At 58.5% G+C, this 57,671-nt stretch carries 51 protein-coding genes, 1 other RNA gene and 1 CRISPR repeat array (1 of these 53 running past the window's edge); of the genes, 40 read left to right on the top strand and 12 right to left on the bottom strand.

Going from position 1 to position 57,671, the window contains the following annotated elements:
- From AC1EJZ_RS09490 to deoC, 10 genes are all read left to right on the top strand, one after another.
- Window positions 1–131: the end of a 50S ribosomal protein L25/general stress protein Ctc gene (locus AC1EJZ_RS09490; RefSeq protein WP_092648260.1), read on the top strand. 502 nt of this gene lie to the left of the window's left edge; 131 of the gene's 633 nt are visible here — the last part of the coding sequence; its start codon lies off the left edge, out of view; its stop codon occupies window positions 129–131.
- Window positions 132–201: 70 nt separating this feature from the next.
- The gene (locus AC1EJZ_RS09485; protein ID WP_480294714.1) at window positions 202–1,263 is read left to right on the top strand and encodes a mannose-1-phosphate guanylyltransferase; all 1,062 of its coding nucleotides are present in this window, start codon (window positions 202–204) and stop codon (window positions 1,261–1,263) included.
- A gap of 113 nt (window positions 1,264–1,376) precedes the next feature.
- On the top strand, window positions 1,377–2,507 hold the full coding sequence (locus tag AC1EJZ_RS09480; RefSeq protein ID WP_058236173.1) for a BMP family lipoprotein: 1,131 nt from the start codon (window positions 1,377–1,379) through the stop codon (window positions 2,505–2,507).
- 105 nt (window positions 2,508–2,612) lie between these two features.
- Window positions 2,613–4,190 (top strand): ABC transporter ATP-binding protein, encoded by a 1,578-nt coding sequence (locus tag AC1EJZ_RS09475; protein WP_070725575.1) that lies wholly within the window; start codon window positions 2,613–2,615, stop codon window positions 4,188–4,190.
- Window positions 4,187–5,413 carry an ABC transporter permease gene (locus AC1EJZ_RS09470; protein ID WP_257590373.1) on the top strand — a complete coding sequence of 409 codons (1,227 nt, stop codon included), beginning with the start codon at window positions 4,187–4,189 and terminating at the stop codon, window positions 5,411–5,413. Before AC1EJZ_RS09475 ends, AC1EJZ_RS09470 begins: the two co-directional genes overlap by 4 nt.
- Window positions 5,410–6,675 carry an ABC transporter permease gene (locus AC1EJZ_RS09465; protein ID WP_480294713.1) on the top strand — a complete coding sequence of 422 codons (1,266 nt, stop codon included), beginning with the start codon at window positions 5,410–5,412 and terminating at the stop codon, window positions 6,673–6,675. Before AC1EJZ_RS09470 ends, AC1EJZ_RS09465 begins: the two co-directional genes overlap by 4 nt.
- Before the next feature lie 7 nt (window positions 6,676–6,682).
- Window positions 6,683–7,144 (top strand): cytidine deaminase, encoded by a 462-nt coding sequence (locus AC1EJZ_RS09460; protein ID WP_480294712.1) that lies wholly within the window; start codon window positions 6,683–6,685, stop codon window positions 7,142–7,144.
- Entirely contained in the window at window positions 7,134–8,429 is a 1,296-nt protein-coding gene (locus AC1EJZ_RS09455; protein WP_480294711.1) for a thymidine phosphorylase, read from the top strand. Before AC1EJZ_RS09460 ends, AC1EJZ_RS09455 begins: the two co-directional genes overlap by 11 nt.
- Entirely contained in the window at window positions 8,426–8,974 is a 549-nt protein-coding gene (locus AC1EJZ_RS09450; protein WP_480294710.1) for a hypothetical protein, read from the top strand. Before AC1EJZ_RS09455 ends, AC1EJZ_RS09450 begins: the two co-directional genes overlap by 4 nt.
- Before the next feature lie 22 nt (window positions 8,975–8,996).
- Window positions 8,997–9,650: a deoxyribose-phosphate aldolase gene (deoC, locus tag AC1EJZ_RS09445; protein WP_058236166.1), complete on the top strand. Its 654-nt coding sequence runs from the start codon at window positions 8,997–8,999 to the stop codon at window positions 9,648–9,650.
- Between the two features lie 6 nt (window positions 9,651–9,656).
- Here the strand turns inward: deoC and AC1EJZ_RS09440 are convergent, their stop codons facing one another.
- Both AC1EJZ_RS09440 and AC1EJZ_RS09435 read right to left on the bottom strand, forming a co-directional pair.
- The gene (locus tag AC1EJZ_RS09440; RefSeq protein ID WP_480294738.1) at window positions 9,657–11,354 is read right to left on the bottom strand and encodes a phospho-sugar mutase; all 1,698 of its coding nucleotides are present in this window, start codon (window positions 11,352–11,354) and stop codon (window positions 9,657–9,659) included.
- Between the two features lie 26 nt (window positions 11,355–11,380).
- Entirely contained in the window at window positions 11,381–12,244 is an 864-nt protein-coding gene (locus tag AC1EJZ_RS09435; protein WP_285016076.1) for a purine-nucleoside phosphorylase, read from the bottom strand.
- Window positions 12,245–12,332: 88 nt separating this feature from the next.
- Between AC1EJZ_RS09435 and AC1EJZ_RS09430 the strand changes: the two genes are divergently transcribed.
- Window positions 12,333–13,082: an LOG family protein gene (locus tag AC1EJZ_RS09430; RefSeq protein ID WP_058236163.1), complete on the top strand. Its 750-nt coding sequence runs from the start codon at window positions 12,333–12,335 to the stop codon at window positions 13,080–13,082.
- Between the two features lie 125 nt (window positions 13,083–13,207).
- Window positions 13,208–13,372: a DUF3117 domain-containing protein gene (locus tag AC1EJZ_RS09425; RefSeq protein WP_070725565.1), complete on the top strand. Its 165-nt coding sequence runs from the start codon at window positions 13,208–13,210 to the stop codon at window positions 13,370–13,372.
- 67 nt (window positions 13,373–13,439) lie between these two features.
- Here AC1EJZ_RS09425 and AC1EJZ_RS09420 read toward each other — a convergent pair whose 3' ends face one another.
- The 4 genes from AC1EJZ_RS09420 to AC1EJZ_RS09405 all read right to left on the bottom strand — a co-directional run bounded on the left by AC1EJZ_RS09420 (window position 13,440) and on the right by AC1EJZ_RS09405 (window position 17,255).
- Entirely contained in the window at window positions 13,440–14,093 is a 654-nt protein-coding gene (locus AC1EJZ_RS09420; RefSeq protein ID WP_070725563.1) for an O-methyltransferase, read from the bottom strand.
- A 65-nt stretch (window positions 14,094–14,158) separates the two neighbouring features.
- Window positions 14,159–15,304 carry an Mrp/NBP35 family ATP-binding protein gene (locus AC1EJZ_RS09415; protein ID WP_480294708.1) on the bottom strand — a complete coding sequence of 382 codons (1,146 nt, stop codon included), beginning with the start codon at window positions 15,302–15,304 and terminating at the stop codon, window positions 14,159–14,161.
- A gap of 66 nt (window positions 15,305–15,370) precedes the next feature.
- Window positions 15,371–15,955: a DUF1003 domain-containing protein gene (locus AC1EJZ_RS09410; protein WP_058236161.1), complete on the bottom strand. Its 585-nt coding sequence runs from the start codon at window positions 15,953–15,955 to the stop codon at window positions 15,371–15,373.
- Window positions 15,948–17,255, bottom strand: coding sequence for a magnesium transporter MgtE N-terminal domain-containing protein (locus AC1EJZ_RS09405; protein WP_257590375.1), 1,308 nt, complete (start codon window positions 17,253–17,255; stop codon window positions 15,948–15,950). Before AC1EJZ_RS09405 ends, AC1EJZ_RS09410 begins: the two co-directional genes overlap by 8 nt.
- Before the next feature lie 95 nt (window positions 17,256–17,350).
- Here AC1EJZ_RS09405 and AC1EJZ_RS09400 point away from each other — a divergent pair, with 95 nt between their 5' ends.
- On the top strand, window positions 17,351–18,043 hold the full coding sequence (locus AC1EJZ_RS09400; protein ID WP_480294707.1) for a YflT domain-containing protein: 693 nt from the start codon (window positions 17,351–17,353) through the stop codon (window positions 18,041–18,043).
- Between the two features lie 28 nt (window positions 18,044–18,071).
- Here the strand turns inward: AC1EJZ_RS09400 and AC1EJZ_RS09395 are convergent, their stop codons facing one another.
- On the bottom strand, window positions 18,072–19,622 hold the full coding sequence (locus tag AC1EJZ_RS09395) for an aminopeptidase P family protein (RefSeq protein WP_480294705.1): 1,551 nt from the start codon (window positions 19,620–19,622) through the stop codon (window positions 18,072–18,074).
- An 85-nt stretch (window positions 19,623–19,707) separates the two neighbouring features.
- Between AC1EJZ_RS09395 and AC1EJZ_RS09390 the strand changes: the two genes are divergently transcribed.
- From AC1EJZ_RS09390 to cas2, 6 genes are all read left to right on the top strand, one after another.
- A complete protein-coding gene (locus tag AC1EJZ_RS09390) occupies window positions 19,708–20,556 on the top strand; it encodes a PHP domain-containing protein (RefSeq protein ID WP_480294704.1) in 849 nt (282 codons plus the stop codon).
- A complete protein-coding gene (locus AC1EJZ_RS09385; RefSeq protein WP_480294703.1) occupies window positions 20,553–21,188 on the top strand; it encodes a MarC family protein in 636 nt (211 codons plus the stop codon). The genes AC1EJZ_RS09390 and AC1EJZ_RS09385 overlap by 4 nt, the downstream gene beginning before the upstream one ends.
- Window positions 21,189–21,360: 172 nt before the next feature.
- Complete coding sequence (gene cas9, locus AC1EJZ_RS09380) at window positions 21,361–23,364, top strand: type II CRISPR RNA-guided endonuclease Cas9 (RefSeq protein ID WP_480294701.1); 2,004 nt, start codon at window positions 21,361–21,363, stop codon at window positions 23,362–23,364.
- A 41-nt stretch (window positions 23,365–23,405) separates the two neighbouring features.
- Window positions 23,406–24,647, top strand: a complete 1,242-nt coding sequence (locus AC1EJZ_RS09375) for a hypothetical protein (protein ID WP_480294700.1) — start codon at window positions 23,406–23,408, stop codon at window positions 24,645–24,647.
- 8 nt (window positions 24,648–24,655) lie between these two features.
- Entirely contained in the window at window positions 24,656–25,552 is an 897-nt protein-coding gene (gene cas1 / locus AC1EJZ_RS09370; RefSeq protein ID WP_480294699.1) for a type II CRISPR-associated endonuclease Cas1, read from the top strand.
- A 12-nt stretch (window positions 25,553–25,564) separates the two neighbouring features.
- On the top strand, window positions 25,565–25,885 hold the full coding sequence (gene cas2 / locus AC1EJZ_RS09365; protein WP_092648271.1) for a CRISPR-associated endonuclease Cas2: 321 nt from the start codon (window positions 25,565–25,567) through the stop codon (window positions 25,883–25,885).
- 49 nt (window positions 25,886–25,934) lie between these two features.
- Window positions 25,935–27,893: direct repeats of the CRISPR family, unit length 36 nt; unit sequence GAAGTCTATCAAAGGGAAAGGTGACTGATTCCCAAC.
- Window positions 27,894–27,986: 93 nt separating this feature from the next.
- Here cas2 and AC1EJZ_RS09360 read toward each other — a convergent pair.
- Entirely contained in the window at window positions 27,987–29,306 is a 1,320-nt protein-coding gene (locus tag AC1EJZ_RS09360) for a hypothetical protein (RefSeq protein WP_480294698.1), read from the bottom strand.
- Between the two features lie 517 nt (window positions 29,307–29,823).
- Between AC1EJZ_RS09360 and AC1EJZ_RS09355 the strand changes: the two genes are divergently transcribed.
- The 4 genes from AC1EJZ_RS09355 to AC1EJZ_RS09340 all read left to right on the top strand — a co-directional run bounded on the left by AC1EJZ_RS09355 (window position 29,824) and on the right by AC1EJZ_RS09340 (window position 32,309).
- Window positions 29,824–30,249, top strand: coding sequence for a GntR family transcriptional regulator (locus tag AC1EJZ_RS09355; protein ID WP_480294697.1), 426 nt, complete (start codon window positions 29,824–29,826; stop codon window positions 30,247–30,249).
- Window positions 30,230–30,931 (top strand): ABC transporter ATP-binding protein, encoded by a 702-nt coding sequence (locus AC1EJZ_RS09350; protein ID WP_480294696.1) that lies wholly within the window; start codon window positions 30,230–30,232, stop codon window positions 30,929–30,931. Before AC1EJZ_RS09355 ends, AC1EJZ_RS09350 begins: the two co-directional genes overlap by 20 nt.
- Complete coding sequence (locus AC1EJZ_RS09345) at window positions 30,928–31,740, top strand: hypothetical protein (protein WP_480294695.1); 813 nt, start codon at window positions 30,928–30,930, stop codon at window positions 31,738–31,740. The genes AC1EJZ_RS09350 and AC1EJZ_RS09345 overlap by 4 nt, the downstream gene beginning before the upstream one ends.
- Before the next feature lie 98 nt (window positions 31,741–31,838).
- A complete protein-coding gene (locus AC1EJZ_RS09340; RefSeq protein ID WP_480294694.1) occupies window positions 31,839–32,309 on the top strand; it encodes a hypothetical protein in 471 nt (156 codons plus the stop codon).
- Window positions 32,310–32,454: 145 nt separating this feature from the next.
- Here AC1EJZ_RS09340 and AC1EJZ_RS09335 read toward each other — a convergent pair whose 3' ends face one another.
- Window positions 32,455–34,251 carry a DEAD/DEAH box helicase gene (locus AC1EJZ_RS09335; RefSeq protein ID WP_480294693.1) on the bottom strand — a complete coding sequence of 599 codons (1,797 nt, stop codon included), beginning with the start codon at window positions 34,249–34,251 and terminating at the stop codon, window positions 32,455–32,457.
- Between the two features lie 234 nt (window positions 34,252–34,485).
- Between AC1EJZ_RS09335 and AC1EJZ_RS09330 the strand changes: the two genes are divergently transcribed.
- The gene (locus tag AC1EJZ_RS09330) at window positions 34,486–35,115 is read left to right on the top strand and encodes a ferritin-like fold-containing protein (RefSeq protein WP_058236150.1); all 630 of its coding nucleotides are present in this window, start codon (window positions 34,486–34,488) and stop codon (window positions 35,113–35,115) included.
- A gap of 12 nt (window positions 35,116–35,127) precedes the next feature.
- On the opposite strand, the gene AC1EJZ_RS09325 is transcribed toward AC1EJZ_RS09330, so the two are convergent.
- Complete coding sequence (locus tag AC1EJZ_RS09325; protein WP_058236149.1) at window positions 35,128–35,352, bottom strand: DUF3107 domain-containing protein; 225 nt, start codon at window positions 35,350–35,352, stop codon at window positions 35,128–35,130.
- Between the two features lie 108 nt (window positions 35,353–35,460).
- Between AC1EJZ_RS09325 and AC1EJZ_RS09320 the strand changes: the two genes are divergently transcribed.
- Both AC1EJZ_RS09320 and AC1EJZ_RS09315 read left to right on the top strand, forming a co-directional pair.
- A complete protein-coding gene (locus AC1EJZ_RS09320) occupies window positions 35,461–38,646 on the top strand; it encodes a PD-(D/E)XK nuclease family protein (RefSeq protein WP_058236148.1) in 3,186 nt (1,061 codons plus the stop codon).
- A complete protein-coding gene (locus AC1EJZ_RS09315; RefSeq protein ID WP_058236147.1) occupies window positions 38,643–42,011 on the top strand; it encodes an ATP-dependent helicase in 3,369 nt (1,122 codons plus the stop codon). Before AC1EJZ_RS09320 ends, AC1EJZ_RS09315 begins: the two co-directional genes overlap by 4 nt.
- A 19-nt stretch (window positions 42,012–42,030) precedes the next feature.
- Here AC1EJZ_RS09315 and AC1EJZ_RS09310 read toward each other — a convergent pair whose 3' ends face one another.
- Window positions 42,031–43,155: a phosphotransferase gene (locus AC1EJZ_RS09310; RefSeq protein WP_480294691.1), complete on the bottom strand. Its 1,125-nt coding sequence runs from the start codon at window positions 43,153–43,155 to the stop codon at window positions 42,031–42,033.
- 233 nt (window positions 43,156–43,388) lie between these two features.
- On the opposite strand from AC1EJZ_RS09310, the gene AC1EJZ_RS09305 reads away from it, so the two are divergent.
- From AC1EJZ_RS09305 to AC1EJZ_RS09275, 7 genes are read left to right on the top strand one after another with little or no spacing between them, the layout of a single operon-like run.
- A complete protein-coding gene (locus AC1EJZ_RS09305) occupies window positions 43,389–44,600 on the top strand; it encodes a TadA family conjugal transfer-associated ATPase (protein WP_058236146.1) in 1,212 nt (403 codons plus the stop codon).
- Window positions 44,597–45,457, top strand: a complete 861-nt coding sequence (locus AC1EJZ_RS09300) for a type II secretion system F family protein (protein ID WP_480294689.1) — start codon at window positions 44,597–44,599, stop codon at window positions 45,455–45,457. Before AC1EJZ_RS09305 ends, AC1EJZ_RS09300 begins: the two co-directional genes overlap by 4 nt.
- The gene (locus AC1EJZ_RS09295; RefSeq protein WP_070725559.1) at window positions 45,454–46,356 is read left to right on the top strand and encodes a type II secretion system F family protein; all 903 of its coding nucleotides are present in this window, start codon (window positions 45,454–45,456) and stop codon (window positions 46,354–46,356) included. Before AC1EJZ_RS09300 ends, AC1EJZ_RS09295 begins: the two co-directional genes overlap by 4 nt.
- 55 nt (window positions 46,357–46,411) lie before the next feature.
- Window positions 46,412–46,621: a hypothetical protein gene (locus tag AC1EJZ_RS09290; protein ID WP_480294687.1), complete on the top strand. Its 210-nt coding sequence runs from the start codon at window positions 46,412–46,414 to the stop codon at window positions 46,619–46,621.
- A 7-nt stretch (window positions 46,622–46,628) separates the two neighbouring features.
- The gene (locus AC1EJZ_RS09285) at window positions 46,629–47,057 is read left to right on the top strand and encodes a TadE family protein (protein WP_058236143.1); all 429 of its coding nucleotides are present in this window, start codon (window positions 46,629–46,631) and stop codon (window positions 47,055–47,057) included.
- Entirely contained in the window at window positions 47,054–47,482 is a 429-nt protein-coding gene (locus tag AC1EJZ_RS09280) for a hypothetical protein (RefSeq protein ID WP_058236142.1), read from the top strand. The genes AC1EJZ_RS09285 and AC1EJZ_RS09280 overlap by 4 nt, the downstream gene beginning before the upstream one ends.
- Entirely contained in the window at window positions 47,475–47,942 is a 468-nt protein-coding gene (locus AC1EJZ_RS09275; protein ID WP_141757258.1) for a hypothetical protein, read from the top strand. The genes AC1EJZ_RS09280 and AC1EJZ_RS09275 overlap by 8 nt, the downstream gene beginning before the upstream one ends.
- 64 nt (window positions 47,943–48,006) lie before the next feature.
- Here the strand turns inward: AC1EJZ_RS09275 and gdhA are convergent, their stop codons facing one another.
- Entirely contained in the window at window positions 48,007–49,368 is a 1,362-nt protein-coding gene (gene gdhA / locus AC1EJZ_RS09270) for an NADP-specific glutamate dehydrogenase (protein WP_058236140.1), read from the bottom strand.
- Window positions 49,369–49,746: 378 nt separating this feature from the next.
- Between gdhA and prfB the strand changes: the two genes are divergently transcribed.
- The 7 genes from prfB to AC1EJZ_RS09235 form a co-directional block, all read left to right on the top strand.
- Entirely contained in the window at window positions 49,747–50,871 is a 1,125-nt protein-coding gene (gene prfB / locus AC1EJZ_RS09265; RefSeq protein ID WP_070725556.1) for a peptide chain release factor 2, read from the top strand.
- A 115-nt stretch (window positions 50,872–50,986) separates the two neighbouring features.
- A complete protein-coding gene (ftsE, locus tag AC1EJZ_RS09260) occupies window positions 50,987–51,676 on the top strand; it encodes a cell division ATP-binding protein FtsE (protein ID WP_058236236.1) in 690 nt (229 codons plus the stop codon).
- A gap of 7 nt (window positions 51,677–51,683) precedes the next feature.
- Complete coding sequence (gene ftsX / locus AC1EJZ_RS09255; RefSeq protein ID WP_058236138.1) at window positions 51,684–52,598, top strand: permease-like cell division protein FtsX; 915 nt, start codon at window positions 51,684–51,686, stop codon at window positions 52,596–52,598.
- Between the two features lie 12 nt (window positions 52,599–52,610).
- On the top strand, window positions 52,611–53,975 hold the full coding sequence (locus AC1EJZ_RS09250) for a M23 family metallopeptidase (RefSeq protein WP_070725551.1): 1,365 nt from the start codon (window positions 52,611–52,613) through the stop codon (window positions 53,973–53,975).
- A 63-nt stretch (window positions 53,976–54,038) separates the two neighbouring features.
- Window positions 54,039–54,566, top strand: coding sequence for an SsrA-binding protein SmpB (gene smpB / locus AC1EJZ_RS09245; protein ID WP_058236136.1), 528 nt, complete (start codon window positions 54,039–54,041; stop codon window positions 54,564–54,566).
- Window positions 54,567–54,691: 125 nt separating this feature from the next.
- Window positions 54,692–55,068, top strand: a transfer-messenger RNA (tmRNA) gene (gene ssrA / locus AC1EJZ_RS09240).
- A 567-nt stretch (window positions 55,069–55,635) separates the two neighbouring features.
- Window positions 55,636–57,671: hypothetical protein (locus AC1EJZ_RS09235; protein ID WP_480294686.1), on the top strand; the 2,036-nt coding region annotated here is incomplete at its 3' end.

Below are 57,671 nucleotides of genomic sequence, written 5' to 3'. Positions count from 1 at the left end.
AAGAGGTTGACATTCTGTCGGTCGCCGAGATTCAGGAAAACGAAATTCCTGAACCTGAAGCAGCTGCAGAAGGCGAATCTGAAGGCGCAGAAGCCGCTGAAGCCGCTGAGGAAGCATCTGAAGAAGAGTAAGACCCGACTCTCTGGTCATAAGCCTCCGGTCGCCGTGGAGCGGCCGGAGGTTTATGCATATTCTGGAGCCATGACGACCCATATCGCCCCGACCATTCACGCGATTATTCCGGCTGGAGGCTCAGGTACACGCCTGTGGCCACTGTCGCGCCGAAACCGCCCGAAATTCCTGCTCGACCTGACGGGCAGCGGCTGCTCCATGCTGCAGGAGACAGTGACGAGGCTGACGCCTGTCTCCCGGTCCATCACGGTCGTCACCGGCGCCAGGCATCGTGACGCTGTCGCCGCCCAGCTGCACGACGAGTGCACAATCCTTGCGGAACCGGCTCCACGCAATTCGATGGCAGCGATCGGGTGGGCAACCTACTCCATTCTCAGGCGTTTTGGGCAGGACGCGATTGTCGGCTCATTTGCAGCTGACCATGCCATCGCGCACCCCGATCAGCTGCACCAGGCGATCGGGCGGGCAGTTCAGGCAGCCCGCAGCGGCTACCTGACAACGATTGGCATTGCGCCCACCTCGCCATCGACCGCGTACGGATATATCCATCCCGGGCCTGCACTTGGGGGAGCCAGCGGCGCCTATACAGTCAGCGAATTCGTGGAAAAGCCCAACGAGTCAACCGCCCGGCGATACGTGACGGACGGCTACCTGTGGAACGCTGGAATATTCATCGTGCGGGCGGGCACACTCAGGGACGCCCTCGCCCATGAGAATCCACAGATGGACCGCGCCTTGAACGCGATCGTGGACCCTGACACCGACCCGAACGAGCGCGAAGAACTATGGGAGTCCATTGAATCGATCGCCATTGACTACGCCCTGGCCGAGCCGCTCGCCGCGCGCGGACGCGTCGCGGTGGTGCCTTCGCAGGATCTGGGGTGGACTGACGTGGGGGACTATCCCTCGCTCAACACGTTCGGTCAGTCGGAGCGATCGGTCGTACGCGTTGATGCGCCGGGCACCAGCGTGCACTCGTCGACCGATCAGATGATTGCGCTGGTCGGGGTGGACAACATTACCGTCGTCGTTCAGGACGATGCGATTCTGGTGGTCAGCAATGACCGCGCTCAGGACGTATCTCATGTTGTGGAGCTGGCGCGTGAAAACGGACGTCTGGACATGATCTAGATCAAGAATCCGTAATTTTGCCCAAACGCCCTTATGATTTGCGCTATCGTTATGAGGATTCTGCAGCGACGACATGTCCACCGAGGGCATGCCATATTCGTGAGAGGAAGACTATGACGAAGAGCTTCAAACTTGGCGCTGTTGCAGCGATCGCAGCGCTCGCGCTCGCAGGATGCGGCGCAGCACCCGAAGCATCAAGCGGATCAACCGAACCGGCATCAGGAGCCGGCGGCCAGTCCGGTCAGGCAGCGGGTTCCAGTGAAGTCAAGGCCTGTATGGTCTCTGACGAGGGCGGCTTCGACGACCGCTCCTTCAACGAATCCGGTAAGGAAGGCATGGATCGCGCTGGCCAGGAACTGGGCGTGGAAGTCAAGTTCGCGGAATCAACGTCAGACGGTGACTACCAGACCAACGTTGACGCCATGATCCAGGACGGATGCACGCTGATCGTCGGCGTTGGATACAAGCTGGCTATCACCATGGCTGAGGCAGCACAGGCCAACCCGGATATCCAGTTCGCACTCGTTGACTCGCAGTTCCAGGACGCACAGCAGAACCCGATCGAACTGGAAAACGGCCGCCCGCTCATCTTCAACACGGCTGAGGCAGCGTTCCTCGCCGGATATGTTGCAGCCGGCACCACCACGAGCGGCACAGTCGCAACCTACGGCGGCATGGAAATTCCGACCGTCCAGATCTTCATGGAAGGCTTCGCCAAGGGCGTTGAGAAGTACAACGAAGACAACGGCAGCGCCATTCAGGTTCTGGGGTGGGACACCGAGAAGAAGACCGGTTCATTCGTGGGCGACTTCTCCTCAATCGATAAGGGACAGACTCTGACTGAAGGATTCATCTCTCAGGGCGCCGACATCATCATGCCGGTTGCCGGCCCAATCGGCTCAGGCACCCTGTCAGCCATCAACGCAGCACCGAACAAGAGCGAACTGAAGGCAGTGTGGGTTGACGCTGACGGTCACGAATCAGTGGGCGATCCAGCCATCTTCACATCCGTCGTCAAGGAAATCGGAAATGCCGTGTTCGACACTGTCAAGGACGCGAAGGACGGCAACTTCTCCTCCACGCCATACATCGGCAACCTGAAGAACAAGGGCGTGGCGATGGCTCCGTTCTACGACATGGACTCCCAGGTTTCTCAGGAGCTCAAGGACAAGGTCGAAGAGCTGAAGCAGCAGATTGTGGACGGATCACTGGATGTGTCCACGCAGTACGACCCGGCAAAGTGATGCGCTCTCTGTGAGCGTGTAACACCGACCGAATGATGAAGATGCCGTCGCAACCGAATATGAGGTGGCGACGGCATCTTCGTTCTTTCAGAAAAGAGTCAGCGAGTGAAACTCGAACTACGAGGCATCACTAAGGTTTTCGGGCCCCTCGTCGCCAATGACCATATTGATCTGACCGTTGAACCTGGTCAGATTCACGCCCTGCTGGGTGAAAACGGCGCAGGTAAATCAACGTTGATGAATGTGCTGTACGGCCTGTACCAACCAGATGCCGGTGAAATCCTCATCGACGGGGAACCCGTCCACTTTAAAGGCCCCGGCGACGCTGTGGCAGCCGGAATCGGCATGGTGCACCAGCACTTTATGCTCGTCCCCGTATTCACCGTTGCCGAATCCGTGGCCCTGGGTTACGAACCCACCGGCACGTTTGGAGTGATCGACGAGGTCGCCGCCGCCCGTAAGGTGACTGAAATCTCAGCCCGATTCGGATTCGACGTGAATCCGAAAGCACGAATCGAAGACCTGCCTGTGGGAGCTCAGCAGCGCGTGGAGATCATCAAGGCACTCTCGCGTGAAGCTAAAGTGCTGATCCTCGATGAGCCGACTGCCGTGCTCACCCCGCAGGAAACCGATGAACTTATTGAGATTATGCGCGGACTGAAAGAGGACGGCACATCCATCGTTTTCATCACGCATAAGCTGCGCGAAGTGCGCGCAATCGCGGACCGCATCACGGTGATCCGGCGCGGAAAAGTGGTTGGTGAAGCTGCTCCGGATTCAAGCGAGAACGAGCTGGCCTCGATGATGGTGGGCCGCGACGTGAATCTGACGGTGGAAAAAGGCCCGGCCTCACCTGGCGAGGTTGTGCTGGATGTGGACGGACTGTCGCTGGTCGATGCGGCGGGCGCAGTTGCACTCGATGATGTGACGTTGAGTATTCGCAGCGGAGAGATTCTGGCGGTGGCCGGCGTGCAGGGCAATGGTCAGACCGAACTGGCTGAATGTCTGCTCGGACTGGAAACACCGACGTCCGGGACGATGACAATGTCAGGAGCGCAGCTCTCCCCGATGAGTGTGCGCCAGCGCATCCATCACGGCATGGGGTTCGTGCCCGAGGATCGCTCGACCGACGGCATGATCGCAGGCTTCTCGATTGCCGAAAATCTCATCCTGGATATTTCGAACAGTGCGCAGTTTGGCGCAGGTCCGTCGTTAAATCCGAAGAAAGTGCGCGCCAACGCGCTCGAAAAAGTTGACGAGTACGACATTCGTGTCACCGACGTTTCTGACCCGATCTCCACTCTGTCGGGCGGCAATCAGCAAAAAGTCGTGCTGGCACGTGAAATTTCGCGCGACCTGGACCTTCTGGTGGCCTCGCAGCCGACCCGCGGCCTGGACGTCGGATCGATCGAATTCGTCCACCGCCGCATTGTTGCTGAGCGTGACGAAGGAACCGCGGTGCTGATCATCTCCAGTGAACTGGACGAGGTTGTCGCGCTGGCTGACCGGATCGCCGTGATGTATCGCGGACGAATCGTCGGCATCGTCCCCGCCGATACACCGCGCGACGTGCTGGGACTGATGATGGCGGGTGTGCCCGCCGACGAAGCTCGCAGCCAGGCCGCTCACCATGAAACAATTCTGGGCGCTGCCGACGAGCAGGCTGAAAAGGAGGAGCAGTGAAAGAGGCACAGGAAACACCAGACGTGTCCGACCGCTCCGGTGCGCAGGCTTCCCTCATCCGACGCGTCATGTCGGGCTCCTGGCTCGTATCGGTTCTGGCCGTTGTCGTGGCACTCGTCGTCGGATCAGTGCTGATCGCCATTTCAAACCCAAACGTTCAGACAGCGGCCGGGTATTTCTTCGCACGCCCCGTCGACACGTTCGCCGCATTGTGGTCCGCAGTGGGCGACGCCTACGAGGCGATGCTGCGCGGCGCAGTCTTTGACTGGAAAGCGTCCAGCACAGCACGCATGTGGCGGCCGATCACCGAAACCCTCACCAACTCGGTTCCCCTGATCTTTGCGGGCCTGGGTGTGGCAGTGGGATTCCGGGCAGGCCTGTTCAACATCGGTGCGCAGGGGCAGGTCGTGCTCGGTGCAATCTTCGGCAGCTACGTGGGATTCGCCTGGCACCTGCCACCCGTGATTCACTTGCTGGCAGCCATGTGCGGAGCCGCCCTCGGCGGTGCACTGTGGTCCGGAATTGCCGGCATCCTGAAAGCGAAGACCGGCGCGAACGAAGTCATCACGACGATCATGCTCAACTCGATCGCCGGTTTGCTGATCGGGTACGTCCTGACCCGGCCCTCGTTCATTGGCGAGGGGAACACGAACCCGAAATCCATGCCGGTCCTCGAAACAGCGATGTACCCCAGGCTGCTGGGAGATTCCTTCCGTGTGCACTTCGGATTCATTGCCGCTCTGGCGGCTGCACTGTTCGTGTGGTGGCTGCTGGAGCGTTCAACGATCGGGTTCGAATTCCGCGCGACGGGCCTGAATCCTGCGGCGGCACGCACAGCGGGTATCTCCGTTGAAAAAGTGACGACGCTGGTCATGATTGTTTCTGGTGCGCTGTGCGGTCTGGCTGGTTCGGCCCCGGCTCTGGGCACTGAACGCTATCTGACTACCGGCATTGCCGCATCAATCGGTTTTGATGCGATCACCGTGGCGCTGCTGGGCAAGTCACGCCCACTGGGTACGGTGCTGGCCGGATTGCTGTTCGGCGCGCTGAAAGCGGGCGGTGCGATTATGCAGACTGCGACGCAGACTCCGATCGACATTGTCCTGGTCATCCAGTCCACGATCGTGTTGTTCATTGCCGCGCCGCCACTGGTTCGCGCGATTTTCCGTTTGCCTGAACCGCTGCCGCATTCCCGTATCGCGAAGAAAGAGGTGGCAGCATGAGTACCACAGCGACTACACAGTCTGTGCAGCCCGCACTGCCGGTGAAAGTTGTTGTCTCCTACGCGCTGGCGACGGTACTGAGCGCACTGTTGGCGTTCTATTGCCACAGTTCCACGCGCTTTGCGCTGGGACGGTCCTCGGACTTCGTGGCGATCCCGGACTTCTCTGTTCCTGCACGGCCTTTCGCCATCGTGGCCACGCTGATTCTGGCAGCCCTGACAGCCGTCGCATTCATGCAGCGGCAGCGCCGCGTGAGCACTCCGCTGTGGATGCATGCAATCGTCGGCGTGCTGTTCATTCTCGTGTTCCTGACCTGGGCTGGAGCGGGGCGCGACACCGTCATCCCGATCGTCACATTGCTGGCGGGCGCACTGACCCTGTCAGTCCCATTGATTTTCGGCGCAATGGCCGGAACGGTGGGGGAGCGCTCCGGAACCATCAACATCGCCATTGAAGGTCAGCTGCTTTTCGGAGCGTTCCTCGGAGCGGTCGTCGCTTCGCTTGCCAGGAGCGCATGGGTGGGCCTGATTGCCGCGCCGATCGCCGGCATGCTGGTGTCACTGCTCCTGGTGCTGTTCGGACTGAAATACCGCGTCGACCAGATCATTGTCGGTGTTGTGCTGAACGTGCTGGTATTGGGATTGACCAGCTTCTTCTACTCCACGGTGCTGAATGTGTCAGCGGAGTCGCGCGAAGCCTTTAACTCCGGTGTATCACTGCCTGTCATTTCGATTCCGATCCTGTCCAGGATCCCCCTGATCGGCCCGGTGCTGTTCCAGCAGACCATCTTGGTGTACACGATGTACGTTGTGGTTGGAGTGCTGCAGTTCATGCTGTTCCACTCACGATGGGGCCTGCGTATGCGGGCGTGCGGCGAGCACCCGCAGGCAGCCGACACAGTGGGCATCAACGTGATGAGGACACGCATCAACAATGCGATCCTGGGTGGCGCTCTGGCCGGCCTGGGCGGTGCGTTCTTCACCATCGGGCACGGCCTGGCATTCGCCAAGGACATGGCATCGGGCAACGGCTACATCGCCCTGGCCGCCATGATTCTGGGCGGCTGGACCCCGATCGGCGGAGTGGCCGCAGCGCTGCTGTTCGGTTTCGCCATGAACCTGGGCTACACGCTGTCCATTATCGGATCACCCATGCCGTCACAGATCATGCTGATGATCCCCTATGTGGTGACGATTCTGGCGATTGCAGGCTTCGTGGGTCGTGTGCGCGCGCCAGCCGCAGAAGGCGTTCCCTACCCGTAAAGTAGAAATGGAACTGCAAGGGAGAACTATGGAGATCACAGACCAGACGTGGGCTGACCTTCACCAGGCAGCCGTCAGTGCCATGCAGCGAGCCTATTGCCCGTATTCGCACTATCCGGTGGGCGCGGCCGCCCTCGTCGACGATGGTCGAATCGTGTCGGGATGCAACGTTGAGAACGCCGGGTACGGTGTGACACTGTGCGCTGAATGTGGCGTGATATCTGAACTGATCAACACAGGTGGAGGGCACCTGGTCGCGTTCGCGTGCGTCAATGCCCACCAGGAGGCGACCGCTCCGTGCGGACGGTGCCGACAGATCCTGTTCGAACATGGCGGCCCTGACCTGATGCTCGCCATGCCTGGCGGCCTGATGCGGATGGACGAGGTGCTGCCGCGCGGCTTTGGCCCGTGGAATGTGCGTGAAGTGACAGGGGAAGGCCCTGAGAACGGAGGAAGCAATGAGCGTTGAACAGTTTGACGTTGTCGACATCATCTCAGCCAAGCGTGACGGAGGTGAGCTGGACAACCAGCAGATCGACTGGGTGATCGATGCCTACACGCGAGGCGTCGTTGCCGATGAGCAAATGTCGGCACTGGCGATGGCGATTTTCATCAACGGGATGCAGCGCCGTGAAATTGAGCGCTGGATGCAGGCCATGATGAGCTCCGGGGAACGGATGGACTTTTCCAGCCTGACGCGCCCCACCAGTGACAAGCACTCCACCGGCGGTGTCGGTGACAAGATCACGCTGCCGCTGGCACCTCTCGTCGCGGTGTATGACGTGGCCGTGCCGCAGCTGTCCGGGCGCGGCCTGGGGCACACCGGCGGAACCCTGGACAAGATGGAATCGATCCCCGGGTGGCGCGCGAACCTGAGCAATGACGAAATCATGCACATGCTGGATACGGTTGGGGCAGTGATCTGCGCGGCAGGGTCTGGGTTGGCTCCCGCTGACCGCAAGCTGTACGCGCTGCGTGACACGACCGGAACCGTTGACTGTATTCCGCTGATCGCATCGTCGATTATGTCGAAGAAGATTGCTGAAGGCACCAGCTCACTGGTGCTGGACGTGAAGGTCGGCTCCGGTGCCTTCATGAAAGACATTGACCATGCGCGCGAACTGGCACGCACGATGGTGGACCTTGGTTCAGATGCAGGTCTGTCGATCTGTGCGCTGCTCACCGACATGTCCACGCCGCTGGGACGTACTGTCGGCAACGCGCTGGAAGTGCGTGAAGCTGTGGAGGTCCTGGCCGGTGGCGGACCCTCTGACGTGGTGGAACTGACCGTTGCTCTGGCACGCGAAATGCTGCGTCAGGCTGGACGAGGAGACGTTGACCCGGCTGAAGCGCTCGCTGATGGCCGCGCGATGGACAAGTGGCGTGAAATGGTCGCAGGCCAGGGCGGGGATCCTGACGCTGCGCTGCCGGCTGCCCAGCACACGGAAGTCATTGCTGCCGAAGCTTCCGGATATGTCACCGCGATGGATGCACTCTCGATCGGTGTGGCCTCGTGGCGCCTGGGGGCTGGCCGCGCACGCAAGGAAGATGCCGTGCAGGCGGAAGCAGGCATCGAAATCCACGCCAAACCGGGTGAGGCCGTCACGAAGGGGCAGCCTCTGTTGACGCTGCACACGCAGACACCTGAGCGAATCGAGCGGGCGCGTGAAGCCCTGTCGGGAGCCATCGCGATTGGCCCTGAGCGCCGCGGCGGTGCTGACTCCGTCGTGCTGGGTCGAGTGGATCCTCAGTGAACACCGCGCGCCCTCGGCCACTTCCCGCAGTCATGCCGCATCAGGTTGACGGCACAACGTGCGGGATCGCTGCGCTTGCAGCGGTTGCCGCGCGGGCGGGCGGACCGCAGCACGCCTATCTGAATGCTCGGCGCGATGCTGTTGACCGGATCCAGGTTGCGCTGCACGCTCAGGCCGCGCGGGTGGGGATCCCGTGGCCGCAGGCCTTAGGCACCTCGCCGTGGGCACTGGCTTCACTGGCATCAAGCGCGGTGGGAGTGCGCTACGGTTGGACGCCATGGGAATGCGGGGGTGTTGACCGGGTTCAACGGGCAGTCAACAGCGGAATCGATGCTTTCGTCTACGTGGGGGCGCACCGCCTCATCCCTCGGCACGTCATCGCCGTGCTCGCAGCGGAATCCACTGACTCGCAGTGGGTGGTTTTCGAGCCATCCAGCGGGAAAGTCATCACTACTTCTCCCAGCGTGTTCACACAGGCTCGCGCTGGGCACCCTCGGCAAGAATTTGGAAACTGGACGCTGCCCAGCCTTGTGGTAGCGCCCTGACCTACTGAAAAGGAGACACCCCATGACCACTCGATCCGACGTCGCACAGATGATCGACCACACATTGCTCAAACCGGAATCAACCGACCAGGACGTGCGCGCGCTGATTGCACAGGCTCAGGAACTGGGCACCTACTCCGTGTGCGTGTCACCGTCGATGCTGCCCATCGACGCCCCTGAAGGACTCCACGTGGCGTGCGTGTGCGGATTCCCTTCCGGCGCGCACAAGGCCGAGGTGAAAGCCGCTGAAGCTGCTCAAGCCGTTCGTGACGGTGCTGACGAGATTGACATGGTCGTGAACCTTGCGCTGGTCAAGCAGGCAGACTGGGATGGTGTGCGCGCCGACATTGCGGCCGTGCGTGCAGCATGCCCCGACTCGGTTTTGAAAGTCATCATCGAATCAGCCGTCCTGACCGATGAGGAAATCGTGGAGACCTGCAAGCAGGCAGAAGCTGCCGGAGCGGACTTCGTCAAGACGTCCACCGGTTTCCACCCCTCAGGTGGTGCCTCCGTCCACGCCGTTGAACTCATGCGTCAGACCGTGGGGGACCGCCTGGGAGTCAAGGCATCGGGCGGAATTCGCGACGCTCAGAGCGCGCTTGCCATGATCGAAGCAGGCGCATCCCGGCTTGGCCTGTCCTCCTCGGCGGCCGTGCTGGACGGCCTGGACGACTAGGTTGCGCTACACGCCGAGCGCTGCGCGCAGGTCAGTTTTGACCCGCTCGAGGCGCTCGGCGGCTTGTGTTCGGGCCGCGTCCACATTCCCATCCGAAACAGGGATCACAACCTCGCAGTAGCACTTCAACTTCGGCTCAGTGCCCGAGGGGCGAGCCACCACGCGGTCATCGGATTCGGTGCGGAAAATAAGCGCATCCGTACCGGGCAGATCGAGCTGCTCAGAGCCGTTCGTCAGGTCTGTTGTCTCGATGACGGGGGAGCCGGCCAGCGAGTCCACACCGCGCTCGCGCAGATTCGCCATACCGGTCGTAATTGTGGCCAGGTCATCGACACGGATAGTCAGGGGAGAGGTCGCATACAGGCCGAACTCACAGGCCAGCTCATCGAGAACTGCCCGAAGAGAAGAACCGTCAGCCTTGCGTTCTGCTGCAAAGCGCGCCAACTTCAGGCACGCTGAAATGCCGTCCTTGTCGCGCACATACCCCGGATCGACGCAGTATCCCAAAGCTTCTTCATAGCCGAAGACCAGGTTCGGTACGCGGGAAATCCACTTGAAACCGGTCAGTGTGACACGGTGTGTCACGCCGTGCGTCTGCGCGATGCGCGACAGCAGACGTGAGGACACAATCGAGTTGGCAACGGTCGGGTTGCCCTCGCCGCCACGTGCCTGCGTGACTGCCCGCAGTCCCAGCAGTGCGCCTACCTGATCTCCGGTCAACTGCCTCCAGCCACCCTCGATGGAGGGATCGGGAAGCGCGGCGCTGCAGCGGTCAGCATCTGGATCGTTCGCCAGGATGATGTCGGCATTAACGTCGCGCGCCAGCTGCATCGCCAGGTCCAGTGCCCCCGGCTCTTCAGGATTGGGGAAACGCACGGTCGGGAAATCCGGATCAGGATCCTGCTGCTGGGCAACGACGTGAACATCGGAAAAGCCGCGCCGGCGCAGTGCTTCACTCATCGTTGCTCCGCCCACACCGTGCATGGAGGTCAAAACGATGCGTAGCTGCGCATTTTCTGGCCCGCCCGTCACCAGTGAGGTGACTCGATCCAGATAGGCTTCCACGATTGAGTCGTCGAGTTCATGCCAGCCTGACTGGGCGCGCGGAACGTCACGAACAGAGGTGACGGCCTGGATCGCCTCGAAAATTTCCGCATCGAAAGGTGGGACGATCTGAGAGCCCTGACCAGAATCTGTGACCACGCGCCCACCCAGGTAGACCTTGTAACCGTTATCTTCAGCCGGGTTGTGCGAGGCCGTCACCATCACTGCCGCATCGGCTTCCAGGTGGCGCAATGCGAACGCTGTGAGGGGCGTGGGCATGGCGAGCGGCAGGACGTAGGCAGTGCCGCCGGCTGCGGTCGCAACCCCCGCCGTATCGAGGGCGAACTGGCGCGACCCATATCGGGCATCGCAGCCGATCACGATCGAAAAGTCCGGGCCCGCATGGCGCTTGAGAACCTCCATGAGGCCGGCTGCAGCGCGAATGACGACAGCGCGGTTCATTCTGTTCGGCCCGCCTCCGAGATGGCCGCGCAGCCCGGCTGTTCCGAATTCGAGGAGGCCCTTGAAACGGTCGGCCAGTTCAATGCGCGCATCCTCGCTAGTGGCGGACTGCTCAAGCAGATCCGTCAGCTCGCGTGCGGTCGCCTCGTCAGGATCGTCGTCAATCCACCGGCGAACAGCTTCAACGTCGATATCCATGTGTGTCACTGTCAGTCCTTCCGCTATCACTCAGCATCAGTTGCGATTGCCTGAACGATATCAGCCAAGAGGCGCGCAATTCTGGGAGCGGCCTCCTGACCGGCTGCGATCACCTCGGCATGCGAGAGGGGTTCAGGTGAGATTCCTGCTGCCAGATTCGTCATGAGTGAGATGCCGAGGATCTCCATGCCGGCTTCGCGCGCCGCTATCGCCTCGAGCGTGGTGGACATGCCCACCAGGTCGCCGCCCAGGATCCCTGCCATCTTCACTTCGGCGGGGGTTTCATAGTGTGGGCCGGGGAACTGGACATACACGCCTTCAGGCAAGGTCGGGTCAATCGTGTGAGCGACAGTGCGCAGACGCTGCGAATACAGGTCGGTCAGGTCGACAAATGTAGCGCCCTCCAGCGGGGAAGCGCCGGTGAGATTGATATGGTCGCGGATCAGAACCGCCTGGCCGGGGCTCCACTGTGGGTTCAGCCCTCCACACCCGTTGGTCAGGACGACGGTGCGAGCTCCTGCGGCCGCTGCCGTCCTCATCCCGTGGGCAACCGCTCGCACTCCTTTGCCTTCGTAGTAGTGCGTTCGTGAACCCAGGACGAGGGCGACTGTGTCAGATCCGTGCACCCGAATTGAGCGCATGACGGGAACGTGGCCAGCCACTGCGGGAGCAAAGAAGCCCGGCACTTCTGCTGCAGGGATTTCGCTGATTGTTTCACCGATCAGGTCGGCTGCTCCGCCCCATCCTGATCCCAGCACGAGCGCAATGTCGTGGTGGTCGATGCCGGAGCGGCGCGCAATGGTGTCCGCTGCGTGCCGCGCAAGTTCACCAGGTGTGGGGTCGGTAGAGTCGTCGCAGGTGCCGTGAGTGTGAACGTCAGATCGGGTCATGAGGATAACGCTACAACGAGGACCTATTATTTTTCTGTAAACAATCGGGCAACGTCGCTGACATGCCGATCACACCAAGGAGAGGTTGATGGAAAGTCAGGAAAACCATCCCCACAAACGCACCTATATGCGCGGCCCCGTTATGCTGCGAGGAAACCAGATACCGAAGGAGACCTCGGAAACGCGCTTGCTGCGGCCACAGAAAGACACTGACTGGGTGCATGAAGACCCGTGGCGCGTGCTGAGGATCCAGGCGGAGTTCGTTGAAGGGTTCGGAGCGCTGAGCGAGCTGGGGCCGGCTGTGTCGGTCTTCGGTTCGGCACGCACGCAGGAAGACGATCCGTATTGGGAATACGCGCAGATGATTGGCCGACTGCTGGTCGAATCGGGATATGCCGTCATCACCGGCGGTGGTCCGGGGGCGATGGCGGCGGCGAACAAAGGTGCTTTTGAAGCGGGCGGGGCTTCCGTCGGCCTGGGCATTGAGCTGCCGATGGAGCAGGCAATGAACCAGTGGGTGAACATGGGGATCAACTTCCGCTACTTCTTCGCCCGTAAGACCATGTTCGTGAAGTATTCGTGTGGATTCATCGTCATGCCCGGTGGTTTTGGCACGATGGATGAACTGTTCGAAGCGGTCACGCTGGTGCAGACCGGCAAGGTCCAGGCATTTCCGTTGGTCTTGATCGGGTCAGACTACTGGGGTGGGCTGGTCGAGTGGGTACGTTCCACAATGGTGACTCACGGTGCGATTTCGCCCGGTGACCCGGACCTGTTCACGCTCGTTGACGATCCGCGTGAAGCTGTCGCCATCATTCGTGAACGCACGAAAGAGTGATTTTTCAGCGTAATTTCGCCTGTGCGCATCCCATTTTGCGGCAGTCACGGTAGAATGGATGTGTCCACTGCCAAGCGCAGATTGCGTGTCGGCAGCAGTGAAAACCATACCAAGGAGCGTGAGACATGGCAGCCATGAAACCTCGGACTGGTGACGGTCCCCTCGAGGCCACCAAAGAAGGGCGCGGCATTGTGATGCGTATTCCCAGTGAAGGTGGCGGGCGGCTGGTCATCGAGCTCACGCCTGAGGAGGCGAAAGACCTCTCCGAGGCACTGTCACAGGCTGTGTGACGTGTAGCTGGACCAAGGGGTCTCATCGTGCGGCAGACGCATGGTGAGCCCCTTCGTTTATGTCCGGTCAGGCTTTGACAGCAACCAGGACGCCGTCACCGACCGGAAGCAGCGAGGTGACGAAATCCTCCGTTTCACCCATCACGCGAATCACTTCACGCATGACAACGGTTTCCTCGTCACGGCGGGCCGGATCTGCGACTCGGTCATGCCACAATGCGTGTACCACCACCGCTGTGCCGCCTGGGCGGAGGATGCGCAGCGCATGGTCGAGGTATTCGGGCGTTTCCTTCACGTCAGCGTCAATGACGATCATGTCGTAGGCACCGGCTGCCATGCGGGGCAGTACATCAAGCGCCCTGCCAGAGATCAGGCGTGTGTGGCCGGAACCCCGGCCGGCCGATTCAAATGCGCGGCGGGCATGACGATGGAATTCAGGTTCCACGTCAATTGTGGTGAGCACACCGTTGGTCGGAATCCCCTCAAGCATCCACAGGCCTGACACACCTGCACCCGTGCCGATTTCCAGGACAGCTTTCGCTCCGGTGCACGAGGCAAGCATCCGCAGCGTTGCGCCGACACCTGTTGAAATAGGCTCAGCTCCCAGCTCGATGGCTACGTCGCGCGCGCGCCGAATGGTCTCAGATTCGCTGACGTATTCTTCTGAAAAAACCCAGGTTTGCGCTTTATCTGATGTCACGACGTCCTCCCACACCCACATGAATCATTCACGTTGTCCTCAAGCCTACCTTGATTGAACGGCGGCTGGTGATTTCACGTGCCGCGCTATCCGAGGCGCCCTCCCTGTGCAGGTGTCACGTTCAGGTGCATTCCGGCCAGTCCGCGCTTGCGCTGTCCCAGCAGCGCGCCCACCGTTTTCAAGACGGTTGCTGCGTCACCTTCGCCACTCAGGACGATGGGGGAGCCGGAGTCGCCGCCCTCGCGCAAGTGAACGTCGAGCGGAATCTGGGCCAGGAGCGGCACGTCGTATCCGAGTTGTGCACTCAGGCGTGCCGATACGGATTCACCGCCGCCGGTGCCGAACACTTCGAGGTGCGACCCGTCCGGCTGGACCAGGTAGGACATGTTCTCGATGACGCCGAGGACGTGCTGCTGGGTCTGCGCTGCGATGGAGCCGGCACGTTCCGCAACCTCTGCCGCCGCAACCTGCGGAGTGGTGACGACCAGGATTTCAGAGGTTGGCAGCAGTTGTGCGATGGAGATTGCCACATCACCGGTGCCGGGAGGCATATCGATGAGCAGAACGTCCAGGTCACCCCAGAATACGTCCGCGAGGAACTGCTGGAGTGCGCGGTGCAGCATCGGACCGCGCCACACGACGGCCTGGCCGTCCGGAACAAACATGCCGATTGAGACGACCTTGACGCCGCCGGCACCGATCGGCGGAATGATCATGCCGTCCAGAACCTGCGGCTCATGAACCACGCCCATCATGCGCGGAATGGAGAAGCCATAAATGTCAGCGTCGAGGACGCCAACTTTCAGGCCGGCGGACGCCATTGCTCCGGCCAGGTTCGCCGTCATGGACGACTTGCCAACCCCGCCCTTGCCGGATGTGACCGCAATGATGCGGGTGAGTGAATCGGGCTTGTTGAAGAGGATCTCGCGTTCGGCCTTCCCGCCGTTGAGCTTTTCACGTAAAGCTTTCTTTTGCTCGTCATTCATGACGCCCATCGTGACCTCGACGGTTTCGATACCGTCAACGGCACCCACCGCAGCCTTGATGTCGCGCGTGATCGTCTCGTGGAGGGGACAGCCCGCAGTGGTCAGCAGGACACCGATATGAGCGGTGGTCCCGTCGATACGGACCTCGTCAATCATGTTGAGGTCGGTGACCGGGCGGTGCAGTTCCGGATCCATCACCGTTTCAAGAGCGGAGTGGACAGCGTGTTCAATGGACGTTTCAGACATGTAATCCATCGTACTTGGCCGACACAAACTCGCCAGGTGGGTCACGCCACACGGGGACGGATAATGCTAGGCGTCCTTCTGCCCAGCCAGTTCGGCGCGGACCTGTTGGGTCACTTCCTGGCGGACTTCGTCCTCCAGTTCGGCGCGGATCCGGGCGCGTAGGGACGCCTCGTCGGTTCCGTTGCCTTCCTGGAGTTCGTCGAGCATGTCACGAAGTTCGGAGCGTACGAAGTCGCGGGTGGCCATATCCTGCAGGCTCAAACGCAAACCGGCGATCTCGCGCGTGAGGTATTCCGTGTCCGTCAGGTTGCGTTCGGCGCGCTGCCGGTCCTGCTCGGCCTGTACGCGGTCACGATCGTCCTGACGGTTCTGCGCCAGCAGGATCAGAGGTGCCGAGTACGATGCCTGCAGTGACAGCATCAGCGTCAGTGCGGTGAAACCAAGTTCTGCCTTGTCGAATTGGAGCCTGTCGGGCGCCAGAGTGTTCCAGCCGATCCACAGGGCGACGAACACCGTCAGATAGACGATGAACTGCGGGGTGCCGGAAAAACGCGCGAGGCGTTCGGCTGCGCGCCCCATTCCTTCCGATTCGAGGTTGATGCGCGGGAGCCTGCGGCGGCGGTCAGCGGGTGTGTCCAAACGGTCAGCCATCGATGCTCCTTGCCATCAACTTGTCGGTCACGTCATCATCAAAGTCACGCCAGTCGGTCGGCAGCAACGCGTCCAGGACGTCGTCAACGGAGACAGCGCCCAGAAGAACGTCGTCCTCGTCGGTGACGGGCACCAGAGACAGGTTGTACGTTGCCATCAGACGAGTGACTGTCGCGATGTGAACGGTGGGGGAGACGGCCTCAATGTCATCATCGAGGATCGTTCCCAGCAGTGTTTGGGGTGGTTCACGCAGCGCGCGCTGGATGTGCACAACCCCCAGGAACGGGCCGGTCGGTGTTTCCTGGGGTGGGCGCGTGACACACACGATGGATGCCAGCGATGCGGGCAGGTCAGTGCGCCGCACAGCGGCCAGCATCTGCGCCACGGTTGCGTCAGGGCCGAGGATGACGGGCTCGGTGGTCATCAGCGAGCCGGCCGTTGATTCGGCATAGGTCAGCAGCCTTCGCACGTCCTGTGCTTCTTCGGGACCCATCCGAGCCAGCAGGGATTGCGCAATCGGATCAGGCAGCTCAGAGATCAGGTCGGCCGCGTCGTCAGGCTGCATTTCGTCGAGGATGTCGGCGGCGCGTCCAGTCTCCAATGCGGACACGATTTGCACGCGGTCATCATCACCGAGTTCTTCGAGCACGTCGGCCAGTCGGTGTTCAGGCAGTTCCTGAGCGACCGCGAGCTGGCGGTCAGCGGGCAGGTCATGCAGGAAGTCCGCCAGGTCAGCTGCCTTCATGTCCTCGGTGTATTGGATGAGTGCGGTGGCGGTCTGGTCGGAGTCGGCAATGAAGAGTCCGGTGGTTTGTGGAATATCGACGGTCAGGGTTTCGCCTCCGCGGCGGAATCCCAACGTGTTGAGGCGCTGACGCTGGACGTGCAGTTTGGTGAGCACCCAGTCACGAGGGCGACGCTGCTCCATCGCCACGTCGAGGATTTTTGCTTCGCCGCTGCCATCGTTCATTGTGATGATGCGGTCGAAGAGCTGGGAAATGACGAGTGCTTCAGCTGGCCGCTGATTGAAGCGGCGCAGATTCAGCAGGCCCGTGATGATAACAGCTCCGGATTCGATGGAGGTGACGCGAGTGAAAGGCAGGAAGATCCTGCGACGCGGTCCGACCTCGATGACGAAGCCGATGACGTTCGCCGGGGTCTTGAGTCGCATGGCCACGACGACGTCATGGATGGTGCCAACTTTTTCACCCAACGGGTCAAAAACGCCTGTGCCGGCAAGCTTGGCGACGAAGATGCGGCGACGTCCGGGCGTCACGGTGGTTGGAGCAGCAGTATTCACACAATCAGTCTAGGCTGAATTCATACGCGTCAGGTGATGTGAGGTTTCACGAGGCGTAGGAAAACTTTATGGTGTGATGTGAAAGAGGATTAAAAATGGCACGCCGCCACGGTTCGGCGCTCCTTGCGCCAACAATGCCATCCGGTACAGAGGTTGGCTCATACAAGACCTATATGGAAGCGTCAGATGCGGTTGACTATCTGAGTGATCAGGGATTCGATGTTCAGTTCATCACGATTGTCGGCACGGACCTGCACATGGTGGAGCGTGTGACCGGCAAGCTGACGACCGGGAAGGTCGCCGCGTCGGGCGCTGCGTCGGGCGCATTGTGGGGCGCGTTCATCGGGCTGCTGATGTCCTTTTCACTCCAAAGCAACATGTTGCCGTTCATGCTGCTGTCGCTGGGTGGTGGCGCACTGATCGGTGTCATCATGTCGGTGCTGTTCTACGCGCTGACAGGGTCGCGTCGAGATTTCACGTCGCATTCACAGACCGTAGCCTCACGCTACGCGGTGCTGGCAGCGGCGCAGATCGAAGAGGCCTACAAGTTGCTGCAAAATACGCGTGGCAACCTGATCCAGCCGATCCGTCAGCGCAGGCAGCGCCCGGAACCGACTGGTCCGACTGAGTACGGCTCACGTGCTGATGAACAGCCACGTTTCGGTGTGCGCCTGGAAGAAGGACAGCGCGAGCAAGACCAGGAACAGGCGGAAGAGGCTCCACGGAATGAATCGGTCGACCCGTGGGCGGCGCCCAGCAAAGAAGGTGGGGACACCGCTCAGCAGTAGCCCCCGCCTTCGTGCGAACGGTCAGCGGTTACTTGCCGCTGGCCTGCACCTCGGCAATCCATGCTTCGACATCGTCGATGGTGCGGGGAATGTCCTCGGAAATGCGGGTCACTGAACCATCAGCGTTGACCTGCACGTCATCTTCAATACGCACGCCGATTCCGCGCAGCTCCTCGGGAACAGCGAGGTCGTCGGCACGGAAGTACAGTCCCGGCTCAATGGTGAAGGTCATACCTGGCTCCAGCAGCGCATCCTGATACAGCTCGCGACGAGCCTGCGCGCAGTCATGCACGTCGAGACCCAGGTGGTGAGACGTGCCGTGCGGCATCCACCGGCGGTGCTGCTGGCCTTCACTGGACAGTGATTCCTTCGCGCTGACCGGCAGAATGCCCCACTGCTCGAGGCGATCCGCCAGTACCTCCATCGCCGCGTCATGAATATCGCGGAAACGGGTGTTCGGTTGCCCTGCACGCTTCAAGGCTGCTTCACACGCATCGAGCACAGCCTGGTAGACCTTCTTCTGCGGTTCGGTGAAGGTGCCGTTGACAGGCAGTGTTCGGGTGATGTCGGCGGTGTAGAGGGAGTCGACTTCGATGCCGGCGTCGACCAGGACCAGGTCGCCCTCGCGAACGGGACCGTCATTGTCAATCCAGTGCAGAGTGTTTGCGTGATTACCGGAAGCGGCGATTGTTTCATAGCCCAGGCCGTTGCCCTCCTCGCGGGCGACAGCACCGAATGCACCTTCAATGACGCGCTCCCCACGGCGGTGTCCGACTGCGCGAGGCAGGCTGCGGATAATGTCATCAAAACCCTGTTTGGTGACCTCAACCGCGTGGCGCAGTTCCGACAGCTCGTATTCATCCTTCTTGAGGCGGATCTCAGACAGATGCTCCTGGAGCTTCTCATCATCGGGCAGTGCATCCCCGCCGACGGGTAGCCCCGCCTGCTGGCGCACTTCGTTAACCATTGCTTCCACGTTCCCATCAACACCGGGCACGATGCGCAGCTGAACCTGGCCGGCATCTTTAGCCAGCGCGTCGCGCAGCGTGTCGATATGTGCGCACTTGAGGCCGGTCATTGCTTCCATCTCAGCGATCGACGGGCGCGCTCCCACCCAGAATTCGCCGTAGCGTGAATCAGCGTAGAACTCCTCTGAGGATCGTGAGGCGCGCGGCTTGAAGTACAGGACAGCTTCATGGGTAGCGCCCGACGCGTCACCCTCGTCAATGGGGTCGAGGACGAGGACGGTGTCAGGCTCTTTTTCCCCACCCAGGCCGGACAGGTGCGCGAACGCTGAATGCGGGCGGAAACGGTAGTCGCAGTCATTGGAACGTACCTTGTAGGTGCCGGCTGGAATAACCAGGCGCTGTCCGGCAAAGGGTGCTCCGGCAAGTTGGTGCCGGGCTGCCAGGTAGTCCGCTGCTCCGCCTTGTTCGGGCAGGTCACTGGGACGAGGACCCCAGTTCGAGCCGATGAAAGCGCGGAACGCCTCTGAGGTGGGACGGCGCGAGCGCGTATTGCCGCGGTCAGCCATCGTTTGATCAGTTGATTGTTCAGTTTCGGTTTCGTTCTCACTCATGCTTCTATGTTCTCACTTTCAGCGATCAATGCTGCGCTGAGCTCGCCAGTTTTCCTTAGCGCGCGTGTGCCGATACGGTACATACATGATCCGCATTGACCCGCATACTCACTCGGCCTGCTCGGATGGGACGGACACTCCCGCTCAACTCATGATGGCTGCATCCCGCGTGGGCCTGGACGTGGTGGGGCTGACTGATCACGACACGACCGCCGGGTGGGAGGACGCGGCGGCGATGGTGGAGCGCACCGGGGTGGCGCTCATGCGTGGCATTGAAATGTCCACAGCGTCGAACGGGATCAGTGCTCACGTGCTGGCGTACATGCCTGACCCCTCGTTCCCTGAGCTGGTTGAGACGATGCGGCGCTCGCGGGAATCGCGCGAGGAACGGGCACGCAAGATTGTGCAGAACCTGTCGGCAGACTTTCCGATCACGTGGGACGCTGTCGTTGCGCAGACGCGGGGCGAGAACGTGCCGGTGGGGCGCCCTCACATTGCTGACGCATTGGTCGAGGCAGGTGCGTTCCCTGATCGCGGGGCTGCATTTGACGGCGCCCTGCATCCCTCGTTGAAGTACTACGTGCACTACTGGGCTCCTGACCCGGTTGATACCGTTCGTCTGATTCGTCGCGCGGGCGGTGTCCCTGTTCTGGCACATCCGAGGGCGAGGGCGAGGCAGCGAATCCCGAGCGAAGACGTCATTGCTGACATGGCAGAAGCCGGTTTATTCGGTCTGGAACGTGACCACCGCGACCACGACGCTGCTGCTCGTGAGGAAGTGGAGCGCATCGCGGATCGGCTGGGACTGCATGTGACAGGATCGTCGGACTATCACGGCCAGGGAAAGCCGAACCAGCTTGGAGAAAATCTGACATCAGAGTATGTTTATCGGGCAGTGGAAGAACAAGCCAGCCTGGAGGTCGTACGCCCGTGAACGTCGCTGAGATCCTCAATATCGGTTTGCTCGCCACGACGTTTACGAAGCTGTTTGTCATCATGGACCCGATTGGGACGGTCCCGGTGTTTTTGTCGCTCACGGGGCGCTATTCGGTGGCCGACCAGAGGCGCGCCGCAGTGCAGGCCACGGTCACCTCGCTGGGTGTGATCTTGCTGTTCGCTGCGATCGGACAGTACATTTTGCAGTTCCTGGAGATTTCCACTGAATCGCTGCAACTGTCGGGCGGTTTCCTGTTGTTCCTGGTGGCGATGGAGTTGCTGACGGAAAAAGACCAGGACGAACCTGACACCGGGGATCACAATGTCAACGTCGCGCTGGTTCCGCTGGGCACGCCCCTCCTGGCCGGTCCTGGCGCAATCGTTGCCGTCATGGTGGCGGTGACGAATTCGGGTAAGACAATCTCGGGGTGGGTGGCAGTTGCCCTGGCGGTCGTGCTGATGCACGTGGTGATTTGGCTGACGATGCGTTTTTCCGTTGAGCTGGCCAAATTCCTGGGCCAGGGTGGCATCATGATCCTGACGAAGATCGCCGGTTTGCTGCTGGCGGCGATTGCCACACAGATGGTGATGACAGCGATCTTCACTTTTGTGCGTCATGCGGGGTTGTAGCGCTGAGCTAATTTTGTTGACATATCTATGGTTGAGTCATTATCATGATAATGACTGATTCTCAATAAGGTTTCGCCTTTGTTCGCGGAACTGATTGCTCCACCGGGCGCTTTTTAAGCGCCCGGTTTTCATTTTCGACCCAAATGCCATAGGGATGTGACACCCTATTCCCATGGAACAAGAAGCAATGACGCAACGGCATTATCGCGCAGGAATTGATGTTGGAACGAACTCAATAGGGTTTTCTCTCGTCGAGGTCGATGACGACGGTTATCCTACCGATCTAACAAATTCGGTGGTCGTTATACACGATTCGGGTGTCGATCCTGATGCGCAAGACGCAGGAGACTCACGCCGCGCTGTTTCAGGCGTAGCAAGGCGTGCACGACGTCTCTATAAACGGGCGAAGAAGCGCCTCGACAGGCTAGATGCGTATATTGAATCTTTAGGATGGCCGCTTATTGACCTTGAGTCCTATCAAGATCCACGGCGGGCGTGGAGCATTCGGGCAGCCTTAGCAAATGAGCAAATTACTGATTCCACGGTCCTACATGAGTATTTGTCTGTTGCGATGGTGCATATTGCTCACCATCGGGGCTGGCGTAATCCATATCAACGAGTGGAATCTCTTTTACGAGAGCAAGAGCCAAGTAGCAAACTGGAAGGCCTGCGCAAACGCGTTGAGAATCTGATAGGCCGAAACCTTTCGGAAGATCTTACTGCTGGGCAGCTTATTAATGAGGCATTGCGGGTAAATCCCCAAACGAAGCTTCGAGGTTCTTCAGGATTACTGGGTGGGACACTGTTGCAATCAGACTATGTCATTGAAATCAGAAAAATTCAGGAAACGCAGGGTCTGTCCAGAGCACTTGTTGATGAATTGATTCGCCGTGTTTTTGATTCTGTTTCACCCGTAGGAAGTGCCCGGGAACGCGTTGGTAAGGATGCTCTGCCGGGGCAGCAACAGAAACCCCGTGCAGAAAAAGCCCAACCTGCTTTCCAGGTTTTTCGTATTGTCTCCGTTGTTGCCAACCTGCGAATCGGAAAAGGCAGGGAACAGCGCATACTGAGTAAGCAGGAAAAAGACACGGTTGTTGACTTTCTGTTGCATTCGAGCGTCCCAGAACAGATCACGTGGGATGCAGTTGCAGAGCTCTTGAAGATTGAGAGACCCTCCCTCCGAGGGGTGGCACGAGCAGGTATAGATGGCGAGAATGTCAGTGGGCGGCCGCCAACTGATGCAACAAATCAGGTAATTCGTTCGTTGAAGATCCCGACGCTACAGGAGTGGTGGGAACAAGCGGATGAAATTGCTCAGGAAACTTTCATTGACCTCCGCTCAAATGTTGGCAGTGACGATCTTGACCCTGATTCTCTGCAGGAAATTACTCGCCTAATAAGTGCGTTTTCAGATGATGAAAGAGAAAAGCTTGAGGAAGCAACTTTCCCTATGGGAAGAGCAGTTTATAGCGTGGATTCTCTTCGCAGGCTGACCGAATGTATGCGGGAAGATGGAATTGATCTCTATGAGGCGCGAAGAAAAGAATTTGGTGTTTCTGAAGACTGGGAACCACCGGCGGAAGATATTGGCGCTCCTGTCGGCAACCCATCAGTCGATCGTGTTACGAAGCAGGTTGCCCGTTGGCTGAGTGCGGTTGAGAAGAGATGGGGCGTTCCTGATTCAATTAATATTGAGAATGTCCGGGATGGTTTTAGCAGTGAACACGTTACTCGTGAAATTATGCTCCAAAATAAGAAATCCCAAGAGCGTAATGAACGAATTGTCCACGAGATCCATGAGCGACGTGGAATTGATGGTCCTGTTAGGCGCTCTGACATCATAAGATATAAGGTTTTCTCGAGACAGGAAGGAATCTGTCTCTATTGCGGAGAGCCCCTATCGATCGAGAATTTCGAGGTTGACCACATCGTACCGAGGTCCGGTCCTTCATCGACGAACAAGATGCATAACCTAGCAGCGGTCTGCCGGACTTGCAATCATCAAAAATCAGGAATGCCGTTTGCTTTATGGGCAGAGAATTCTGATCGTGATGGCGTGAGCCTTGAGGGAGCAATCAACCGGGTTGGAATGTGGTTGCCTGATCCTGGTATGAGCCGAAAAGACTTTGGACGTCAGAAACAGGAAACGATACGCCGTCTTAACGGAAACAGATAGATGAGCCTCTGGACGACAGATCAATGGAATCAGTCGCGTGGATGGCTAATGAACTGAGACGCCGGATTGACTACCACTTCAACCATGAGGAGAAAAAGACAGTTGTACGGGTTTTCCGAGGAAGTCTTACTGCTGAGGCGCGACGTGCTTCCGGTCTTGAAGGCAAGGTGAAGTTGATTGGCGGGCACGGAAAAACACGTTTTGATCGGCGACATCATGCCATGGATGCTCTGACGATTGCTCTCTTAAGACCTTCAGTTGCTCACACTTTGGTACTGCGCCAGAATATTCGCTATGCAGAGCGTTTGACGCAGTCGCCACAGACGTGGAAGGAATTCACAGGCCTTACGATCGCTGATCGCCAAATATGGAATCACTGGCTGCAAGAAATGGATTTGGCTACCGAATATTTCAATTCTCGAATTAGCGCAGACACGATTCCGGTTATGCAAAATCTACGTCTTAAGCTTGGAAATGGAGCGGCGCACAAGGCGAAAATAGGCAAGCTTGAGCATGTCAAACTTTCCGATGCCATGCCAGTGCAATCGATTGATCGTGCTTCAACGCCTGCGCTTTGGTGGGTCTTGACGCACCAACCTGATTTTGATCGTGAAAGTGGTCTTCCAGCAGATCCGTCACGCCGTATTGTCGTGAATGGAGTTCACTACACTGGTGAAAGTGCAGTCGATCTTTTCCCGAAACTTGTTCCAGCAGTGAAAGTACGAAATGGATGGGCAAGCACAAGCTCTTCAATACACCATGTTCGCATTTTCAAAGTTGACGGGAAAAAACCCAAATACTATCAGCTGCGGGTTTTCAAGACAGATCTCATTCCGTATGCCCACGAAGATCTTTTCACAGTACAAATTCCAGCAAAATCGATTAGTGTGCGAACTGCGTTGCCAGCTTTACGAAAGGCAATAGCTTCTGGGCAGGCTAGACAGGTCGGATGGCTCGTTCGGGGCGATGAGCTTCGTTTGCGCGCAACAAACTTTACGAAGGGGAAGATCGCTGATTTCTTTCAAGATTTTCCGGATATGGTGTCTTGGAGGGTGACTGGTTTTGAGAGCACACGGCAGATTAATCTGCGACCATCATTGTTAGCGCTCGAAGGAGCGCCTGAGCAGATCTCCCCTGCAGTGCTTGAAATCTTAAATAGGAGCTGGCGACCAACCTTTAGTGACCTTTTCACCAATGGGAATCCAGTAATCATTCGACGTAATGCTCTGGGTGAGCCACGTGAAGCCAGCAATTCCGGACTACCTTTGAGCATGACATTATAGGTGGAAAAATGTCGGGGCAATGGCGCGTGCTGGATTTTCTTGGTTTCCGCGGGCAGGTTCGTTCAGTTCGCGGCGGTCTTGAAGTTTTTGACGAAAGTGGTCACAGCAGGCGAGTAGCGTGTGCGGATCTTGCAGTAGTGTTGTTTGGACCCGGAGTGGATTTTTCCTCGGGCGTTATGAACCGTCTAATGGATAACGCGACAGTACTTTTCTATTGTGATTGGCGCGGAATTCCACGCGGCGCTTCCTATCCTTGGTCAAATCATTCGAGAGTTGGTGCGCGTCAGATAGCTCAATGCGAGGTATCACTGCCTAAGAAGAAAAACGCGTGGGCTAAAATTGTCCGTGCAAAAATCATGGGGCAGGCGACGACGCTGAGATTGAAAGGAGCATCTGGCGCTGGAGAGTTGGTTGCTCTTTCTCGTCAAGTGCGTTCGGGCGATCCAGAGAACCTTGAAGCGCGTGCTGCCCGTATATATTGGAAGTCTTTTCTTCCTTCTGGGGTTCGACGAGAATATGGCGTGGGGAGCGACAATATTAATTCGTGTTTGGATTACGGGTACACGATTCTTCGAGGGCACGGAATCCGATCTGTCTTAGGCGCGGGATTGAATCCAGCCTTTGGACTGTTTCATCGGGGACGCGGTAATCTGTTTCATTTGGTCGACGACCTGATTGAGCCGTTCCGACCCGCCATTGATGCAGCTGTGTGGGATATCGGTTTGAGCGCGCGGCTTGCGGATCCGAGTGTGAGGAAGCAGCTGGTGGCGGCTACCACACAAAAGTTTCTTGATGATGGAACGTGTATTCCGACGGCATTTGACATGCTTGCCCAGAGTTATGGCCGCTATGTTGAGGGGGATGGCGCTCGATTTGATGTTCCTTACTGGCATGAGTTCGATTGAGCGGATTGTCTGATGGCGGATGGCCCAATGTGGTGCTTGGTGATGTTTGATCTTCCAGTCTTGACCAAGGTGCAGAGACGGGATGCCAGTAATTTTCGTCATTTTCTGCTAGATCGGGGTTTCTCAATGGTTCAGCTGAGCGTGTATGTGAAGTATTGGCCAACTTGCGGAATCGATATGGTCACAGTTAAGTCTATTAAAGGTGCTCTCCCGCCCGGTGGGCAGGTTCGTGTCATCCCGATTACAGATCGTCAGTGGTCGGGCGGTTTCAGATTCCAGTCTGCAACGGAGTGTCCTGTAGAGGACGAACCTGAGCAGCTAACAATTTTCTGACGGAATTATCTGCTTTTTCGGCAAAAATAGGCGGGAAACCTCTCCCTTTGAAGTCTATCAAAGGGAAAGGTGACTGATTCCCAACAACACCACCGCCTGACCCTGACGATTACGAAGTCTATCAAAGGGAAAGGTGACTGATTCCCAACAACGTGCTCGAGGTGAATGTCTTGAGCGGAAGTCTATCAAAGGGAAAGGTGACTGATTCCCAACCTGTGATGCGGCCGATTGGGTCGGCGTGGAAGTCTATCAAAGGGAAAGGTGACTGATTCCCAACTACTCCCGAACACCTCCCTGAGCTGGCGGAAGTCTATCAAAGGGAAAGGTGACTGATTCCCAACGCCCGGCCTCCATGTCGCGACGGGCTAGGAAGTCTATCAAAGGGAAAGGTGACTGATTCCCAACGTGGCGAGTTGGAGCCGTTCAGCGAGTGGAAGTCTATCAAAGGGAAAGGTGACTGATTCCCAACCTACGACGGCGCGGCGGCGGGCCGCCGTGAAGTCTATCAAAGGGAAAGGTGACTGATTCCCAACTGGGAGCTGGTGATGATCATCTGGCCGTGAAGTCTATCAAAGGGAAAGGTGACTGATTCCCAACTGCACGGTGAGCAGGTCAGACGTAGTGGGAAGTCTATCAAAGGGAAAGGTGACTGATTCCCAACCGTGGCAACAATGGCACAGATTCTATCTGAAGTCTATCAAAGGGAAAGGTGACTGATTCCCAACCGATTCGCGACAACAGCGTACAGGCGCAGAAGTCTATCAAAGGGAAAGGCGACTGATTCCCAACAAAAAGTCTGGCGAGATAGCTACGCCGTGAAGTCTATCAAAGGGAAAGGTGACTGATTCCCAACAACGATGCCACGGCAATAATTACATGGGGAAGTCTATCAAAGGGAAAGGTGACTGATTCCCAACTGTCGCGTGTCGCGTGTATATATATATAGAGAAGTCTATCAAAGGGAAAGGTGACTGATTCCCAACCAGGTCAATGAGCGTACAAACCGATCTGAGAAGTCTATCAAAGGGAAAGGTGACTGATTCCCAACGCGTTGGCATATGGCACGCGCTTTGATCGAAGTCTATCAAAGGGAAAGGTGACTGATTCCCAACCTGCTGCCTGAACCTGCGTGTTGTCCATGAAGTCTATCAAAGGGAAAGGTGACTGATTCCCAACTGCGTGTGGGCATGGCTAATCACCGCGAGAAGTCTATCAAAGGGAAAGGTGACTGATTCCCAACGGAATGTTCTGCATAAGCGGGTGAATGAGAAGTCTATCAAAGGGAAAGGTGACTGATTCCCAACCTACGGCATCATTACAGAAGAGACCGCGGAAGTCTATCAAAGGGAAAGGTGACTGATTCCCAACGTTGGGTTGGCCTACTCGTCACCTTCAAGAAGTCTATCAAAGGGAAAGGTGACTGATTCCCAACTGGAAGAAGCAGGGGACTGGGTTCGTTGGAAGTCTATCAAAGGGAAAGGTGACTGATTCCCAACAGGCATCGCATGATCACGCAGGCAATCAGAAGTCTATCAAAGGGAAAGGTGACTGATTCCCAACACCTTTATCGAGCTGAGAACAAAGAGTGGAAGTCTATCAAAGGGAAAGGTGACTGATTCCCGACCGCCCCGGCGGTATCCGCTATATCAAGCGAAGTCTATCAAAGGGAAAGGTGACTGATTCCCAACAATGGCCGTGGTTCCCGCCAACTTTAACGAAGTCTATCAAAGGGAAAGGTGACTGATTCCCAACGCTTATCGCTAATCTGGCCACGCTCGCCGAAGTCTATCAAAGGGAAAGGTGACTGATTCCCAACATGATTAAGGGCGCGATCAGCGTGGCGTGAAGTCTATCAAAGGGAAAGGTGACTGATTCCCAACCTAGCGCGCGGCTGGCTGGGTATTGGTCGAAGTCTATCAAAGGGAAAGGTGACTGATTCCCAACTGTAGTCCTCCGATGAGGAGGTCGAGTCGGAGTCTATCAAAGGGAAAGGTGACTGATTCCGAACTATCTTGCCCGATGCATGCTGCACAGTAGCGTAAGAAGCTGATGCTGTCTTGAAGAGTATTCGAATTGCGAATCCACGCGTGGTGATCGAATCTTAGCAAAAGCCGTCCTCATGGTATTTGTCCTCGCCGTCTTCAGCGTGGTCTGATCTCACCATCTCATCGGTGCCGTAGTAATACCGCAGTTGTTGGGAGAGCGTCTGCATGATTGGCTGATCGGGGTGGTCGTGCTGCCACTGGCGGGCGTACGTACACAGTAGTTTCAATACCGGTTGGGGCGAGTTTTCCTCCAAGCTCCACTTGTCCCGTTCAATGCGCTCAACTGCCAGACGGATTGCCTCGCAAGGACGTGGCTGGTCCTTGCTTAGAGCCAGCATCATCCACCGGTCGTTGACGCCCCAGCGATTGGCATACTCCCACGCCCGTTCCCCATCACCTTCAGCCAGCGCAAGGTCAATGGGTGTGTCCGCGTTTGTCCAGGGCTGCTGCGCAATCCACTCGATGACTTGTTGGAGGACCAGAGAGCGCTTATGCGCTTGTCTGCCGCATGTGAGCAGAAGATTCTGGAACTCGACACTTGGCGTCGACGTGAAAGCGGTTCGTGCGATGGCAAGTGCGGTGCGTATACGTTTGGCTGTCAGACAGCACTGCACCGCCTCGCGGACAGGAATGAAGAACGGCGAGTAGCCCTGGGGCGCGTCGGTGCTGATGGCGTGTGCTTGATGGGCGTGCGCCACGACGTCAGCGGCCAGATCCGGCCGGTCGATGGCCTGTAGATCGTTAAAGAACATGCTGTAAGCGAAGCGATCGCCCTGCGTCGCGCACATGCGCAGCAGGGGAATGTCATCCTGGCACAGTGCCAAGTCGCGTAAGAGAGAGTTCTCGGCGCTTTCGACCTGGATTTTCTCATGTCTGCATTCGATCAGGTAGTCGCGATAGGCAGCCGTCGCTTCCTCGCCCAGGATAGGGATGATGTCTCTAGCTGAGGCTTCCCGCCATTCGTAATTCTCGACGAAATAGTGGGCTGTTTTACGGCCGGCTTCCTTTTCGGGCATCGTGGCCATCCATATCCAGACCAGCATCACTTCGAAAATCGTCTGCAGGTGATCGGCCCATTCACGAGCGTCGTCGTGTGGATCGTCGAAGACCAGTCGTTTGAAATCGGCAAGTGCGTTGTGGCAGATCTGTTCCAGCCCGTCGGTTAATCCAACGGTGATCAGCATCTTCATCTGCAGACCGAGTGACACTATCTCGTGTCTGTTTGCAGCGAGGTCGACCCAGGAGGGTTTCCCGTAGCAGAGAAAGATCCGGCTATACGCCTGCTGTACGAGCGCCGCAGACTGCTCGGGGGACCCAAAATTGAAACTCCACGCTGTGGCGAAGAGCTGGCCGACAGGAGGAAGTGCGGCCGCCATTTTGGAGTAATGCTGGAGGAGTTGCTGGTCGACTGATTGAATGAGCTTTTTGGCCAACTCTGACGTGTCAAGGAGTTCTCGAGGCAGTGAAGGCGTTCCAGAATCTACTGATTGGCCGTGTTTGAGTAGAACCAGGGCGAGCGCGCATTGATGTTTGCAGAAGTGTCCGGCCTCGCCATGCGGGCAGCTGCACGCCCCATCCAGGGTTCCGTCATCTTCCCACAGCAGATCAACCTCGTACAGTGAGGTGCCTCGTACAGAGGCGTTTGCCCCGTGCTCTTCTATATGTACATCCATCACGAAAGGCATATAGGGGCGTGCGCGGTCGAAAACCTTATCGCCTGCGCGGGCCCGAACATCCTCAACGCTGAAGGGGAACTCATCCATAAACGAAGTATGACAGCACCCGTGTGCATCTGGAGCCCGTCGGATTTCAGAGATCGACTATTGCCACCCCCATCCAAACTGTGTTACTGTATTAATACAGTGATACAGATGGAGGGAGGGAGACATGCAAATGAGCGGAGATTCTCGGCCAATCTGGATCCAACTGGTCGAAGAGTTTACGCAGCGTATTGTTTCCGGCCAGTGGAAGCCCGGAGAAAAAGTACCGAGCGTCAGAGAACTGGCCGCAGAATTCACAGTCAATCCGAACACCGTCCAACGAGCACTCACCCGTGCTGACGAGGACGGCCTGACACAATCGAATCGCACTGCCGGACGCTTTGTGACAGACGACCAGGACGTGATCAAGCAGCATCGCGACAACCTTGCACACCAGATAACAGCTGAATTCATCGCACAGATGAAAGCACTTGGATGTGACAAGAACACGATCACTGAGCTGATCAATTCCCAGTGGAATACGTATGGACCTGACACAGTCGCCCTCGGCAATGAACAGAAACACGCAAAGGATCCTCATGACAACGCACGCAATTGAGGTTGCGCACCTGACCAAAAAATACGGACAATGGCCGGCGCTCAACGATATATCTTTCGCCATTGAGCCCGGGCAGATCGTTGGCCTGATGGGGGACAACGGGTCCGGGAAAACGACACTTCTGAAAATCCTGGCAGGAATACTGTCCGGTTACGAGGGGAACGTCGCCATCCACGGCCATGCGCCCGGCCCGCAGTCCAAAGCCATCACCTCCTACCTGCCGGACGAATCGGCGCTGCCAACCAGCCTGACAGCCGATGAGGCGATCCGCATGTATGCCGACTTCTTCGACGACTTCGACCGCGCTCAGGCTTCTGAGATGATCGATTTCTTCGAACTGCCACACAACAAACGCTTCCGAGAGATGTCAAAAGGTATGCGCGAAAAGGCGCAAGTGGCACTCACCATGTCCAGACGGGCAAAAGTCCACCTGCTGGATGAGCCGATATCAGGGGTTGACCCGGCGGCGCGCGACATTATCATGCGCGGCGTGCTCATAGGTTTTGACCCCGACGCCCTCATGATCCTGTCCACACACCTGATCCGCGACATCGAGCCGATCATTGACTACGCAATCTTCATGCGCCAGGGGAAGATCCTGCTGGCGGGACACGTTGATGATCTGCGAGAAGAGCACGGCACGGACCTCGACACTCTGTTTAGAAAGGTGTATGCACGATGATCTGGACAATTATCCGCTATGACGCCAAAGCAACGTGGCGCCAGCTGTGCGTCATGCCTGTCGTGGCAGCATTGCTGCTGGGCACAGCAATCGGCGCAGATGCGCTGAAAATTCCAGTGTTGAAGCAAACTTCCCTGGTACTCGCAGTGGTGGCAATCGGCGGGCTGCTTGCAGTGCAGGCGCTGATATGCATCCTCAACTACTGGACATCAATGTATGGGCGACAGGGCTCATTCACGCAGACCATTCCGGTGCGCACATCAACACTTTTGAGTGGAAAACTCCTGTACGCACTTATCGTCGGCGTGCTGTCACTGATCGTGACCGCCGTGTTCACGCTGCTTGCCGTCCTGTATTACGTCGGCGCCGAACCTGCGCGCTACGTCATTGACCAGATTCTTCAGCAGGCGTGGACCAATGCGGTCATACTGGTAATCGCAAGCGTGCTCCTCCAGTTAGTCTGCTCACTGGTGATCGTATGGTCGGTGATCACAATCAGTTCTGACGAAAAGCTCTGGTCGCTCAGATGGGGCGCACCGGTCCTCGGCCTGTTCTGCACATACGTTGTTTATGAAGTCGGAGCCGCGCTGTTCATGCTGTTCATTCCGATCGGAGTGCGTATGGAAGATCCCGGGGCAGGTGACATCGTCATGGAAGGAATGTGGCCCAGCTTCGTCAAACTGGTGCAGTTTGACGCAGCATCGCCTGAGGTGTTGGGGCTTGGATACGTCCTGTGGGCGGTTGTTCTGGCAGTGGTGCTGCTTGTCCTCGCGCGGCGTCACGCGGATCGGCGCACATCCGTTCGGTAGCGGATTGCCAGGCAGCCCGCCTCCCTCGTCTGCTTGTCGAGGGAGGCGGGCCTGTGAGAAAGTATGAAGGTCAGTGTAGCGTGGATGTGGAGGTACCAATGTCGGACCCGGTGCGACCTGTTGGTGGCCAGGTGGAGCCGAATCGTCGGCCAGGGACGGTGTGGGCGCTGCTCATCCTCACGTTGATCTATTCCATCTTCAGCTCTGTCAGAGCTATCAACGACGCACTCACAGCGTTGCCGCAGATGACAGACAATGGCGAGGACCTCACGATGGTTGCAGTGGTTATCGACCTTGTCATTATCGGCCTGTGTGTCCTGCTGCTGCTCGGTGCACTCCTCGTCACCATGCGAATGACCCGGATCCTGATGCTGGTTGCAGGGATCATGACGATCGGATGGGAGCTGCTGTCCGTTTTCAGCTACGCGGTTTTGCTGCAGGAGTATCACCTTGGTCGCTGGGCGATCAAACTGGGCCAGCTTGGAATCGTGATTGTCATCGTAGTGCTGACGCTGGTTCCACCCACGGCGCGCTGGTTTGCAGCCAGGTTCACGCAGCGCAGGATATAGGCGTTCGAGGGTGGATGCGCGCCCTCGCCATGCCTGAGAAAGGGATGGTCCAGCCAGTCCCGCTAAGACGACTTTGACACCGATGCCCAAGGCCGATTCGTTAGCCTTGGGCATCTGTATGCGTGAAACTTCAGGTGGTGCCGACTTACTCAGCAGCCTCGGAACCACTGGAACGGCGGCGTACACGGCGGCGAGTGCCCTGAGTGCCCTCACCCTTGACAGATCCAGAGTCACTCTTGCGGCGACGCACACGCGTACGTTGACGACGCGGTGTCTCCTCAGATCCACCGTCCTGCGACGCTGCGCCCTTACGGCGGCCAGAGGAGCGACGCCCACCGCCTCGACGCCCGGATCCTCGACCCGAACCACGCCCTGATCCGCGTCTCGGACCGTGATGCCCGCGACCGGTTTCTCCCAGATCCTCCACCTTCTCGGCTTGCAGACCCGCGCGCGTGCGCTGTGAACGCGGCAAACGGTCGGTGACATCGGTCGGGATATCCAAATCCGTGTACAAGTGATCCGACGTGTGGTACGTCTCAAGGGGGTCTGGCACGCCCAGCCCCAACGCTTTCGAGATCAGTGACCAGCGCGGCACATCATCCCAGTCCACGAATGTGACAGCGGTGCCGGATGCGCCTGCACGGCCGGTGCGTCCAATGCGATGCAGGTAGATTTTCTCGTCTTCAGGGCACTGGTAGTTGACCACATGTGTCACGTCGTCAACGTCGATGCCGCGTGCCGCCACGTCGGTGGCCACCAGCACGTCGATCTTGCCGTTACGGAACGCCCGCATTGCCCGCTCGCGCGCACCCTGACCCAGGTCACCGTGCAGCGAACCAACAGCAAAACCGCGATGCGTCAGATCCTCGCCCAGGCGCGCTGCCGTCCTCTTGGTGCGGCAGAAAATAATGGTGCGGCCTCGCCCTCGTGCCTGCAGAATACGGCTGATGACTTCCACCTTGTTCATCGCGTGCACGCGGTAAATGACCTGCTTGACTGTGCGCACCGTGGCGCCCTGATCCTCCGGGTCCTGCGCGCGGATGTGAGTCGGCTGGGACATGAAGCGGCGAGCCAGCGCCACTACCGGGCCAGGCATCGTCGCTGAGAACAGCATCGTGTGGCGCGTAGCCGGAACGCGTGCCAGCAAAGTTTCCACATCGGGCAAAAAGCCCAGATCCAGCATCTCGTCGGCTTCGTCAAGGACTACTGTCTTCACGCCGTTGAGCTTGAGCACGCGCCGCTTGAGCAGGTCGATCAGACGACCGGGAGTTCCCACAACGACGTCAGTGCCGCGTTCCAGCGAATCGATCTGCGGCTCGAACGCTACGCCACCATAAATCTCCGTGATGCGCACACCCAGTTTCGATCCGGCGACGCGCAGATCAGCCGCCACCTGCTTGGACAGCTCGCGCGTGGGGAGCACAACCAGTGCCTGCGGACAGTCGGGATTGAGCAGATCCGCATACGCCGGGCTCGAGGGCACCACCAGCTCCTGAAGCAGTGGGATCCCAAAACCCAGCGTCTTGCCGGTACCGGTTTTCGCCTGGCCGATGATGTCATGCCCGTCCAGCGCCACCGGCAAGGTGAGTGCCTGAATCGGGAACGGGTGGGTAATGGAACGCTCCTCCAACGCCTGCACGATCGGATCGCACACGCCGAAATCTGCGAATGAGCGTTCATCGAGGTGCGACGTGGAGCCGTCCTCGTCAGTGATGTCCGGGACTGCTTCGCCGGCGTGAGCGTCGAATGTTCCGTCGGCAATGTCACCCAGGCGCACCACCCCGGCTGAGTAGGTCACTGACGAGGGTGACTCGTCCTGAGGCTGCGCTTCGTTATCTGTCAAGGAATCAGTCACGATCCTGCTATCTCCATCTTCGGGACGTTGCCCGAGGTCAGGTGTGAATGCGATGCACTCACACACGAGGGGAAGCCGATCGCGCATTATCACTGGGCACATACACGCCTCATGTCGGGCGCCGTTGAATGTGCACGGACGCGGCAAAGATTTCACCAAGGTGAAAGCTCCGCGGTTCAGTCGGTATCTGACGGTGTCGTGTTGAGTCAAAGCGACCGGTCAACCGTATGTTCGTCTCCATGATATCCGTGTCGGCCGTATGAATGTGCAGGCGGTGAGGGTTATCACGTCCCACGGCTGTGATCGCGCTAGGCTGGAGCCATGCAACGTGTCTACGAAACTCCTTCACACGCCACCAGTGAAGCGCTCGGTTTTTTCGCGTACGGCGCGCTGGCGGCCATGACCCGTCTGGCCAAGGACGGTGACCAGGCGCCCACCATCGACGCCCATATCGCTCACATGGAAATGGCGGATCGCGCGTTCCAGTTCTTCACACAGATGGGAGTCTGGGCGCGTCACCGCGGGCTGGATCTGGCCGAGCTTGCCGACGAGTATTCAGGCATGTTTGACGACATTGACATGCGCACCCGGCCCAGTCAGTGGTGGGAACGCTCCGTCAAAACATACGTCACGCTGGGTATCCTGAGTGATCTGATGCGCGAAGTCGCCGTGTGCCACAAGCTGTTTGATGACGTGTCGGAGTCGTGGGATCTGGGTCAGGGCGCGTGGGTGGAAGAACACCTCGCGCCGCTGACTGCGCAGGACGGGCAGCTGGCCGCACGGTTGTCCTTGTGGGCCAGGCGCGTGGCGGGCGAGGTGCTCGGTCTGGCTCGTGCCACGCTGTTCACGCATCCGAATCTGGCGAAAGACGGCGACACGGCTGATGCCATTTCCGCCGAGGTCACCCGGCGTCACGGTGAGCGCATGGAGCGCATTAACCTCAAGCCCTGAGGTGGTTCATCTCTAGCTGACGGCGAAGCCCACTCGGCGAGGCTGTTCTGAGGCGATCGACACGTATGCCAGGGATGCTGCCGGTACGATGATGCGCTGTCCCCGACGGTCAGACAGGTCGAGGGCGGTCGAGTCTGCGGCTGTCTGCTTGACGAGGGCGACCAGGTCTTCCTCGTCCATGTCCACGTCAAGTTGAAGTTCGCGGGCAGCGCCTTGCACTCCGATTGCTATTTTCATGTGAAACTCCCTTTCGAGCCGGCCATATCCTGGTTCTCACCCTAGCAACGCTGCACCTCACGTACCGGATCGAACGCAAATGCACGTGCAGGATGTCACTATTAGGACATGGACATCACCACGACTCCGATTATCGCGCGTGAACAGCCAGTTCACGTTGCTGTTCCTCAGCTGGATCAGTATCAACGCGCAGTATGCGATGCGGTTGCCGCCGGGCAGCATGCTGTGGTGCGCTCCATGCCTGGATCGGGGCGGACGACGTGCGCACTGGCTGTTGTCCAACAGGCTGTGAACAGGTCAGACAACGTGATGATGCTCGTGCCGGATCGCAACCGGGCGGACTGGCTTCAACCCCGTGTGGAAGCGCTCGCACCGCACACTGTTCGCCCCGTGCGAACGCCGGCCGGCTGCGCCTATCAGGTTGTCTCCACGTGGCGCACCGTGCGCGCGGATCCACTCGGTCCCGTTCAACTGGTCACCGGAGCGGCAGAAGATCAACTCATAGCGGACCTGATGACGCGTCCCGGCATTAACTGGCCGGAATTCCTGCCTGAACAGATGCGTGACATGGCGGCCTTCCGCATGGAAGTACGCAACCTTTTCGCTCGCGCCGGTGAAGCAGGTATCAGCGGTGAGGAACTGGAACGAATTGGACGTGAGCGCGGTGCAGACGAGTGGGTGGCGTGCGGGCAGCTTCTGCAGGTGTACGAGGGGGGCCCCGACTTCGCTGTGGAAACGCGCGGCACAATGCTGGCTGACATGTCGCGCATACAGCGTGTGGCGGCTCAGGTGATCGATGGGTGGGATCGTGATGCCGCGCGCGTGGGGGTGAGCGCAGATGCGCCCATACCTGATGTGATCGTGGTGGATGATCTGCAGGACTGCACTCCCTCAACCGTCGAACTGCTCAGCGCGTGTGCGCGCAGTGGCACCAGGATCGTGGCATTTGCCGCTCCCGATGTTGCCGTGGCGTCCTACCGTGGAGGCGAACCCCACCTGGATGCGCGCCTGTCGCGCCGCCTGGGCGTTCCCCTGATGCAGCTGGGTGCCAACCGCCGCGGCACACCCGTACTGCGTCACATGGTCTACGACGCAGTTGAACGAATCGGCGTGCAGGCCTCGGCTGCGCACCGATTGGCAGAAGCTCAGGCATTGGGCGTGTCGGATGGGCAGGCAGACGATACGCCGGCGACAGGTGATGTGCATCTGCACGTCGTCGCAACCGATGCTCAGATGGGGGCGCAGTGCGCGCGGGCCGTGCGCCATGCTTTTCTGCATGAGGGGATGGACTGGACGGACCAGGTCATCATCGCGCGCTCCAGCAGCATCGTTGAACAGGTCAGGCGTCAGCTGATGCAAGGCTCAGTCCCCGTTGCTGGTGGTCAGCGCGCCTTCACATTCTCCGCAGAGCCAGCAACCCGGATTCTGCTTGAGCTGATCTGTGCCGATCCGGAAGATCCGGAGGATTTGCTCACGCACCTGATCGACTCGCCCTACATCCAGGTCGATCCTCTTGACGTGTCGCGAGTTCTGCGAGCGCTGAACCGGCAGTGCCGGGACGAAGGTGCAGGCAGTGCAGATGATGGCGACGACACTGATGCCCGCGTCCAGGAGGTGAGCATCGCTGATCTCATCGCTTCGCCGCAGATCCTCAACACGCTCAGTGATGACGACGACGCAGCGCAGGAGGCCGTGTCGCGCATCAGGGGTGAACTGCTCACAGCTCACCTGATGTGGAAAGCGGCCCAAGATGCCGCACAACTGACACCCGGCGTGGCACTGTGGCGCCTGTGGAACAGCAGCAGCGAACTGGGTGAGGAGCACTCAGTGGCGACCCGATGGCGCAATGGCGCCATTGCTGGAGGCACGGATGCCGCATGGTACGACGATCAGCTCGACGCGGTCCTGGCACTGTTCAAAGTTGCCGATGTCTACGAGCAGCGTGAGCCAGGCGCACGGGCAGGAGCTTTCGCGCAGCAGCTGCTCGGTGATGACGTACCAACCGATACGATCGCGCAGGCAGGGATTCGTCCTCGGGGAATCGAAGTACTGACACCGGCAGCCGCGATGGGGCGCGAATGGAAGCTCGTGCACATCGTGGGCGTGCAGGACGGTCAGTGGCCCAACATGACGGTGCGTGACCGAGTGCTGCGTTCCGACCTGATCGGGCAGGCTGACCCTGATCCCTCCACGCGGTTGGCGCGCCACCAGATCATGGAAGATGAACGCCGTCTGTTCGCCGCCGCTTTGTCCAGAGCTACGCGACGCGTGCAGGTTTATGCCGTGCTGAATGAGGACGAAGCTCCCTCGTCGTTCGTGGACCTGATTGCGCGATACAGTCACGCACCGCGCACCGAAGATGGAGACTGGATCGTTGAACGCGTACCTGCGCCCCTGAACATGGCTGGTCACGTCGCGCACCTGCGCCATCTTGCAGCTCAGGGTGGAAAAGAAAGCGAACAGGCCATTGAACTGCTTGCGGTGCTGGCACGCAGCGGTGTCAGCTATGCGAACCCGCGCTACTGGATGGGGACAGGCGGGGTGACGACCTCTGAGGTTACCGGCTCGAAAACGGTGCGCCTGTCACCCTCGAAAATCCAGGACATCCGCGATTGCCCGCTCAAATGGTTCTTCACGTCGATCGGCGCTGACCAGGCGCCGGGTGCCGCCCAGGAATTGGGCTCCCTCATCCATGCCATTGCTCAGCGTCACCCGCATGGACCACTCGATGTCATGATGAGCGAGTTGCGCGCCGCATATGACCTGCTGGACTTCGATGCGAACACACTGGCAGGACGCCAGCAGATCGCGCAGGCTGAACACATCATCGAGAACCTTGCCGCATATATGGAGGGAGTGCCCGGTCCGGTAGAGGTCGAACAATCCATTCACGCCACTATCGGTGATGTCATCGTGAGCGGGCGCATTGACCGGATTGAACATGTGGACGGGAAGATACGCGTGGCGGACCTGAAAACAGGCAAGAGTGCCGTATCAAAGACCGCGGCTCAGGAACATCCTCAGCTCGCGTCCTACCAGGTGGCGCTGACAGTCGCAGGATATGAAATGACTGGAGCCCGCCTGGTGTACCTCGGAAAGAAAAACGTCGCGACGCGCGAACAGTCAGCAATGGACTCCGAACAGTTCACTCAATGGTGCGACCAGATGAAGCAGTGGGGACAGATGGCGCGCGGCCCACACTATCCGGCAACACCGTCAGAAGATGCATGCCGTTTTTGCCGTTTCGCTCAGAGTTGCCCTGCCAAAGATGGAGGACGGAGGACACTGCCATGACAACGCAGACGCTGACCCATCCTGAGATGACAGCCCGACGAATCGCGGAACTGACGGGCCTGCCGGTTCCCACCGCCGAACAACAACGCGTCATTGAAGCTGACATGGAGCCGCTCCTCGTTGTTGCCGGCGCTGGGTCAGGCAAGACCGAGACCATGTCGATGCGAGTGCTGCACATGGTCGCCGCGCGAGGACTATCCCCCGACCAGATCCTCGGATTGACCTTCTCACGCAAAGCAGCCGCTGAACTCGGTCAGCGGCTTCGAGCGCGCCTGAGCACACTGAGCCAGCACTGCGACGGCATCATCACCACTGAGGATCCGGTATGTATGACATACCACTCCTTCGCACAGCAAATCGTCCACGACCACGGGATGCGTCTGGGTATCGACCCGAACCAGCGTCTGATCGGACAGGCAGGCGCAGTCCAGATGATGACCGACATCGTTGAGATGTGGCCACACGATCTGGGAAGCGACAAGAGCGTATCCAGCCTTGTGGACAGCGCACTGGGTCTTGCCGGCCAAATCGCTGAACACGCAATGAGCATTGATGAGATGCGCGTATTCCTCGACGAATTCGGAACGGCGCTGCGGGAAATTGGCAAGCCGACCGGCGTACTCAAGAGCATGGTGGACACCAACGACCTGCGGCTGCGCCTCCTTGACCTGATCGACGCCTTCTCTGAACGCAAACGCAGTGAACGAGTCGTCGACTTTTCCGACCTGCTGATCTTGGCCAACCGGCTCGCCCACAGCGCGCCCGCTGTGCGCGACCAATTGAGAGCCGACTATCACGCCGTGTTTCTGGACGAATTTCAGGACACCTCCGTCATCCAGATGAAGTTTCTGGCGGCACTGTTCCACGATCACCCAGTGACAGCGGTAGGGGATCCCAACCAGTCCATCTACTCGTGGCGTGGTGCCTCAGCCGGATCGCTGAAATCATTCCTGGACCGCTTCTGTTCGGATACGCCTCACGTCGAGCAAACACAGTACCTCTCGACAGCGTTCCGAAACGACCGCATGATTCTCGATGTCGCCAACCACGTGTCCAGGCCGCTGCGTGAGGATTCCGACATACCGCAGCTCAAAACGCTCGAACAAACACTGACTGCTGACTTGGAGCGCGCGCGACGCGAAGCGGCTCCCGTTGCTGAACAGCAGCGCCTCGAACAGGCGGTTCAGGCTGCGCGCGAGCGCGCCCATGACGGAGTTGTGGACGTCGCCTTCGAGACCAGCACCCAAGACCAGGCCGAAACAGCGGCCCGCTTCCTCGTGAAGCACCGCCAGCGCCGAGGCTCCAGATGGTCAAGCGCGGCGGTGCTGTGCAGGCGAACCTCCGATTTTATTGCAGTGGAAAAAACACTTCGAGCACATGACATTCCTACCCAGGTAATTGGTTTAGGAGGACTGCTTCAACAACCTGCGGTCGCAGATGTGCGGGCAGCATTGCGATTGAGTGTTGACGTGAGCGATTCGCCTGCAGCACTGCGGCTGGTGACGAACCTCGACCTGGGAGCCTCGGATCTGCAGGTGCTCGGCAAGTGGGCCAGGGCACGAAATACGCGTACGCCGGGAGACCATCCCCTGACCTACCTTCTCGACGCTCTCGATACGCCTCCGCCCGTGCACTGGCGCGGCGATGATGCTTCTCCTGCGATCTCTGCAGCAGCAGTGGCGCGCGTCGAGGTCCTGTCCAGCAAACTGCGTGCCATCCGTGAATGGTCCGGGCATCCGGTGACAGATCAGGTGGAACGTGCCATCTCGATACTGGGAGTGGCAACCGATGCTATTGCCGACCCCATGCCCAACGACGGACGCGAAGCGCTGGATACGTTCGTGGATGTGGCCCGAAACTTTGAGAAAGATGCCCCTGATCCGTCGATGCGCGCATTCCTTGCGTGGCTGGATGTGGCCGAACAGGAAGAACGTGGCCTTGCCGGGCCGCACACCGACCCGGATCCCGATGCGGTGCAGATTCTCACCATCCACGGGGCGAAAGGTCTGGAATGGGACAGTGTGGTTGTCTACGGACTGGGGGATGGGATTTTCCCTTCTCACCGCTCGAACTCAGTGACGTGGCGCGATGACCCGCCCGGAGCGAGCGGATGGTTGGAGCGAAGCAGCGAGATTCCCTACCCGTTGCGAGGCGATGCCGACTACCTACCGGCCTTGACGATCGGTGAAGGGGAGGGGCGAACACCTCAGTCAGCGTTCAACAACTGGATTTCGCAGACCTATCGGCCTGAAATGGGCTGCCAGACGGAGCGCGAAGAGCGCCGTCTCGCATACGTCGCATTGACCAGGGCACGCCATCACATGCTGCTGACCGGTGCATGGGTGGCATCGTCAGCGAAATTGCACTTTCCCTCGCGCTATCTGATGGAACCACTTGAAGCTGGGCTGACGGCTGCTGACCCTGAACGTGCGATCGCGCCTCAACCTGAACCTGAAGAAGTCGCACAGCTCCTGGCCGCGCAAGACTCACCGCTCTTTCCGGCACCTCCTGACGTATCGCGCCAACGCATGACGCAGGTGGCTCACGCAGTGCAGGATGCGATGACACGGCATAGCGGTGAGGCGACCGATGGTGACACGCATCTGGCGCGCACCCCGCACCCGCTGGCCGCCGATACGCGCGTCCTTCTCGACGAGCATCTGCTGCGCAAACACGACGATGCGCTTGTTGTGCCACTGAGCCGCATTCCGGCAACCTCGGTGACACGACTGCTGAGCAGTCCAGATGAGTATGCGCGCGACTTGCGTCGGCCCATACCGCGCGAACCCAGCGACGCCGCGACCCTGGGGACACTGTTCCACTCATGGGTCGAACGCCAGCTGCGCATGGTCTCAGGTGAACTGTGGGATGAGCACATTCCCGGCGAAGAGACGCTTAGCTCGGCGCAACACAGGCGCTTTGACGCAATGAAAGGCATTTTCAACACCCTCCCCATTGTCAATACAGGAAAGCCGATCGCGGTAGAAGAACCCTTCTCGGTGCGGATCGGCTCCTTGAGTATTCCCGGCCGCTTCGACGCTGTGTTCGAAGATGCCGACGGCCGGACAGTGATCATCGACTGGAAAACAGGTCGCGCCCCGACGCGCAATCCAAGCGGAGCGCTCACCGCGCAGGCGCATCTGACTCAGTTGCGCCTCTACACCGCCGCATGGGCGCAGCGAAGCGGAACAGACCCGGACGACATTCATGCCCGCATCGTCTACCTGGGTGGTAATCCTTCCGTTCCAGCAGATCAGCGCATGTATTCCAGGGAAGCTCTGGACGCAATCGTGCGCGAATATGACTCACCGATCAACGACCTGGAAACCGCGTTGCAGGCAGTGTTCACGCAGTCGCCAGCATAGAGCGCGCCTGCGCGTCGCTTCAGGAAAACTGTGGGGGAGTGCGAGTCGGATCACCATCGGCATGCCGGTCAATGACGGACTCCACCTCGTCCATCGACACCGGCTCCGTCACGTTCTCAGGCGAAGCAGTCCAGGTTGGCGCGACGGGCTCTGCGGCAGGCTCAGGTTCATCCGCGGGGGCATTCTCATCCTTGGGTTCAGGCGCGAGCTCATGCTCCGTCAGCAGGTCATCGCCCACGTCGAGCGACACATCCGTCAACATCTGCGACGCGTCGCGAACGATCTCCTTGTCCTCGGCATGAAGCCCGTGAGACAGCCAGCGCACGATTGCCAATTCAGACAGCAACTGAGCGCGCGTCACCAGGTGCAAGTCCGTCGCCATCCTCGTCATCGAATACGACGACTGGAACGTTTCAAGGAAACCATCAGACGCCTGAGACAAAATCCACGCCACGTCGATCGCCGGATCACCCAAGTGCGCAGAGGAAAAACCACTGATGGACAGCACGATCCCATCTGCGACCTTCACCGACTGCACATGCAGATCGCCGTGAACAGGGCACGGGCGGAAACGCCACAAAGCGTCATCATCTAAGGCAGCTCGCCAGCGGCGCACAAGATTCGCAGGAACCGTCACAGCTGCCAATACTTCCTGGAGGACAGCACGGTGGCGGTCACGGCACTCAGAGGCCGAATACTGCGGAACATTCACATCCGAATACGTTGAGACAGGCAGGTTATGCAAGCTGGCGATTGATCGGGCCAGCGAGGCCGGCAAAATACCCGACTGATCGAAGTCCTCATCACCCATGAAACGGCCCGCAAGATCCTGATGCACCATCACCGACACGCCCTCGCGGGTGCGGGCAATACCAGCAGGACGCGGCACATCAAAACCGACCTCACCCGTATCGTGAGCAGACGCCAGACGGGCAAGGACCGCCCACTGTGCCCTCAAATCCACACCGCCCACATCTTCATGCGGACACACCACGGTCCAGCGGTTCCCCTGATCATCGACAATGCCGGTCATGGAGACAACCTCGTCACTGAATTGAGGCTCACGTAAAGCCGCAACAGAAAGGCCGGGTACCGCCGCGGTCGCCAACGCAGCCAATTCAAGAGGTGTTCGTGGTGTACTCACCCTCTTACGGTACATGGCCTGTCCACACTTCGAGCCGCTTCATTAATGGTGTTTCACGCCCCGTTTGGGAAAAACTGCAGGTCACTGGCGCACCGAACGCTCACCGGTACCCAAACCCCCACCCGAAGTTATCCACAGTTCAGTAGAAAGGGTTCCCATCAGGATGCTACTTTGCTACGTTCGGTGACAGTAATCACAAGGACAGCCCACTGCAACGCGAAAGGAACGGCACGATGGCGAGCACGCCCGATACAGCCACACAGCTGCGCAGCGCACTCGCATCCCGCGGCATCGACCCTTTCGCGCACACCCAACGCGCCCGGCAGCTGGCCGAGGAAACCGTCACGCAGATGCTCGGGCCGCTCACCCCCGACGAAATCCACGAGCACACAGAAAACCTGCTGGCCGAGGTTATCGGCTTTGGCCCCCTCCAGCGGTATCTGGACGATCCAGAGGTTGAAGAAGTGTGGATCAACGACCCCTCGCGCATCTTCATCGCGCGAAACGGCCAACCCGAGCTGACCACATTGATCCTGTCCGACCAGCAGGTGCGAGACCTCGTGGAACGAATGCTGCACCATTCGGGCCGGCGCCTTGACCTGTCAGCACCCTTCGTGGATGCAATGCTGGCCGGCGGGGAACGCCTGCACGTCGTGATCCCTCCCGTGACCGGCCAGCACTGGTCAGTCAACATTCGCAAACACATTCAACGTGCCCGCTCGCTGCGCGACCTCGTCAATGTGGCCATGCTGCCCGAGTATGTTGCTGAATTCCTTTCCGCCGCCGTGGACAGTGGCTTATCCATCGTCGTGTCGGGCGCCACCCAGGCAGGAAAGACAACACTCCTGCGCGCACTATGCGGAGAAATCCCGGGCGCGCGCCGCGTCATCAGTTGTGAAGAAGTTTTCGAACTCGCATTGCCGGCTCGCGACTGCATTGCGATGCAGACACGCCCCAGCTCGATGGAAGGCACAGGCGAAATCACGCTGCGTGACCTGGTGCGTGAATCACTGCGAATGCGCCCCGAAACGCTCATCGTCGGAGAGGTGCGCGGTCCAGAAGCGCTCGACCTGCTGCTCGCACTCAACGCGGGTGTTCCAGGAATGGCGACCGTGCATGCCAACTCGGCCCGCGAAGCACTGTCGAAACTGTCCATGCTCCCCTTGCTCGCCGGCGAAAACGTCACCCCTCAGTTCGTTGTCCCCACGCTTGCGCACAGCGTTGACATCGTGTGCCACGTTGAACGCAACCACGACGGCACACGCGTTGTGTCCGAGGTGCTCGCCGTGCCCGGACGAGTCGAGGAGATGCGCATCGAATCAGCAGATCTGTGGTGCTATGACGGTGCCACGTGGGTGCGAGGCCGAGGCGCACTTGACGCGCATGAACGCTTCGCTCTGGCCCACCATGATCTGAGTGCCCTGCTGACGGGTGGGCCGTCATGAGCGCCACATTGATCGGAATCGTCCTGGGGATCGGTGTGAACTGCATCCTCCTGGCCTTCGTCGGCACACCTCAATTGCCGAGGTGGTCACCGAACTGGTGGCAGGCGTGGAACGACATCCTGATCAGGTCCGGAATTTCCTCCCTGACCCGCAGCACGCACGTCCTGGTCACGCTGGCGATCATGAGTGGTGTCTTCCTGGGCGTGCTGGCCTACACACGCACATGGACCGTGGCCATCGTGGTCGCACTGATGATCGCACCCGTTCCCACCATGGTGATCGTGGGTCGCGCTGCGCGCGTGACCAGGCAGACTCGAGCGGCGTGGCCCGATGTGGTGGATCAACTGGTGGCAGGTATCCGATCGGGTGCTTCCCTGCCCGAACTGCTCATCGACTGCGGTGAGCGCGGACCGCGAATCTTGCGTCCCTATTTCCTCACGTTCAGTACGGAGTACCGCGCTGACGGCAGATTCGACCATGCGCTGACGGGACTGAAAAACCGGCTCGCCGATCCGGTGGCAGACCGCATTATCGAAGCGTTACGCCTGGCACGCGATGTCGGCGGATCAGACCTGGCGGTCCTGCTGCGAGACCTGGGAGTCATGCTGCGTGAAGATGCACGCATCCGCGGAGAACTCGAAGCGCGCCAGTCATGGACAGTTAACGCAGCCAGGCTGGGAGTGGCAGCCCCGTGGATCGTGCTGGTGTTGATCTCCGCACAGGCCCAGGCCGCCAGCGCGTTTTCCACTCCACAAGGCGTGGTGATCCTCAGTGTGGGGGCACTGGTCTCGGTCGTCGCGTACTTCGTGATGAAGCAGATCGGCAAACTGGAAACGGAACGGCGGACCCTGCGATGAATGGGATGACGTGGGCGGCTGTCGCGATAGGGATGACTCTGGGTATTGGAATATGGCAGCTGGCGATTGCCATCCGTGCCCGCAACAATCTGCTCGCCGTGCGCGTGTGGAGCCAGCGCTCGGACACCACGTGGCCTTCCGATATGCCGGGCAGTCGGGTACGTTCACTGGCGGCGCAGTGGCTCGCACGCGTAATGGACGCAATTGGCTCCACATCCACCAGCGTTGTTCGCCGCCTGGAACTGCTCGGCTCGGGCAGGGAGCTCGCCACTTTTCGCCTGCACCAGTTCATTGCGGCAACCTGCTTGATGCTCCTGGCCGCAGTTGCGATCATCCCGCTGATTCACCGCACCCCCGCAGGAATCATGTCACTCATATGTGCTCTGGCGGTGGGTGCATTGACGGGGGCCGCACTGTGGGACCAGCTCCTGAGTGTGCAGGCCAGGCGTCGACAGCGTCAACTGGACAGTAGTGTCCCTGACGCCTCTGAGCTGCTCGCACTGGCAATCGGTGCCGGTGAATCGGTGCCGGCAGCCTTGTCGCGTGTGGCGGGAATCTCCCAGTCGCACTTGGCCCGCGAACTGAACCACACGGTCACTCAGATACGGATGGGCCGTGCCACCACGCGGGCACTGACCGACCTTGCCGCCCGCAATGATTCACCCAACTTGTCACGACTGTGTCAGACCCTTGTTACCGCCATCGAACGCGGAGCGCCACTGGCTCAGACCCTGCACGACCAGGCGCGCGACATTCGCGAAGTAACTCGGCAACGACTCATGGAACAAGGTGGCAGGAAAGAGATCGCCATGCTGTTCCCGATCGTCTTCCTGATCCTGCCCATCACTGTCCTGTTCGCACTGTACCCCGGGCTGCTTGCCCTCCAGATCGGACCGTGACATGCATATCCCAATACCACACCACCACCGCACCGACAGAAAAGAGAGAAACCCGATGCACACCTTCTTCCTATGGATCGCAACACTGACAGACAGGTTCATCCACCTGCCGACACAGCCTGACGAGGGAGACCGCGGCGACGTACTCGGATGGGTCCTCATCACGCTCATGACCGTCGCCCTCGTCATCGGAATATGGGCGATCGCCGGTCCGCAACTGCAAAACATGCTGGAACAGGCATTGTCTTCCGTCAACTTCGGGTAAGGCCACCATGACAACGCAGGAGCGGACGCATTGGAGCGAAGAAGGCTCAGAGGTGGTTGCACACGCCATGATGCAGGCACTGGTCGTCATCGTCTTCCTGATCCTCCTGCAAACCGCGTTCGCCCTGCACACCCGTAACCTGGCGATCTCTGCCGCCAGTGAGGGAGCACGCCGAGGAGCCCTGGTCGGCGCGGTCGACGCAGATGCCATCCAGCGAACCGGCGACCTGCTCGATGATTCTTTGGGGCAGGGACGCCCCCGTGACATTTCGACATCCCACCACCAGTGGCAGGGGCAGGACGCCCTCGTCGTGACAGTACGTACAACGATGCCTGTGTTCCTCACGTGGGGCCCACCCAACTGGCTCACCGTGCACGGACGCTCACTGGTGGAAGACGGTGAGCCGACCGCCCAGGCAGAAGGAACCGAACCGTGAGGGACACCAGGGCCGCGCGAGACATACGTGAAGACGGGAACGCCATCGTCGAATTCATCATGATGATGGTCGTGCTGGTCATCCCCGCGCTGTACATCGTTGTCACCCTTGCATCAGTGCAGGCGGCGGCGTTCGCAAGTGAATCATCCTCCCGTGAAGCCGCACGGCTTCTGTCGGCGGATCCGCAGCGCACTGAATTTGCATCACAGCAGGCGCACATCATCTTCGCAGATTTTGGGCTGCCCGCTCCAGAATCAGTCACGACGCGCTGCGACCCGTCATGTTCCACCAGCGGCGCCCTTCTGACGGTCACGGTCTCCACAACTGTTCCGCTGCCCTTGATCCCATCGTGGATCGGCGCTCGCGGAGTTTTCCCCGTCTCCTCGACGACGCAGGCAGTCATCGAGGGGGTGCGCATTGAATAGGAACCGATACCGGAGTGCTGCGCATCAGCCGCACAGTGAGGACGGCCGGATCACTGTTTTGCTCATCGGGCTGGTCACAGTGGCGTTGCTGGCCGTAGCAGTCGGCGTGGTTGTCACGTCCGTTCACCTTCAACAACGTGCGCTCCTGAGCTGCGCTGATCGAATCTCTGCAGCAGGCGCAGCAGTACTGTCTGCGGAGAACTACTACGGCGAAGGTGGCGCCGAACTCGCAGCGCCATCTGAAAGCGGGGCGAGGCAGGAAGCCTTCAGAACCCTGGAGCGCCTGTTAACGACCACGTGCGCAGTGGGGCAGGGCGTAGACATAACGGATCTGACGGTCGGAGAAAACGTCATTCAGGTCACTGTGCGCACTCAGGCCACATTGCCGTTGCTGCCGCCCGTTCTGCAAGGCGTTGCCGCGCCCACCATGACGCAGTCCTCATCGGCGCGCACCGTCTGAACATTCAGGCGCCGCAGCAGTGGTATCCGCTGCGGCGCCTGTCAGATTACTCGTGATGAGTCAATCAGATGACACCCATCGCCAGCATGGCGTCAGCCACCTTCAGGTAGCCAGCCAGGTTCGCGCCAGTCTGGTAATCAGCTTCCGCGCCGTACTCATTGGCAGCACTCAAGCAGTTGTCATGAATGGTCGCCATGATCTCGTGGAGACGGTTGTCGGCATGCTCAAAGGTCCATGGATGACGAGCAGCGTTCTGCTCCATCTCCAGAGCTGAGGTCGCCACGCCACCAGCGTTCGATGCCTTTCCAGGAGCAAACAGGACACGGTTATCGTGGAACAGGTCGGTCGCCTCCGGAGTGGTCGGCATGTTCGCACCCTCAGCAACAAGATGCACACCGTTGTCAATGAGCTGGCGTGCGTTCGCCTCGTCCAGTTCATTTTGCGTCGCGCACGGAAGTGCCACATCACAGGCAACCTCCCACGGCTTTGCACCTTCAACGAACTTTGCGGAAGGACGCCGATCGGCGTACTCCTTGATGCGGCCGCGCTCGACCTCTTTGATCTGTTGGAGCAGTTCGAAGTCGATGCCGTCCTCGTCCAGCACGTAACCGGACGAATCGGAAGCGGTTACCACGTGAGCGCCGAGCTGTTGTGCCTTCTGGATGGCGTACAGTGCGACGTTTCCGGAACCGGACACAGTCACGCACTTGGAGTCGAGGGATTCGCCCTGCGCCTTGAGCATCTCGTCGGTGAAGTACACCAGGCCGTAACCCGTTGCCTCGGTGCGCACCTCGGAGCCTCCCCAGGTGATGCCCTTGCCGGTCAGCACACCCGCGTCGTAACGGTTCGTGATGCGCTTGTACTGTCCGAACAGGTAGCCGATTTCGCGCCCGCCCACACCGATGTCGCCCGCGGGGACGTCGGTGTTTTCACCGATGTGGCGGTACAGCTCAGTCATGAAGGACTGGCAGAAACGCATGATCTCGCCGTCTGACTTGCCCTTGGGGTCGAAGTCGGAACCGCCCTTGCCGCCGCCGATTCCCAGGCCGGTCAGGGAGTTCTTGAAGATCTGTTCGAAGCCGAGGAACTTGATGATCGACAGGTTGACGGAGGGGTGGAAACGCAGGCCACCCTTGTAGGGGCCAAGCGCCGAGTTGAACTCAACGCGGTAGCCGCGATTGACGCGCACGTTGTTGTCATCATCTACCCACGGAACGCGGAACATGATCTGGCGTTCAGGTTCGCACAGGCGCGTGATGATGGAGTAACGGTCATCGTCAGGACGGCTGCCTTCGAGGCGTCCCAGTGACAGGAACACTTCGTAGACGGCTTGCAGGAACTCCGGTTCTGACGGGTTGCGCTCCTGGAGCGCGTGGAACTGTGACTGCAGGGAATCGCTTAAGCGAGAAAGATCTAAATCGGTCATGGAAAAATTGTGGCAGACGCGGAAGACTTTGCCGACTACCTTTCCATTATTTGGTTATTTTTACTTCAAGGTATTCCCATATCGGTGCCGAGGGTCCACAATAAGGACGTCTTTTACCCCTGAGGTGCCGTGCGTGTGGGTAGGGGTTTTCTTATGCGATGAACGAGGGAGTCGCGCGCCAACATGCGGTTTTCCAGTCGCCATTGAAAAATCGAGCGGCCTCCTGCCACGCGCCGCAAAGTAAAGAAGTGGTCAAATAAACGTTGGTGTGACATGAAACGTTGAGGCATCGCACGGTCGGCCGCTTATCGGCGGTGGGTCAGATGTATAACAGCAGGGGAGTCCTGATCGCTGCCCTCGATCGTTTACAGTGGGAGGGTGACCATCGAGTTTTCTGAAGAAATACCAGCACTGCGCACCACTATGGAGAATATTCTGGCTGTCTCCCAGCCGGATAAGCTGCGATCCACGATTGCTGACTTGTCCAGGCAGGCGGCCGCACCTGACCTGTGGGATGACGTGGAACATGCGCAGGAAGTGACCACTGCACTGTCGCATGCGCAAAATGAACTCGAACGCCTCACCACCATGGAAGAGCGTATTGACGACCTCGAAGCGATGGTGGAGCTGGCAGGTGAAGATTCCGATGAGTCGGGCGATCTGCTGGATGAAGCGGAAAATGATCTGCAGGCAATCCGTGATGACCTGTCATCGTTGGAAATCCGCACATTGCTGGATGGTGAATACGACGAGCGCAACGCCGTGGTCACCATTCGTTCAGGTGCCGGCGGTGTGGATGCCGCCGACTTTGCCGAAATCCTCATGCGGATGTACCTGCGCTGGGCGGAGCGCCACGGCTATCCCACTAAAGTGATGGATACCTCGTACGCGGAAGAAGCCGGAATTAAGTCCGCTACCTTCGAGGTGCAGGCACCCTACGCGTATGGCACCTTGTCAGTGGAGGCCGGTACGCACCGTCTCGTGCGCATCAGCCCGTTCGACAATCAGGGCCGACGCCAGACATCTTTTGCCGCCGTCGAGGTGATCCCGCTGATTGAGTCAACGGACCACATTGATATTCCTGAGTCGGATCTGAAAGTTGACGTCTTCCGCTCGTCGGGGCCTGGTGGCCAGTCCGTGAACACGACGGATTCGGCTGTCCGTATGACCCACTTGCCGACCGGCATTGTTGTGTCGATGCAGGATGAGAAGTCTCAGATCCAGAACCGCGCGGCAGCCCTGCGTGTGTTGCAGTCACGTCTGCTGGTGTTGCGTCACGAGGAAGAGCAGGCCAAGAAGAAGGAACTGGCTGGCGACGTGAAAGCCTCGTGGGGTGACCAGATGCGCTCCTATGTCCTGCAGCCCTATCAGATGGTCAAGGATCTGCGCACCGAGTTCGAATCAGGGAACCCGCAGGACGTGTTCGACGGCGGTATTGACGATTTCATTAACGCAGGGATTCGCTGGCGCAAGAACCAGCAGAACGAAGCTGAATCGGCCTGATGTGAGGTGGTGACGCGCGCAGAATGCGCGCGTCCGCGTGTCGCACGCCGGCCATGAGGGCGAATGCCCATAGTCTGACAATGATCTGTTGTCTGATGAAAACGGCGTTCTGTTCATGATTCGATTTGACCACGTCACCATGGTGTACAAGCCGGGTGCGCGCCCCGCCCTCGACGATGTGTCCCTTGAGGTTGAGCGCGAAGAATTTGTCTTCCTGGTGGGCAAATCAGGTTCCGGCAAATCGACGTTCCTGCAGCTGGTGATGCGAGAAAATATCGCCACTTCGGGGCATGTGTGGGTTTTGGGGCACGATGTTGGTGAACTGACACGCTGGGCCGTGCCGAAACTGCGCCGCCAGATTGGAACGGTCTTCCAGGACTTCCGGCTGCTCGAATCAAAGACCGTGTATGAGAACGTCGCCCTGGCCATGCAGGTCATCGGAAAACCCAAGCACGCGATCCAGACGGCTGTACCGGACGTGCTGGAACTGGTGGGACTGTCGGGTAAGGAAAAACGCCTGCCTCACGAACTGTCCGGCGGTGAGGAACAGCGCGTGGCGATCGCGCGCGCAATGGTGAATCGGCCGTCCCTGTTGCTGGCTGACGAGCCGACCGGCAACCTTGACCCGGATACGTCGCTGGGCATCATGCGCCTGCTTGACCGCATTAACCGCAACGGCACCACTGTTGTGATGGCCACGCACGACGCCGACATCGTCAACCAGATGCGTAAACGCGTCATCGAGCTTCAGGACGGCACAGTGGTGCGCGATCAGTCCCGTGGTGTCTACGGAGCAGCAAGGTGATCGAGGGATGAAACTACGCTTTATCTTTTCCGAGGTCGGCAAAGGCCTGACCCGTAATCGCGCGATGTCGGTGGCCGTCATCATCGTCACCTTCGTGTCACTGCTGTTCGTCGGCGTGGCCGGCCTGGCGCAGATGCAGGTCAACCGCATGAAGTCCGACTGGTACGACAAGATCGAAGTGTCGATCTACATGTGCGCACAGGGCGATGAGATCCCCTCGTGTAACGCCGAGGAAGCCACCGGCGACCAGATTGACGCGGTGCGTACCAAGCTGACGTCCGGTGAGCTGGCCCCACTGATCAAGGACGTGTACGAAGAATCGAAGGAAGAAGCGTTCGAGAACTTCCAGAAAATCATGGGGGAGAACCCGATTACGCAGTGGACCACGGTGGACATGATGCCGATTTCGTTCCGCGTGCGCCTGGTTGACCCTCAGCAGTATTCGATCATCAAGGAAGAATTCTCCGGCACTCCCGGCGTGGCGCAGGTCAAGGATCAGCGCGAAATTGTGGAGCCGCTCTTCTCCGTGATCGACAAAGCCAAGCTGATGTCACTGGGGCTGGCCGGCGTCATGATTGTGGCGGCAATCTTGCTGATCACAACGACGATCCGCCTGTCCGCGATGAGCAGGGAACGTGAGACGTCGATTATGCGACTTGTCGGTGCGTCCTCGCTGTTCATTCAGGCTCCCTTCATGATCGAGGGTGCTCTGGCCGCTCTGACTGGCGCGCTGCTCGCTGTTGGGTCGCTCTTCCTGGGTGTGAAGTTCGTGATCGGCGGGTGGATCGCTCCGGCGTTCAAGTGGACAAGCTTTGTCGGCATGCGCGAAGTGTGGATTATGACTCCGGTGCTGGTTGTGGCAGCGCTGCTGCTGGCGGTAGTCGCGTCGGCGTTCTCGCTGGCAAAGTATACGAAGGTTTAAAGCGAGGGTGCGATGAGTCAGGTTCGTCAGGTTCGAGGGCGCCGCCGCCGTGCCGCCCTCGCTGTGGGAACAACGGTTGCGTTTATCAGTGCTCTAGGCATCGCCGGCCGCGCTGATGGCGACGCGTTGGCAGCCCCAGCGCAGGCCGCGCCATCACCTGCAGTGCTGATGCCCGCAGCTGACGGTGATGATGATCGCGACTCGGTGGCTCGCAAGCAGGCGGACTCGGCTCAGCATATTGATGAGCTGACCAGTCAGCTTGAGGGAATTGATTCGTCACTGGCGCAGGTGTATGTGGATCTGGAACGTCTCAACGGTCAGATCCCGGGGGCTGAAGCTCAGTTGAAGTCAGCGCAGCAGGCGTTCGAGGCGGCTGACCGCCAGCACCAGTTGGCGCTTGACCAGCTCGACAGTGCTGAAGCTGAGCAGAGCCGTATCGCTCGGGAAATTGATGAAGCTGAAAAGCAGCAAGACGAAGCCAACCAGGCGATCGGTGCCCTCGCCCGTGAAATGTATCGCGGCGACATGTCCAGCCCAGAACTGCTGGCTCTGACCTCGCAGGGGACGGGAGAAATCGGGGATCGTGCAGCTGCAGCTGACACGTTGATGCGTTCGCACACCCGTGCGCTCAATGAGGCTCTGGCGTTGAAGGCTCGCCAGGAAAACCAGGCGCAGCGTCAGGAAGCTGTCACGGAGCGGATCGCAAACCTTGAACAGACAGCACGCCAGGCATCCGAGCAGGCGCGCACCTCCAAGGAAGAAGCCGATAAACATCTGAGCGAATTGACGGCGATGAAGTCGGATCGCGATCAGAAGAAGAAAGAATGGGAGAGCCAGAAGAAGACGGCTCAGAGCCAGTTGACCAAGTGGCAGGAAGAATTTGACGCGATGAGTGCCAAACTTGCTGAGATCGATGCCGCTAACCGCGCCGCAGCAGCTCAGCAGGCAGCCACGTCAGGCAACTTCGCGCCTGCTGGATCCATGTTCACCTCTCCGCTGCATATTCCGCTGCAGATCACTTCTCCCTTTGGGTGGCGTCACCACCCGATTCTGGGTGTGGACAGGTATCACAACGGAACTGACTTTGCTGCTCCGTGTGGTTCTCCCCAGTATCCGATTGCTCCGGGGACGGTGGTGGCTGCTCAGCAGGAGACGGCCGGCGGCAACGTGCTGTACATCAACCACGGCATGATTAACGGTCATTCGTGGGTTTCTGCGCACGTGCACCTGTCGAGTTTCGCTGTGCCGGTGGGTGCTCACGTGGACCGTTCGACCGTTGTGGGATATACCGGTGCGACGGGGTATGCGACCGGATGTCACCTGCACCTGTCGTTGATGCAGGACGGTGTGGACGTTGATCCGACCGATTTCCTGTAGAATGGGTGGCTGCTGATTGAGCGGTGCTGGAGGGTACCCTCGTCAATCCTGGGAGGAGGGGACATGCCGAAGGACTGGAAGAAACCGAAACTGAGCGAGGCGCAGAAGCGCAAGGAAGATTCTGACGCGAAGAAGATGATTGCACGCAACAAGAAGGCGCTGCATGACTATTCGATAGATGAGTCGTTTGAGGCCGGTCTTGTCCTGTCCGGGACCGAGGTCAAGGCGCTGCGGATGGGACGCGCGTCGTTGGTTGATGCGTGGGTGGAAGCGCGCGATGGGGAAGCGTGGCTCTATCAGGCGAATATTCCCATGTATTCGCAGGGTTCCTGGAACAATCACACGCCGACCCGTAAGCGCAAGCTCCTGCTGCATCGTGATGAGATTGCACGTCTGGAACAGCGCAGCCAGGCCAAAGGTATGACGATTGTGCCGTTGGAACTGTATTTTGTGCGCGGGCGCGTCAAGGTTGAGATTGCGCTTGCCCAGGGCAAGCAGGAGTGGGACAAGCGTCAGGCGTTGCGCGAGGCTCAGGATAAGCGTGAAGCTGAGCGTGCGATGCGGCGCTACGTGAAGCAGGCTCGTCACTGACGAGGGTGGCCGGCCTTGCTGGTTTCAACTGGCTATTGAAAGTGTACCGACTGCTCGCTATACTGAAACGTCCGGCGCTGGTGAAGCTGCGAAAGCGGCGCGGCGACGGGTTTGTGAATTACATAGGGGATGATCGGTTTCGACGGTGGTCGTCAATCGAGGGGAAGCGGGTCGAGGACGCATGCTCATCTCGTCAACGATGCGTGCAAACCAATAGGTGCCGAACAGAATCGCACCGACTACGTTCTCGCCGCCTGATATTGCGGCTTGAGAGCCTTTAGTCCGTCAGCCCGGGTGATGCTCCCAGCCCGGATCCTGGCGTCGTTTAGGGAGCCACTGGATGGGCGCCTTGTCAGTGGGCGGTCGTCAACACTTAGCTGACTAAGCTTGCCTCATCTGGTTTGTCAGTAGAGGCGGGTCGAAAATCTTTTGGCAAACTGCACCCGGAGAAGACCTCGGGGGCGGCTGTCGGACGGGGGTTCGATTCCCCCCATCTCCACTATTAGGACGTTCATTTTGGTACAAAGTGAACGTCCTATTTTTATACCATAAGACGTGACGTTTCGCCTTGTCAGGGCAGCTTTATTGGTTTAGGAAGTCTTCCTAGCTAGGTATTTGACTTATCGTTGGCTCGGCACAGTTTGTCAGATTTCTAGAGGCCGGAAGGCTCCAAGAAGCAAGCTACAAAAAATATGTCTATCCGCCGAAAGTGTGCGAGTCGCTAAAACTTTGCGGTTTTACAGGCTAGACTCTATAACCTAGAGTGGTCATAGAGTAACTGCCTGAAGCCAGATCTTCTAAATTAAGCAATAAAAGTTGTCATGTTTTTTGCAGACATTCATTCCAAATCACTGTTGATGGATGATTTGATTACCAAAAAATCACGTATGCATAAGAATTTCAATAGCTAAAATGTATTTAATGAACGTCTAGCTAATGTGTTTTATCTGTTTAGCTATATTCCTGTAGCTGTCACCACCTACCTGAGCTCAACGTGCTGGTTTTCTGGATGACGTAGTGGTACTTTGAGGGGAATAGATTTAACTAGCACACTGGACAGGAAGGTCTAATGCGCAACTTCAAGGACAAGCCCGGTTTTCTTGAAACGTTTGCCGGCAGAGCGCTGCTTAAACCAGCTCATCTTCTTACAGAACTACTGATCCTAACCTTGGTCTGCGCTTTGGGCTTCACGCTATCGAGCCCGTCTATGGCTCATGCCGAGGATCTACAGAGTAGCTCCCGGGATGACGCGCAAAGCGTCAGTCCGACGCCGGTAAGCACTCCAGAAGTTGTAACTGATACCCAGTCTGGCGATGGTCTAGAGATCGGACCGGAGACTGTCGATCAACCCGTGCGTCAATCAACTTTACCGGCACCGACCATTCGCAAGGTCTTTTACGACGCCACAACTATTTCCGGCGCTAATGTACAACGAAAAAGAGTTGGTGGAAAGGTTAAAAGGTCGACTGTATATGTGACCCTAAAAGGTAAGGATGGCAACGAAAAAGCCACTGTTTCTGTTACCCCTAGAAGTGGAACTGCTTGGAAGGTAAATCTACCTAACGGCGTTAAAGTTGCACCAGGTGATACCGTCACTGCCTATCAAACTTTGGATGGCGCTACATCTGGTGTGGTGACCGCAAATGCTGAGCCATCCATGGCATTCTCGAATAAAGACAAGATCAAAATGCCGGTAGGAGAAATCTGGATTGAACACCCGGACGCTAACCTTGTAAATAATGATGAGCAAGCAGAAGCTATTGAAATGCTGAAGAAAGCTAATCCGGACATTGCGAACGACTTTAACCTTGACAAAATTAAATTCTCTATCGATTATACGGACCATGCCTACTATGAAGTGACCTATACAGATGGATCAACCTCCGGAAAAATTGAAGCTCCGGACGTAATAATCAAACAGGTAACGGAAACATCTGTGGCTCCGATAATAGGAAAAGTCCAGGTGACAGACGGACAGATTATCGTTACATTTGCTAAAGAAGTTGCCCAAGGAACAAAATTTAGTTTTGTCAAACAATTTACCGATGGAGAGGACAAAAATTTTTCCCAAAATGGAAGCTGTATAGTGGACAAATCTAACTCACAAGAGATGTCTCAAGCAGTAACCGTTGACGGCAAAAAAGTTACTTTCCCAATCACGGATAAGGTTAACGATTTAAAACTCGGAACAGAGTTCGGTATCGTTGTCAAAGAGCCACATAAATTCCGTTCTTGCGCGAAGTCTGAGCCGGTAATAACAACCCCCGACAAAGTCGCCGTGAGAGATCCTCACAAATTAACGGATGCCGATAAACAAGCCATCGATAAAGCTATTCGAGATGCCAATACGGTAAAAGGCGTATCTAAACTTCCCGATGGAACTGGATTTGTAACCGATCCTGCGTTTATCGAGTTTGATAAAGACGGAAACGTTACAATAATCAGCCCTAATAATGTGGAAACTGACTGGGATAATGACGGCAATCCGATATATGCAAAAAATCCTGATGGAACCTATAAGGTAAATGATGGATCCAAAGTCACTAAAATCCCTGCCAAAGATCTGGTAAAAAATATCGCTCCGAAATCTCCTGCGATTGCGGTAGATACGGATAAGGGTGAGGTAACTATTACCCCGCCAGCCTATGAAAATCCGGGTGATGATACCGACTTGGCATCCTACACCGTCACCTATAAGGATGCTTCAGGAGCGGAAAAAACCGTCACTGCAACTCGAACCGTAGACGAAACTTCCGGTAAGACCACGTGGACATCAGATGGTGCAACGGTTGATGCGAACACTGGTGTGATTACTCTGAAAGTTGAAGACATCGAAGTTGGTGGAACTGTCACGGCAAAAGCAAAAGATAATGGCGGACTAATTCCCACTGAAGAACAGCCGCTTGAATCAGAACCGGCCAGCGAGACACTCGAAACTGCCACTGTTAGCTATGATCGTAACGGCGGAGTCGGCGATATGGATGGCAAGACTTTAAACAAGGGCAGTAAGTACACGGTGTTGCCTAATGGTTTTACTGCTCCGGATGACTCCCAGGAATTTAAGGCTTGGGAAGTTGATGGTCAGGAAGTGGCGCCGGGCACCGA

Source organism: Pauljensenia sp. C0170B5, from assembly GCF_056590195.1.
Note: the sequence above shows the minus strand (reverse complement) of the source record. Positions and strands in the feature narration are given on the sequence as shown.

What these genes read in the sequence shown, in the direction of transcription:
- AC1EJZ_RS09485 (WP_480294714.1), top strand. Translation starts at nt 202, where the DNA reads ATGACGACCCATATCGCCCCGACCATTCACGCGATTATTCCGGCTGGA.
- AC1EJZ_RS09480 (WP_058236173.1), top strand. Translation starts at nt 1,377, where the DNA reads ATGACGAAGAGCTTCAAACTTGGCGCTGTTGCAGCGATCGCAGCGCTC.
- AC1EJZ_RS09465 (WP_480294713.1), top strand. Translation starts at nt 5,410, where the DNA reads ATGAGTACCACAGCGACTACACAGTCTGTGCAGCCCGCACTGCCGGTG.
- AC1EJZ_RS09460 (WP_480294712.1), top strand. Translation starts at nt 6,683, where the DNA reads ATGGAACTGCAAGGGAGAACTATGGAGATCACAGACCAGACGTGGGCT.
- AC1EJZ_RS09455 (WP_480294711.1), top strand. Translation starts at nt 7,134, where the DNA reads ATGAGCGTTGAACAGTTTGACGTTGTCGACATCATCTCAGCCAAGCGT.
- deoC (WP_058236166.1), top strand. Translation starts at nt 8,997, where the DNA reads ATGACCACTCGATCCGACGTCGCACAGATGATCGACCACACATTGCTC.
- AC1EJZ_RS09440 (WP_480294738.1), bottom strand. Translation starts at nt 11,354, where the DNA reads ATGGATATCGACGTTGAAGCTGTTCGCCGGTGGATTGACGACGATCCT.
- AC1EJZ_RS09435 (WP_285016076.1), bottom strand. Translation starts at nt 12,244, where the DNA reads ATGACCCGATCTGACGTTCACACTCACGGCACCTGCGACGACTCTACC.
- AC1EJZ_RS09430 (WP_058236163.1), top strand. Translation starts at nt 12,333, where the DNA reads ATGGAAAGTCAGGAAAACCATCCCCACAAACGCACCTATATGCGCGGC.
- AC1EJZ_RS09425 (WP_070725565.1), top strand. Translation starts at nt 13,208, where the DNA reads ATGGCAGCCATGAAACCTCGGACTGGTGACGGTCCCCTCGAGGCCACC.
- AC1EJZ_RS09420 (WP_070725563.1), bottom strand. Translation starts at nt 14,093, where the DNA reads ATGTGGGTGTGGGAGGACGTCGTGACATCAGATAAAGCGCAAACCTGG.
- AC1EJZ_RS09415 (WP_480294708.1), bottom strand. Translation starts at nt 15,304, where the DNA reads ATGTCTGAAACGTCCATTGAACACGCTGTCCACTCCGCTCTTGAAACG.
- AC1EJZ_RS09410 (WP_058236161.1), bottom strand. Translation starts at nt 15,955, where the DNA reads ATGGCTGACCGTTTGGACACACCCGCTGACCGCCGCCGCAGGCTCCCG.
- AC1EJZ_RS09400 (WP_480294707.1), top strand. Translation starts at nt 17,351, where the DNA reads ATGGCACGCCGCCACGGTTCGGCGCTCCTTGCGCCAACAATGCCATCC.
- AC1EJZ_RS09395 (WP_480294705.1), bottom strand. Translation starts at nt 19,622, where the DNA reads ATGAGTGAGAACGAAACCGAAACTGAACAATCAACTGATCAAACGATG.
- AC1EJZ_RS09390 (WP_480294704.1), top strand. Translation starts at nt 19,708, where the DNA reads ATGATCCGCATTGACCCGCATACTCACTCGGCCTGCTCGGATGGGACG.
- cas9 (WP_480294701.1), top strand. Translation starts at nt 21,361, where the DNA reads ATGGAACAAGAAGCAATGACGCAACGGCATTATCGCGCAGGAATTGAT.
- AC1EJZ_RS09375 (WP_480294700.1), top strand. Translation starts at nt 23,406, where the DNA reads ATGGCTAATGAACTGAGACGCCGGATTGACTACCACTTCAACCATGAG.
- cas1 (WP_480294699.1), top strand. Translation starts at nt 24,656, where the DNA reads ATGTCGGGGCAATGGCGCGTGCTGGATTTTCTTGGTTTCCGCGGGCAG.
- cas2 (WP_092648271.1), top strand. Translation starts at nt 25,565, where the DNA reads ATGGCGGATGGCCCAATGTGGTGCTTGGTGATGTTTGATCTTCCAGTC.
- AC1EJZ_RS09360 (WP_480294698.1), bottom strand. Translation starts at nt 29,306, where the DNA reads ATGGCGGCCGCACTTCCTCCTGTCGGCCAGCTCTTCGCCACAGCGTGG.
- AC1EJZ_RS09355 (WP_480294697.1), top strand. Translation starts at nt 29,824, where the DNA reads ATGAGCGGAGATTCTCGGCCAATCTGGATCCAACTGGTCGAAGAGTTT.
- AC1EJZ_RS09350 (WP_480294696.1), top strand. Translation starts at nt 30,230, where the DNA reads ATGACAACGCACGCAATTGAGGTTGCGCACCTGACCAAAAAATACGGA.
- AC1EJZ_RS09345 (WP_480294695.1), top strand. Translation starts at nt 30,928, where the DNA reads ATGATCTGGACAATTATCCGCTATGACGCCAAAGCAACGTGGCGCCAG.
- AC1EJZ_RS09340 (WP_480294694.1), top strand. Translation starts at nt 31,839, where the DNA reads ATGTCGGACCCGGTGCGACCTGTTGGTGGCCAGGTGGAGCCGAATCGT.
- AC1EJZ_RS09335 (WP_480294693.1), bottom strand. Translation starts at nt 34,251, where the DNA reads ATGCGCGATCGGCTTCCCCTCGTGTGTGAGTGCATCGCATTCACACCT.
- AC1EJZ_RS09330 (WP_058236150.1), top strand. Translation starts at nt 34,486, where the DNA reads ATGCAACGTGTCTACGAAACTCCTTCACACGCCACCAGTGAAGCGCTC.
- AC1EJZ_RS09325 (WP_058236149.1), bottom strand. Translation starts at nt 35,352, where the DNA reads ATGAAAATAGCAATCGGAGTGCAAGGCGCTGCCCGCGAACTTCAACTT.
- AC1EJZ_RS09320 (WP_058236148.1), top strand. Translation starts at nt 35,461, where the DNA reads ATGGACATCACCACGACTCCGATTATCGCGCGTGAACAGCCAGTTCAC.
- AC1EJZ_RS09315 (WP_058236147.1), top strand. Translation starts at nt 38,643, where the DNA reads ATGACAACGCAGACGCTGACCCATCCTGAGATGACAGCCCGACGAATC.
- AC1EJZ_RS09305 (WP_058236146.1), top strand. Translation starts at nt 43,389, where the DNA reads ATGGCGAGCACGCCCGATACAGCCACACAGCTGCGCAGCGCACTCGCA.
- AC1EJZ_RS09300 (WP_480294689.1), top strand. Translation starts at nt 44,597, where the DNA reads ATGAGCGCCACATTGATCGGAATCGTCCTGGGGATCGGTGTGAACTGC.
- AC1EJZ_RS09295 (WP_070725559.1), top strand. Translation starts at nt 45,454, where the DNA reads ATGAATGGGATGACGTGGGCGGCTGTCGCGATAGGGATGACTCTGGGT.
- AC1EJZ_RS09290 (WP_480294687.1), top strand. Translation starts at nt 46,412, where the DNA reads ATGCACACCTTCTTCCTATGGATCGCAACACTGACAGACAGGTTCATC.
- AC1EJZ_RS09285 (WP_058236143.1), top strand. Translation starts at nt 46,629, where the DNA reads ATGACAACGCAGGAGCGGACGCATTGGAGCGAAGAAGGCTCAGAGGTG.
- gdhA (WP_058236140.1), bottom strand. Translation starts at nt 49,368, where the DNA reads ATGACCGATTTAGATCTTTCTCGCTTAAGCGATTCCCTGCAGTCACAG.
- ftsE (WP_058236236.1), top strand. Translation starts at nt 50,987, where the DNA reads ATGATTCGATTTGACCACGTCACCATGGTGTACAAGCCGGGTGCGCGC.
- ftsX (WP_058236138.1), top strand. Translation starts at nt 51,684, where the DNA reads ATGAAACTACGCTTTATCTTTTCCGAGGTCGGCAAAGGCCTGACCCGT.
- AC1EJZ_RS09250 (WP_070725551.1), top strand. Translation starts at nt 52,611, where the DNA reads ATGAGTCAGGTTCGTCAGGTTCGAGGGCGCCGCCGCCGTGCCGCCCTC.
- smpB (WP_058236136.1), top strand. Translation starts at nt 54,039, where the DNA reads ATGCCGAAGGACTGGAAGAAACCGAAACTGAGCGAGGCGCAGAAGCGC.